At 45.3% G+C, this 53,769-nt stretch carries 58 protein-coding genes; 45 read left to right on the top strand and 13 right to left on the bottom strand.

The annotated features are described in order from the left end of the window. Nucleotides 1-188: 188 nt before the first annotated feature. The 8 genes from CEX98_RS03635 to ettA all read right to left on the bottom strand — a co-directional run bounded on the left by CEX98_RS03635 (nt 189) and on the right by ettA (nt 10,677). Nucleotides 189-1,646 (bottom strand): HAMP domain-containing sensor histidine kinase, encoded by a 1,458-nt coding sequence (locus CEX98_RS03635; RefSeq protein ID WP_099640767.1) that lies wholly within the window; start codon nt 1,644-1,646, stop codon nt 189-191. Next, nucleotides 1,643-2,374 carry a response regulator transcription factor gene (locus tag CEX98_RS03630; protein WP_099640766.1) on the bottom strand — a complete coding sequence of 244 codons (732 nt, stop codon included), beginning with the start codon at nt 2,372-2,374 and terminating at the stop codon, nt 1,643-1,645. The genes CEX98_RS03635 and CEX98_RS03630 overlap by 4 nt, the downstream gene beginning before the upstream one ends. A 52-nt stretch (nt 2,375-2,426) precedes the next feature. Continuing rightward, nucleotides 2,427-3,134, bottom strand: a complete 708-nt coding sequence (locus CEX98_RS03625; protein WP_099640765.1) for a spondin domain-containing protein — start codon at nt 3,132-3,134, stop codon at nt 2,427-2,429. Between the two features lie 10 nt (nt 3,135-3,144). Further along, on the bottom strand, nt 3,145-3,843 hold the full coding sequence (locus CEX98_RS03620; RefSeq protein ID WP_099640764.1) for a spondin domain-containing protein: 699 nt from the start codon (nt 3,841-3,843) through the stop codon (nt 3,145-3,147). 156 nt (nt 3,844-3,999) lie between these two features. Next, on the bottom strand, nt 4,000-5,790 hold the full coding sequence (locus tag CEX98_RS03615; RefSeq protein ID WP_099640763.1) for an alpha-keto acid decarboxylase family protein: 1,791 nt from the start codon (nt 5,788-5,790) through the stop codon (nt 4,000-4,002). Between the two features lie 239 nt (nt 5,791-6,029). After that, the gene (locus CEX98_RS03610) at nt 6,030-7,997 is read right to left on the bottom strand and encodes an FAD-dependent L-amino acid oxidase (RefSeq protein ID WP_099640762.1); all 1,968 of its coding nucleotides are present in this window, start codon (nt 7,995-7,997) and stop codon (nt 6,030-6,032) included. Nucleotides 7,998-8,436: 439 nt separating this feature from the next. Beyond that, the gene (locus CEX98_RS03605; RefSeq protein WP_099640761.1) at nt 8,437-8,802 is read right to left on the bottom strand and encodes a PilZ domain-containing protein; all 366 of its coding nucleotides are present in this window, start codon (nt 8,800-8,802) and stop codon (nt 8,437-8,439) included. A gap of 210 nt (nt 8,803-9,012) precedes the next feature. After that, nucleotides 9,013-10,677: an energy-dependent translational throttle protein EttA gene (gene ettA / locus CEX98_RS03600; RefSeq protein ID WP_099640760.1), complete on the bottom strand. Its 1,665-nt coding sequence runs from the start codon at nt 10,675-10,677 to the stop codon at nt 9,013-9,015. Nucleotides 10,678-11,099: 422 nt separating this feature from the next. Here ettA and CEX98_RS03595 point away from each other — a divergent pair, with 422 nt between their 5' ends. From CEX98_RS03595 to CEX98_RS03380, 45 genes are all read left to right on the top strand, one after another. Beyond that, nucleotides 11,100-11,378, top strand: a complete 279-nt coding sequence (locus tag CEX98_RS03595) for a helix-turn-helix domain-containing protein (protein ID WP_099640759.1) — start codon at nt 11,100-11,102, stop codon at nt 11,376-11,378. Continuing rightward, nucleotides 11,356-11,712, top strand: coding sequence for a hypothetical protein (locus CEX98_RS03590; RefSeq protein WP_099640758.1), 357 nt, complete (start codon nt 11,356-11,358; stop codon nt 11,710-11,712). The genes CEX98_RS03595 and CEX98_RS03590 overlap by 23 nt, the downstream gene beginning before the upstream one ends. Before the next feature lie 21 nt (nt 11,713-11,733). Next, a complete protein-coding gene (locus CEX98_RS03585) occupies nt 11,734-12,153 on the top strand; it encodes a glycoside hydrolase family protein (protein WP_099640757.1) in 420 nt (139 codons plus the stop codon). After that, nucleotides 12,141-12,548 (top strand): 3TM-type holin, encoded by a 408-nt coding sequence (locus CEX98_RS03580; RefSeq protein WP_099640756.1) that lies wholly within the window; start codon nt 12,141-12,143, stop codon nt 12,546-12,548. The genes CEX98_RS03585 and CEX98_RS03580 overlap by 13 nt, the downstream gene beginning before the upstream one ends. Continuing rightward, nucleotides 12,545-12,793, top strand: a complete 249-nt coding sequence (locus CEX98_RS03575; protein ID WP_099640755.1) for a hypothetical protein — start codon at nt 12,545-12,547, stop codon at nt 12,791-12,793. The genes CEX98_RS03580 and CEX98_RS03575 overlap by 4 nt, the downstream gene beginning before the upstream one ends. A gap of 59 nt (nt 12,794-12,852) precedes the next feature. Next, a complete protein-coding gene (locus CEX98_RS03570) occupies nt 12,853-13,695 on the top strand; it encodes a baseplate assembly protein (RefSeq protein WP_099640754.1) in 843 nt (280 codons plus the stop codon). A gap of 8 nt (nt 13,696-13,703) precedes the next feature. Beyond that, complete coding sequence (locus CEX98_RS03565; protein ID WP_242441610.1) at nt 13,704-14,408, top strand: phage tail protein I; 705 nt, start codon at nt 13,704-13,706, stop codon at nt 14,406-14,408. A gap of 375 nt (nt 14,409-14,783) precedes the next feature. Beyond that, nucleotides 14,784-15,329 (top strand): phage tail protein, encoded by a 546-nt coding sequence (locus tag CEX98_RS03560; protein ID WP_099640753.1) that lies wholly within the window; start codon nt 14,784-14,786, stop codon nt 15,327-15,329. Between the two features lie 9 nt (nt 15,330-15,338). Further along, nucleotides 15,339-16,115 (top strand): phage tail protein, encoded by a 777-nt coding sequence (locus CEX98_RS03555; RefSeq protein ID WP_099640752.1) that lies wholly within the window; start codon nt 15,339-15,341, stop codon nt 16,113-16,115. Nucleotides 16,116-16,125: 10 nt separating this feature from the next. Further along, complete coding sequence (locus tag CEX98_RS03550; RefSeq protein WP_099640751.1) at nt 16,126-16,440, top strand: hypothetical protein; 315 nt, start codon at nt 16,126-16,128, stop codon at nt 16,438-16,440. A 126-nt stretch (nt 16,441-16,566) separates the two neighbouring features. Then, nucleotides 16,567-17,448, top strand: a complete 882-nt coding sequence (locus CEX98_RS03545) for a hypothetical protein (RefSeq protein WP_099640750.1) — start codon at nt 16,567-16,569, stop codon at nt 17,446-17,448. A gap of 2 nt (nt 17,449-17,450) precedes the next feature. Continuing rightward, on the top strand, nt 17,451-17,753 hold the full coding sequence (locus tag CEX98_RS03540) for a hypothetical protein (RefSeq protein ID WP_099640749.1): 303 nt from the start codon (nt 17,451-17,453) through the stop codon (nt 17,751-17,753). 51 nt (nt 17,754-17,804) lie between these two features. Beyond that, a complete protein-coding gene (locus CEX98_RS03535) occupies nt 17,805-18,761 on the top strand; it encodes a baseplate assembly protein (RefSeq protein WP_099640748.1) in 957 nt (318 codons plus the stop codon). Further along, on the top strand, nt 18,742-19,488 hold the full coding sequence (locus tag CEX98_RS03530; RefSeq protein WP_099640747.1) for a phage tail protein I: 747 nt from the start codon (nt 18,742-18,744) through the stop codon (nt 19,486-19,488). The genes CEX98_RS03535 and CEX98_RS03530 overlap by 20 nt, the downstream gene beginning before the upstream one ends. 26 nt (nt 19,489-19,514) lie before the next feature. Next, complete coding sequence (locus tag CEX98_RS03525; RefSeq protein WP_099640746.1) at nt 19,515-20,051, top strand: phage tail protein; 537 nt, start codon at nt 19,515-19,517, stop codon at nt 20,049-20,051. Nucleotide 20,052: 1 nt separating this feature from the next. Continuing rightward, nucleotides 20,053-20,811 (top strand): hypothetical protein, encoded by a 759-nt coding sequence (locus CEX98_RS03520; RefSeq protein ID WP_099640745.1) that lies wholly within the window; start codon nt 20,053-20,055, stop codon nt 20,809-20,811. A gap of 2 nt (nt 20,812-20,813) precedes the next feature. Further along, entirely contained in the window at nt 20,814-21,182 is a 369-nt protein-coding gene (locus CEX98_RS03515) for a hypothetical protein (RefSeq protein WP_099640744.1), read from the top strand. 8 nt (nt 21,183-21,190) lie between these two features. After that, complete coding sequence (locus CEX98_RS03510) at nt 21,191-22,033, top strand: baseplate assembly protein (protein ID WP_099640743.1); 843 nt, start codon at nt 21,191-21,193, stop codon at nt 22,031-22,033. Nucleotide 22,034: 1 nt separating this feature from the next. Then, the gene (locus CEX98_RS03505) at nt 22,035-22,883 is read left to right on the top strand and encodes a phage tail protein (protein WP_242441609.1); all 849 of its coding nucleotides are present in this window, start codon (nt 22,035-22,037) and stop codon (nt 22,881-22,883) included. Between the two features lie 19 nt (nt 22,884-22,902). Next, complete coding sequence (locus CEX98_RS03500; protein WP_099640742.1) at nt 22,903-23,385, top strand: hypothetical protein; 483 nt, start codon at nt 22,903-22,905, stop codon at nt 23,383-23,385. A gap of 10 nt (nt 23,386-23,395) precedes the next feature. Beyond that, nucleotides 23,396-25,360 (top strand): DUF4815 domain-containing protein, encoded by a 1,965-nt coding sequence (locus tag CEX98_RS03495; protein WP_099640741.1) that lies wholly within the window; start codon nt 23,396-23,398, stop codon nt 25,358-25,360. Further along, nucleotides 25,357-26,553 carry a hypothetical protein gene (locus tag CEX98_RS03490; RefSeq protein WP_099640740.1) on the top strand — a complete coding sequence of 399 codons (1,197 nt, stop codon included), beginning with the start codon at nt 25,357-25,359 and terminating at the stop codon, nt 26,551-26,553. Before CEX98_RS03495 ends, CEX98_RS03490 begins: the two co-directional genes overlap by 4 nt. Nucleotides 26,554-26,561: 8 nt before the next feature. Then, nucleotides 26,562-26,783 (top strand): hypothetical protein, encoded by a 222-nt coding sequence (locus CEX98_RS03485; protein WP_099640739.1) that lies wholly within the window; start codon nt 26,562-26,564, stop codon nt 26,781-26,783. Between the two features lie 20 nt (nt 26,784-26,803). Continuing rightward, complete coding sequence (locus CEX98_RS03480; protein WP_099640738.1) at nt 26,804-28,285, top strand: hypothetical protein; 1,482 nt, start codon at nt 26,804-26,806, stop codon at nt 28,283-28,285. Nucleotides 28,286-28,294: 9 nt separating this feature from the next. Next, entirely contained in the window at nt 28,295-28,714 is a 420-nt protein-coding gene (locus tag CEX98_RS03475) for a hypothetical protein (RefSeq protein ID WP_099640737.1), read from the top strand. A gap of 137 nt (nt 28,715-28,851) precedes the next feature. Continuing rightward, entirely contained in the window at nt 28,852-29,760 is a 909-nt protein-coding gene (locus tag CEX98_RS03470) for a baseplate assembly protein (protein ID WP_242441608.1), read from the top strand. Beyond that, nucleotides 29,753-30,859 (top strand): phage tail protein I, encoded by a 1,107-nt coding sequence (locus CEX98_RS03465; RefSeq protein ID WP_099640735.1) that lies wholly within the window; start codon nt 29,753-29,755, stop codon nt 30,857-30,859. Before CEX98_RS03470 ends, CEX98_RS03465 begins: the two co-directional genes overlap by 8 nt. Further along, a complete protein-coding gene (locus tag CEX98_RS03460) occupies nt 30,859-31,467 on the top strand; it encodes a phage tail protein (RefSeq protein ID WP_242441607.1) in 609 nt (202 codons plus the stop codon). Before CEX98_RS03465 ends, CEX98_RS03460 begins: the two co-directional genes overlap by 1 nt. Nucleotides 31,468-31,534: 67 nt before the next feature. Beyond that, a complete protein-coding gene (locus CEX98_RS03455) occupies nt 31,535-32,212 on the top strand; it encodes a hypothetical protein (RefSeq protein WP_099640734.1) in 678 nt (225 codons plus the stop codon). Nucleotides 32,213-32,214: 2 nt separating this feature from the next. Next, nucleotides 32,215-32,430, top strand: a complete 216-nt coding sequence (locus tag CEX98_RS03450) for a tail fiber assembly protein (protein ID WP_099640733.1) — start codon at nt 32,215-32,217, stop codon at nt 32,428-32,430. Between the two features lie 78 nt (nt 32,431-32,508). Further along, a complete protein-coding gene (locus CEX98_RS03445; RefSeq protein WP_099640732.1) occupies nt 32,509-33,087 on the top strand; it encodes a hypothetical protein in 579 nt (192 codons plus the stop codon). Continuing rightward, nucleotides 33,084-33,821, top strand: coding sequence for a phage baseplate assembly protein V (locus CEX98_RS03440; protein WP_099640731.1), 738 nt, complete (start codon nt 33,084-33,086; stop codon nt 33,819-33,821). The genes CEX98_RS03445 and CEX98_RS03440 overlap by 4 nt, the downstream gene beginning before the upstream one ends. A 6-nt stretch (nt 33,822-33,827) precedes the next feature. Further along, nucleotides 33,828-34,130, top strand: a complete 303-nt coding sequence (locus CEX98_RS03435; protein ID WP_099640730.1) for a PAAR domain-containing protein — start codon at nt 33,828-33,830, stop codon at nt 34,128-34,130. Between the two features lie 6 nt (nt 34,131-34,136). Continuing rightward, a complete protein-coding gene (locus tag CEX98_RS03430; protein WP_099640729.1) occupies nt 34,137-34,472 on the top strand; it encodes a GPW/gp25 family protein in 336 nt (111 codons plus the stop codon). Between the two features lie 117 nt (nt 34,473-34,589). Beyond that, the gene (locus CEX98_RS03425) at nt 34,590-35,753 is read left to right on the top strand and encodes a phage tail sheath subtilisin-like domain-containing protein (protein WP_099640728.1); all 1,164 of its coding nucleotides are present in this window, start codon (nt 34,590-34,592) and stop codon (nt 35,751-35,753) included. Then, the gene (locus tag CEX98_RS03420) at nt 35,753-36,262 is read left to right on the top strand and encodes a phage major tail tube protein (RefSeq protein ID WP_010378397.1); all 510 of its coding nucleotides are present in this window, start codon (nt 35,753-35,755) and stop codon (nt 36,260-36,262) included. The genes CEX98_RS03425 and CEX98_RS03420 overlap by 1 nt, the downstream gene beginning before the upstream one ends. A gap of 3 nt (nt 36,263-36,265) precedes the next feature. Further along, nucleotides 36,266-36,523, top strand: coding sequence for a phage tail assembly protein (locus CEX98_RS03415; protein ID WP_010378399.1), 258 nt, complete (start codon nt 36,266-36,268; stop codon nt 36,521-36,523). A 5-nt stretch (nt 36,524-36,528) separates the two neighbouring features. Then, the gene (locus CEX98_RS23425) at nt 36,529-36,654 is read left to right on the top strand and encodes a hypothetical protein (protein ID WP_017218950.1); all 126 of its coding nucleotides are present in this window, start codon (nt 36,529-36,531) and stop codon (nt 36,652-36,654) included. A 131-nt stretch (nt 36,655-36,785) separates the two neighbouring features. Further along, nucleotides 36,786-39,932, top strand: a complete 3,147-nt coding sequence (locus CEX98_RS03410) for a phage tail protein (RefSeq protein ID WP_099640727.1) — start codon at nt 36,786-36,788, stop codon at nt 39,930-39,932. 16 nt (nt 39,933-39,948) lie between these two features. Beyond that, nucleotides 39,949-40,389, top strand: a complete 441-nt coding sequence (locus CEX98_RS03405) for a phage tail protein (RefSeq protein ID WP_099640726.1) — start codon at nt 39,949-39,951, stop codon at nt 40,387-40,389. A gap of 16 nt (nt 40,390-40,405) precedes the next feature. Continuing rightward, nucleotides 40,406-40,621, top strand: a complete 216-nt coding sequence (locus CEX98_RS03400) for a tail protein X (RefSeq protein ID WP_099640725.1) — start codon at nt 40,406-40,408, stop codon at nt 40,619-40,621. 1 nt (nt 40,622) lies between these two features. Continuing rightward, a complete protein-coding gene (locus CEX98_RS03395; RefSeq protein WP_099640724.1) occupies nt 40,623-41,633 on the top strand; it encodes a phage late control D family protein in 1,011 nt (336 codons plus the stop codon). A 418-nt stretch (nt 41,634-42,051) separates the two neighbouring features. Next, entirely contained in the window at nt 42,052-44,004 is a 1,953-nt protein-coding gene (locus CEX98_RS03390) for a LodA/GoxA family CTQ-dependent oxidase (RefSeq protein WP_099640723.1), read from the top strand. An 8-nt stretch (nt 44,005-44,012) separates the two neighbouring features. Further along, nucleotides 44,013-45,104: an NAD(P)/FAD-dependent oxidoreductase gene (locus tag CEX98_RS03385; RefSeq protein ID WP_099640768.1), complete on the top strand. Its 1,092-nt coding sequence runs from the start codon at nt 44,013-44,015 to the stop codon at nt 45,102-45,104. Nucleotides 45,105-45,257: 153 nt separating this feature from the next. Next, nucleotides 45,258-46,397, top strand: a complete 1,140-nt coding sequence (locus CEX98_RS03380; RefSeq protein WP_099640722.1) for a PAS domain-containing protein — start codon at nt 45,258-45,260, stop codon at nt 46,395-46,397. A 40-nt stretch (nt 46,398-46,437) separates the two neighbouring features. Here CEX98_RS03380 and CEX98_RS03375 read toward each other — a convergent pair whose 3' ends face one another. The 5 genes from CEX98_RS03375 to CEX98_RS03355 form a co-directional block, all read right to left on the bottom strand. Next, nucleotides 46,438-47,733, bottom strand: a complete 1,296-nt coding sequence (locus CEX98_RS03375) for a sensor histidine kinase (protein WP_242441606.1) — start codon at nt 47,731-47,733, stop codon at nt 46,438-46,440. 8 nt (nt 47,734-47,741) lie between these two features. Beyond that, on the bottom strand, nt 47,742-49,112 hold the full coding sequence (locus CEX98_RS03370) for a sigma-54-dependent transcriptional regulator (RefSeq protein WP_099640720.1): 1,371 nt from the start codon (nt 49,110-49,112) through the stop codon (nt 47,742-47,744). A 62-nt stretch (nt 49,113-49,174) separates the two neighbouring features. After that, nucleotides 49,175-51,562 carry an ABC transporter permease gene (locus tag CEX98_RS03365; RefSeq protein ID WP_099640719.1) on the bottom strand — a complete coding sequence of 796 codons (2,388 nt, stop codon included), beginning with the start codon at nt 51,560-51,562 and terminating at the stop codon, nt 49,175-49,177. Further along, nucleotides 51,559-52,266, bottom strand: coding sequence for an ABC transporter ATP-binding protein (locus tag CEX98_RS03360; RefSeq protein ID WP_099640718.1), 708 nt, complete (start codon nt 52,264-52,266; stop codon nt 51,559-51,561). Before CEX98_RS03360 ends, CEX98_RS03365 begins: the two co-directional genes overlap by 4 nt. A 10-nt stretch (nt 52,267-52,276) precedes the next feature. Next, nucleotides 52,277-53,524, bottom strand: a complete 1,248-nt coding sequence (locus CEX98_RS03355) for an efflux RND transporter periplasmic adaptor subunit (protein WP_099640717.1) — start codon at nt 53,522-53,524, stop codon at nt 52,277-52,279. Nucleotides 53,525-53,769: the final 245 nt, after the last annotated feature.

The following is a 53,769-nucleotide window of genomic DNA, read 5'->3' as shown; positions in this document are numbered from 1 at the left end:
CGCTAAAGGCTAAACAAACACCTCGCGAGGTAAACTCGCTCCTACCGCAATCTCTGCATAGTAGGAGGCGGTTCACCCGCCGATTTATGTGTATACACATCCAGTCGAAGACGCCAAAAGCTTTGTTCGAAAACAGTTGTTCGCCAAAGGATTGGTACTTATCTTTTTCGGCACTAAAAGAAAGCAGGTCACAGTGGTAGTGAAATTGTAAACTCACAACCTCGGTTGAGTTCACTTGATACGCGAATGTTTCCTTTTAATAATTTAACGAGCTCGTTTGTTATTGCAAGACCGAGGCCTGCATTGTGTCTGCGGTTACTCAGGCTGTTTTTGGCCTGAAAGCTAGCATCGAATATATAAGGCAGATCAGTTGTGCTTATCCCAATTCCTGTATCATTAACACTCACTAAAGCAGTATCTTGTTGTTGCTGTAATGTGAGCTTTATTTCACCACCAGCGTGAGTGTGCCTGATGGCGTTATCGATGAGGTTTGATAGTACCCTGTCTAATTTCCCTATATCACTGTTTACACATATTTCGCTTGCTTTCGGGCTTATTGAGATGGTTATACCGCACTGTTTAGCCTGCAATGTAAATTTAGCCGCAACGTCATACATTAGCTCAAGTAGATTAAAGGACTCAATGTGAAGTTTGGTATGTCCTGCTTCTAGGTGTGCAAGTTCAAAAATCTGTGTGATTAGATGATTGAGCTGATTTATATTGTTACTAGCAATTTCGATGTGCGAAACGATATTTTTGTCACTCGTTTGTTTTTCTATCAGTTCAATGTAGCCTTTGAGTGAAGCAAGTGGTGTACGGAGATCGTGGCTTAGCTGTGAAAGTAGCTCTCTACGTTGCTTATCTTTGAGGTTAAGCGTTTCCAATTGCTGCTGAATTTTATCCAGCATCGCATTGACGCTGCGACCCAACTGATGGATTTCATCATCTTCTTCGGGCCAATTTATTTGTGCATTGCCACTAATATTAAAGTGGTTTTGGCTAGCTTGATCTATATATTGAGTCAGCCTGGACACGGGCTTGGTGATCTTATTAAGCAGCAACAGGACGACAACCAGCAAAAAGAACAAAGCGCCTAATAACCAACTCACCCCAAGCATTACTTTATCTGAATTTTTTAGCTGCTCAATAATGCTGTCGTATTTTGAGGAGCCGATGATGATATATAGATAACCCTGCAAAATATCTTGATTAAATACAGGGGCCACAGAGAAAATTTTACTGCCTATAACACTTCTCGGATCGTCACCAAATATAGGTAGTTGGCTATCGCTTTTTAGGAGCTGTTTTAACGGGGTTATGTCAATCTGCTGACGTTTCACCTCTCCAACAGGGGCAGAGTAAGTTAATAGCTTACCTTCAGGGGAAACAAAGTAAAACTCGAATGAAGGGCCTAAGATCATTAAAGTGTGAAACAGATTACTTAATCCATCATAGTCGTATACTCCCTCTTTTATCAAGGGGTTATCGTCAACAAGGTGGGTTGCGAGTGCGAGGTGTAATTGCTGTTCTGCTTGAGACTTAGAGACTTGAGATAGTGCTTGAGTCCACCACACAAAAATCGCTGCAATGACAACGAAAGTGATAAATAAAGTAAGTGCAAGTTTTTTGTAAAGTGAGAGCTTCATACACTTTGCTCGCTTAGAGAGGCTGAGTTTAATTTATAACCAACGCCCCATACTGTTTCGATCACCGTATTATTTGAAATCGCTTCAAGCTTGGCCCTTAGGCGATTAATATGGGAATTAACGGTATGTTCGTAACCAGAGTGTTGGTAACCCCATACTGACTCTAATAACTGGGTTCGAGAAAACACATGATTTGGGTGTTTAGCAAAAAACTGCAGCAGATCGAACTCGGTTGCAGTAAGATCTAGTCTAACATTAGCCAACGAAATTTCATGACAACAGGCATCGATAACTAAGTTTCCAACTTCTATTTTATCGCTTGGGAAATCTGCATTTTCGGTCTGTATTGGTTGTTTAAGTTGCCTAACATGACGAAGCTGCGCTTTTACTCTTGCTTGCAATTCTCTCGTATTGAAAGGCTTGCATATATAGTCGTCCGCACCAACTTCAAGTCCGATGATCCTATCGATATCGCTACTCTTTGAGGTGACGATGATGACACTACTCATAGGGTAAAGCGCCTTAAGCTCTCGACAAAGGGTTAGTCCGTCCATATTAGGTAGCATTAAATCCAGTAAAATTACGGCAAAATTGTTAGCCTTGGCAACTGGCAATACTAGGCTGCCGTCGGCAACGTGTGTCACCTCTAAAGCTAACTCTTTTAAGTGCACTTGGAGCAATCTCGCTATGTCTAGGTCATCTTCAACTAGCAACACGTTTTCTAACATAAATAGCCCTTTATGAAAGTGCAAACGCCTATGGCAGGCGTTTGCGCATAGGCTATTTAACTCTCTCGATAGTGACTGCGAGCAGCGGGTTATCAAATTTATGGATACTAGTGAGCGTTGAACTTTGAAGTCCATCATCACTACCAACTACACCACTGTGCATTGTCACCATGTTGTGATTATCGTTGCGCTCTGCGTTAAAGCCTTCACCGCTATCTGCTGGGCCTGGTATGGTTCCCGCGGCTTCACTATTCAGCTCAGTGCCAGCATCGTAGGCAAGTGTTCGATACATTTGTATCTCGCCTAAAGCCAACGCAGAGACGTCTATAGCATTTAGACCGGAGAATCCATCATTGGTATTCACCATCATGGTTAATAGCGATAATTTAAGCTCAGCTAGTTCTGTGGTTTTGATGGAAAGAGTGGTTGTCGCACCGGGACCTAAAGGTCCATCCGTTGAGACGGATGTTTGTGTCATCTCGTCGGCTATCATGTCGCTGTTATTTCCGCCCTCTGCAAGTTGCTCTAGTGCTTCACTTGCTGGCATGCCGACAGTAAAGTAATGACCAGACTGATGAAGCAGCACGGCAATGGGTGACATAGGCTGTGCATGTGTAAGGTTAGTAATGGTGATGGCGAACTCATACTCAACCGGCTCTGGTTCAACGGGAGACTCTGGCATCACCATATTATTGTCATTGTCTCCACATGCACTGAGCAGGAGCACAGAGATGGCAACTAATGCTAATTTCGCTTTCATAGCTCCCCCCTTATTTCACAGTTATTGTTACTTTAGCGACAGGATTTAACCAACGGTGCACGGTGTTATGCAGGTCGCTACTGCCACCGACTTGTTCTGCGTCGCCTACATTGCCTCTGTGAATATGAACCATGCTGTTCTCTTCACTGGCAGTGACGCCAGCGCCTTGAGTTCCAGGAGTTACACCAGGTGATGCTGGGATCCCTAAAACACCGGGGGCACCAGAGCCTTCCACAATAAGTTCGTTATTGGCTTCAGTTCCTGCATCATAGGCGTTAAGGTAAACCTCATAGGTGCCGGCAGTGCTTGGAATAGGCCAAGCACTTAACCCTACAAATCCATCATTGGTTGGGAGTAGCATCGACACAATTGAAAGATGCGTATTTTCTTCACTGGTGGATATCATGGCGATTGTAGAGCTTGCGGGTGCAAGTAGCCCTTCGGCTGGGTTTGCAATCATGTTGGCGTTTGCACTTTCGAGGAGTTGCTCTAGAGCTAAAATATCACCACCTTCGGCCATCGCTTGCAGTGCTTCAGAAGCTTGTTCACCGAGTTTAAAAAGGGTGGTATCTTGGTTATGAGCAGCCACCAGTAAAGGCGTATAGTAAATACCGTGAGTGAGGTTAGTGATCTTTACTTCAAGGTCTTGTGCCAGCGCCGCGCTAGATAAACACGTTGCGACTAGGGTGGTCAGGATTTTTGCTTTCATGATGTACTCTTCTTATTAGGATTAACAGTCTCCTTATCATGGCTGCAATATATTGAGATAGACTCACGGAGTTATCACGTTTTTATCACAAAAGCATAGAGTACTTATCACAGAGAAAGAGCGCAGCTTGTTGTGCGCTCTATTATGTATAACACGCTAAAACTTATTAGCAGGGGGCCAATTTGGGTTTGCGATTTCGTCTTCGCCTACAGCAGTGTTTGCTTCTTGAGAAATCGATGCCGGACTGTCTGTTTTAGGAATTTCTACTTCTACTACAAAGTTACATTGTGTTTTGGTGCGGATCTCTTCCATCACGCTAAGTAATTGTTCCTGAGTCGATACTTTGCGACCTTCACCGCCAAAAGCTTGGGTTATGTTGGCAATTTGCCACTGTGGTAAATCGTTGTAGCTATATACTTTGTCAAGTAAAGGGTCGGCATAGTCGACAGGTGGTTTACGGAATGGATTTGGGTTTACTATGTATTGTTCTATTCCATAAATGCCATTAGCTAACACAAACACCACCGTATTTTGGCCATAGGCATGTTGATCAGCAACTGCTTGGCAGGTTTCGTGAAATGCTCCATCACCAACTACTACGATGGCGCGCTTGTCTGGTAAAGCGCATTTTATCCCCGTTCCTGCTGGCACTGAGTAGCCTATTGATAGCCATGATGCCTGCGCTACAAAGCCGTCTTGAGCAGGAATTTTGACCGACTGAGCACCAATGAGAGGGAAGCCAGCATCTACAACAAGCACATCATCAGTGGTAATAAACTGACTAATTGTACTGAAAAAAGTATCATAACCGAGCGCGCTATTTGGAGTCGCTGAGAATGCACGGGGTGGTGCTGTAAGTCTTAATCCTTGCAATTGATTATTGCGCTCTCTAACTGCTGTAAACTCTAAAAGCAAGCAATGTAAAAAGTCTTTTAGATCCACCGAAGGGTAATAGTTTGCACCTACATATACTCCGCCATGGGCTGCGAGCACAGTTCGCTCACTGCGAATATCTTGATTTCCGGTATCTTTACCTGTAGTCCAAGCACCAAGACCGACCATTACACCGTCAGTCCCTATTAGTTGATTGACTTCATCTGGGGATAACGTCACACACCCCTCAAATTGTGGATGCAATTCACTAATGACCGATTTACTCATTGCGGATGTGACAAAATGAATGTCACCTTCATTAAGCACATGGTTTTGATTAATTTCATCAAGTAAAGTAAGAAACTCATCCTGTAGCTTATAGCGCTGTAGCTCAACGCCGGCCCAAAATATACTTTTAGGCCTTGATAACATTAACTCCACCGTCGCTTTAGCTGCATTTTTAGCTTCACTTACGGTAAGGTTGGCATTTTCTCCACTAGTCAATTCACTTACTGGTTTGTCGCATTGGCTGCGCCATACATCTTCTGTTACTTCAAGATAAACAGGACGCTTTTCTGTTAGCATTGCAGTTAATGCGGAGTCGATTTGATAGGGTGCCTGTTTGGCATTAGTAATTCGTTCTGACGCGACAGTGATTGGCTTAAACATGTGAATATCAACAAACTCATAGCCTGTGGTATGAGAATAGAGTAATCCTGCACGTTTTGAAGTTTGATCTTCTTTATTGGTAGGGGCGCCGTTGATCAAAATTACAGGCACTTGCTCAACATAGGAGCCTGCAATGGTGTTTAATAAACTAAATGCACCGACACTATATGTTACGTACAACGCTGTAGGCCCTTTTAACCTTGCATAAGCATCCGCAGCAAAGCCTGCACAAATTTCATTTGCGTTGCCAGAAATGGTAATGGGTGAGTGATTGTCGGCTAAAATGGTGTCTAACAGTGCTGCTGTATAATTTCCTGCTACACCAAACATTTGTTCTACGCCAATTTGCTCTAATCTTGTTTTTAGATAATCGGCTACGGTGAAAGGGGAGTTGGATTGGTTCATCACTTAATATTCCGAAAAATGAGACATTAGTTATACCAATTTGCATAATTAAGTTAGCTAAATTGAGGGAGAGAATCTGGTCGATAATCAAGTAAAAATTATTCTATTTAGTTGTGCTAAATAAGTAATTTTTAATCAAGTTAACGTCTGATTTCCCTCCTCAAATTGAGCAAGTATTAAGACAAAGCGGCATTACTCCTCATAGGTTAGAAGAACGGCGATTCGGCCTTACGCGCTGGTTAAGGCTTGTCGAAATAGCTCAGGTTAACGCCAAGAACGCTATGCGGTTTAGCAAGGGTTACTTTGTGTTTCGTCTCCGGTGAAAAGTTAGGGTCGATATATTCCATAATCATTTCATTGGAAATTTTTCGATATGCAATTTGGATGGCTTCTGATGAGCTACGTCCTTGCTCTTGTTCATACACTTCGTTTAGTGGCGCTAAATCAAACCCTTTTTGAAGTACCAGATCGGTCGAGCGTAATGCCCCCTCAACCCAACCTTGATAATCCGAATAAGCTTCACCACAGGTAAATAGATTAGGCAACGGCTCTATCAGATCAGCGATGACTTCTTTATCATTCGCGCCAATCGCCCACTGATGAACGCCAAAGCCAAACTGAAGGTTTTCAGGCACGTTGAAGTTAACATTTCCTTCCCAGATCCGCGCGCTAGTCAGGGTAGGCGCAGGTACATAATGTGTATTGAATATATCCTTAAAGAACTGTGTAGCTTGTTGTACAACCGCTTCTGATGCTGGGAAAATATCACTTGGTATAGACTCAACTAGCTCAGACTCGTGAGGGTGGTGGTAAAGCTCTCCTTTGTTTTGTAACGCACTCCAGAAGTTAATATTTAAATAGTCACAGTAAATCGTCAGCGCCGCAGGTCTTGCGTACTTAGAAGCGTCAATCCCGTCGAGCTTTTGCTGTGTTTTGGGATCTGGTGTGACATGACGCTCATCGTACATAAGTGCTGCTGCTAGCTCATTATCTAAGGCATAAAATGGGTATACGGAGCCCGTCGGCAGATCGGCAAAGTTAGGTCCAAAACTTACCGCTGGACGACCCGTCATGCCGGTTCCCCACCAAGCGGTATCATAATATAAGTTAATCTTTAGCAGCGGTTGATTGCTGGTGCTTTGAAGTGTATCCCAAAGGTTATCACGCTGCTTTTTTGGTAAGGTCTTAAAGGCATCGGAAGCGATAAACAGTTTCTCGAGTGCAAGTCTCGGTAAGCCCAAAATCACCTTCTCGGCTTTAAATTTCCCCTCACTCACTTGCCCACTTTGGTCAATTTTTGTGTATTTAAGAACATATTTACTCTCTGCCTTATCATAAGCAATACTATCAATGCTTGTTTGCAAGTGAATTTTATCTTTGCCTATTTTATCCACCAAGGCATTAGGTAGCGTGCTGAAGCCGTCTTTAAAGGTTCTGAACTCAACGTCCGCAGGAAAGTCTTCTAACAGTTGATAAGCGACTCCGGCATTCATTTTTGATAAAAAGGTGCCATTAAAGCCGAGAACGCGGTACAACATAGTAATGCACTCTTGGCTGTAGCCCATATCGGTGAGCAAATCCCACAATGACCAGTTGTATAAGGGCTCGCCTTGCCATTGGCATTGCAAGCGGAAGTTCTGCCAAAATTCTGGGCCGCGAACTTCAGGTCTAGAATCGAATTGTGGATTTACTTGCAAGATACGATTGAAGACTACATTAATGATATCTTTAGGGTTTACTCCTTGCTCGTTTGGGTCAAGGTTATAGAGTGCCGACCAAATATGGTAATCGTCTTGTTCGGCATCATTGACTGAGAAGCTAGTACCACGAAAATAGAGGCGGTTATTACCGCCACTGTTCATTGGGAACGGCACAATTTGATCTTCCAAACCAAGTTTGAGGAATAGAGCCATTAGGTCATCCATACCTTCAAATAAAAAGCGCATACCGCCTTGTTCTTCTTTTACGGTGATGGTGCTACCGGGCTCCGCGCCAGCTCGGTTGTCTTTAAACTCGATAAGATCCGAGTCGAGTCGGCCGCCTGTTCGGTCACTGCGCTCAAAAATAGCAAGTTTGCCCACGTTAGCTTCGCTTTGCAAACGCCAAGCACTATACAATCCTGACATGCCAGCGCCGACTATCGCAACTTCAACTTCTTCGGGGATTGATTGTTGATTGATATCTGTACCTAATTTGTAGTGAGTCATGTGAGTTCCTTAATCGACTATGTCTCACACTTTTGAGGTAGACTGCTTTTACTTCCCAGCTCGCAAAGTGATTTATAAAGTTACGGTGCTCTTTAGCTTCAAAGGTGAACACCTGCGACGAAATCCAAGTATTACTGTAGTACATGGGTTAAGTTAGTGTTAATTTTTTTGAACGTTAATATTCGCTGTGTCTACGAAAAACTATAATAGATTGAATAATCGAGTGTTTTATAAAAATGGCAGGGCGGCTAGATTGACTGAATGGACTGTACTCAACGCATCTGAGCGGTCGGCTCATACTTTGCTAATTACGATCGCAAATTCTACCTAAGCAGAGCAGACGATGGAGGGGCGAGCGTATACAGATTGAGCACGCTAACCGGATGCAAAATTAGAGCTCCTTAATATCTGTGAAATTGATCTTTAATAAATAACTTTATTAATCATCATCATAGGTAAGCTGCTCAAGCTCACGATGCAGGATCTCTTCATCTGCTAAATTAAGCTCAATCAGCCGTTTTAGATGGGTGACGCTATCTAAATCAATTTGGCGACAGTGTACTCCCAAATGTCCCTCTTCAACATGGCGTACTTCGACTTCCATCGTAATCTTTATGTCGCTACCAGGTAGATAAAAATTTAAACTCGCAGGGTCATTTTTCAGCGGAACATAACCATCGGGTAATGTCACCAAGGCGCCATTGAGCGACAGATCTAAGATTTCGCAGCTAAAATCACCGCTCGAGGCCATAAACTGTGCTTCATTTGAAAAAATAACTCTGGAAAAACGTCTGCGTTCTTTCATAGCTGATCCTAATAGTCCATCTAGCTAAATAATAGCTTATATCATTGTACTCGCTACTAATACTTATTGAATTAATTCTTTGAAGCCTAAATTCCTGAGATTAATTGAACGGCGAACGGAGTGAGGCATCTAGTCAAATAATAAGGCTCCCACGATGAGGAGCCTTATTATTATCGGCGTCAGCCGAGTGGATAAGCGTGATTGCCTAAATTAGCCAATCTTTTTGTATTTAATACGCTTAGGCTCTGCGGCTTCGGCACCAAACGTTTTCTTCAACCACTCTTCGTACTCAGTATAGTTACCGTCAAAGAAGTTAATTTGGCCTTCATCGCGGTAATCGAGAATGTGAGTCGCAATACGGTCTAAGAACCAACGGTCGTGCGAGATACACATTACACAGCCTGGGAATTCTAAGATGGCGTTTTCCAGCGCTCGTAACGTTTCTACGTCTAGGTCGTTGGTTGGCTCATCCAGTAACAGTACGTTACCGCCTGCTTTAAGCAGCTTCGCTAAGTGTAGACGGTTGCGCTCACCCCCAGAAAGTTCTTTTACAAACTTCTGTTGGTCATTGCCTTTGAAGTTAAAGCGGCCGACGTATGCACGGCTTGGTACTTCAAAGTTGCCAATTTTTAGAATATCTTGACCGTTAGAGATCTCTTGGAATACGGTGTTATTGCCGTCCATATCATCGCGGAACTGCTCTACAGTTGCAATTTCAACAGTCTCACCAATGGTGATATCGCCGCTGTCAGGTTGCTCTTGACCGCTTAACATTCTAAATAAGGTTGATTTACCCGCGCCGTTGGCACCGATGATCCCAACAATTGCACCTTTAGGCACGCTGAAGTTTAAATCATCAATCAGCAATCGATCACCAAAGCTTTTGCGTAGATTGCTTACTTCAATAACTTGATCGCCTAAACGAGGACCAGGTGGAATGAATAGCTCGTTAGTTTCATTGCGCTTTTGATAATCGTTTTGCTGAAGCTCTGTAAACTGTGCCATACGAGCCTTAGATTTTGCCTGACGCCCTTTAGGATTTGAGCGCACCCATTCAAGCTCTTTCTCGATTGACTTTTGGCGTGCTTTTTCAGACTTTTCCTCTTGTTTCAAGCGAGCATCTTTTTGCTCAAGCCATGAAGAATAGTTTCCTTCCCATGGAATACCATGGCCGCGGTCAAGCTCTAAAATCCAGCCTGCTACGTTATCAAGGAAGTAACGGTCGTGGGTAATAGCCACTACAGTACCTTCGTAATCATGTAGGAAGCGCTCTAACCATGCTACTGACTCTGCATCTAAGTGGTTAGTTGGTTCGTCCAGTAGCAGCATGTCTGGTTTTTCAAGTAATAGACGACAGATAGCAACACGGCGTCTTTCACCCCCAGATAGGTGCTCAACTTTTGCATCCCACTCAGGTAAGCGTAGTGCATCTGCTGCACGCTCGAGTGCGTTATCTAAATTGTGACCATCATGAGCTTGAATAATCGCTTCTAGTTCGCCTTGCTCTTTGGCTAATGCATCAAAGTCAGCATCTTCCATGGCATATTCTGCGTATACTTCGTCTAATCGAGTAAGTGCGCGCTTTACTTCACTTACTGCTTCTTCGATGGTTTCACGAACTGTTTTGCTTTCATCTAGTACTGGTTCCTGAGGTAGGTAACCAATCTTAGTACCTGGTTGCGGACGTGCCTCGCCCTCGAACTCGGTATCAACGCCTGCCATAATGCGTAGTAAGGTCGATTTACCCGCACCGTTTAGGCCTAAAACACCAATTTTAGCGCCTGGGAAAAAGCATAATGAAATATCTTTAAGAATAGTGCGCTTAGGTGGCACAACTTTGCTCACCCGCGACATGGTATAAATATATTGAGCCATGAGTTTCCAATCTCTTTTTTAATTTAGCTGTATTTTAGAGAAAGCCTTTCAGTGCTGCAATGTTGATAGCCCAGAAGTATAAAAAATCCGCCTCCACTATAGATTGAGTTAACCATTGTAATTTTTTATTTACCTTTTAATAAGTTAAATAATTAACCTGTATATTTACTCAGTCTTTGTTTGTAAGTTTATCATTCATAGGTCATTTTTGACCTGTTTCTATTCCTGGAAATCGCTATTATATCACTACGCTGAAGAAAGCTATCAGATAGTTATGTTAACAAATGAAGAAGGGTGATTGGAATATAAAAGCCCTAGACAAGGATGAGCGGCTACGTTGTTTTCGCTTTTTGGTGACACCCATTCAGCTAAGCAGAGCAAATTTTCACTAGTCGTGTTTATTTTTTGAGGTAAGGAGAACTATGACACTTATAAACACAACCACATCTAGGCTGGTGGGTCAAAACAAACCAGCACCGACGGGAGCAGAAATACTGCGTGTTGCAAGAAAGCTCAGAGGCTACACACAAGCAGAGTCTGCTGCACACTACGGGATTGAAGAGCGCACGTTAAGACGATGGGAAAATAGGGAATATAGCCCACGTTGGAATGATGTGATTGGCCTAGTTGAAGATGTGTACTTACTCGATATTTTAGAAGTGATAGGAAAAATCCACGATGAACAAACAAGTGACAATTAAACAGGTGCGTACAGCGTTGAAGCGATGGGGCAAATTTTGGTGTAGCAAGGAGCTGGGTAAAGGGTTTAGCCGTCAGGCGGCAACAGAAGCCATAGGCAGTACATCAAGTCGTTATGTGAGTGCGGAGCAAATGCATGTACCAGACGAAATTGCACAACTGACAGCCTCAATTGAGCAACTGCGACCCGAGTGTAAACGTGCCATTCGAGCAAAGTATATGATGCATAACAAAGTGGTTGATGCAGCGAAAGCATTGGGCTTTGACAGTAAGCGCTCAATGGAGTTTTGGTTGTTAAAAGCAGAGCAGAGCTTAATGGTAAATCTGTCTGCATAGTAGTAAAAATGGGGGGATTGTATGTCTGTAATGAATACCGTTGAACAGATCAAAAAGCATGAAGGGTTTCGTCAGTTTCCTTATTTGTGCACTGCTGGAAAATTAACCATCGGCTATGGTCGCAATCTTGATGATAAAGGCATTGATGAAGAGGAAGCCGAATCCTTATTGGCCAGTGATGTGGAAAATGCTAAAGCGGCTGTCTCACGCAGAGTAAATACGCAGTACTGTAATGAAGCACGGATGGCTGTGTTGGTAAATATGGCGTTTAATTTAGGGAGCGCAGGGTTACTCAATTTTACACGGATGTTGAAGGCGGTAGAAAAGGGCGACTTTGATACTGCAGCGCTTGAAATGCTTGACAGCCGATGGGCCAAGCAGGTGCCTAGTCGTGCGCAGGAGCTCGCGCAACAAATGATTAGTGGAGAATGGCAAGCATGAGTCTATTAGCTAGCCTTTTCTCCGCTAAAACGGTGGCGCCAATAGAGGCGATTGGCAACATCTTAGATGAGCTGTTTACCAGTGAAGAGGAAGTATTAAAGCAAGAGCACCTCAAAGCGCGGCTGATTGCAAAACATGCCTTAGTACAAGCGCAGATCAACCAAGTGCAGGCAGCGCACCGAAGTGTTTTTGTGGCAGGCGCTCGACCATTTTTAATGTGGGTATGTGGCTTTGGCTTTTTATTTTCTTTTGTCATTAACCCCATTTTACAGTGGTTAATGCCGGAGCAAGGAACGCCAGAGTTGCCATTAGACGTGATGTTAGAGTTGACGCTTGCCATGCTAGGACTTGCAGGGCTGCGTACGGTCGAAAAAGTTAAAGGAGTCAGCAAGTGAATCATCCTGAACAATGGCAAATGAAGAAGGAATTGAACTTGGCTCATATTCTGACCACCATAGTGTTGTTGGTGTCCAGTATCATATATCTTGGGGATTTAGATAAAAGGATCACTACCAACTCTCAAGAGCTCGATCATCTTAAGCAAATCCGAAAAGAAGATCAGAAGCGTATTGAAAAGCGCCTAGACTCCATAGATAAAAAGCTAGATACCTTGCTTAGCACACGCAGAGTAGACGTGTAGGCATACCACTCAACGCCATTTCGGCTCTCTTTATCCAACCATTTTAAAAGGAGAATAGCATGAATAATGCTATCGATTTGACGCGCCTGTCCGCACCTGATGTGTTGGAGACAGTCAGTTATGAGCGCATTTATCAGGAATTAGAGGAACAGCTTAAGCTACAGTTTCCTGATTATTCATTTTTGCCCTCAGATCCAGCAATTAAACTGATGGAGCTGTTTGCTTACCGAGAAGTGTTACTACGCCAACGTGTCAATGACGCTGCACAATCTGTGATGGTCGCATATGCAACGGGCAGTGATTTAGATCATTTGGGAGTATTGTTTGGAGTCAATAGAGAAGAAAATGAACCTGACGCACGCTATCGTCAACGTATTCCGCTCTCGCTCGAAAGTCACTCTATGGCAGGCACCGATGGTGCATATCAATACCACGCATTTACCGCTTCAGCAAAAGTGAAAGACGTGTTCGTGGAGTCGACAACACCCGGCATAGTTGAGGTGTATATTCTGCCTGTTGCAGACGTCGATTCAGTTGCAGAAAAAGAAGCACTGCGCAGCGATGTATTACGGTACTTAAATAACGAGGACGTTAGGCCACTGACAGATCTAGTTCGTGTGCACTTAGTAGAGCCCATGACTTACTCTGTGGAGGCAGATATTTACTTTAATGCAGGTATTAATACCGAGCAGGTCAAAGTTGCCATTCGTCAAGCCGTTCACAAGTTTATTCACGCTCACTATTTACTCGGCAAGGAAGTGCCAAGTTCTGGGTTGATTGATGCGCTGCACCAAGGAGGGGTGAGGAAGGTGAAGTTACGCTCTATGACGGATGACGTATTACCGAGTGCCAAAAATGCAGCATATTGCCGCACTGTGCAACTGCACTTTCCAACAGAATAAGGTGAATTATGACCCGTTATCATAACTTACTGCCTCCTGGCACATCGCCGTTGGTAAGCAATATCGCGGCACAGGTAGAGGAGCTACCCAACGAGCTCCAGCTCACCCCAACAATGCCTGAGTACATTGGAAAGCAATGGAACCCTGCAACTTGCCCAGAAGCATTACTGCCCTGGCTTGCATGGTCGCTATCAGTCGATAAATGGGATGAAAGTTGGCCGCTAGATACTAAGCGAGCCTTCATTGCTAATTCCGTTAAAGTGCATAAACACAAAGGCACAGTTGGCTCAGTGAAACGAGCATTGGCATCCTTAGGGGTGAGTGTGGAGTTCTTTGAATGGTTTCAAGAGATTGATGATATTGCGCTGGCGCCTTATCAGTCAAAGCAACCCCATACTTTTATGTTTATAGCTTGGGCAAACGAAATACCGTATACCAGTGATGCGGTGCTCTTAAGTCCTGAGTTATATCAAGCTGTTAGAGAGGTGACCGAAAGTACAAAACCCAAGCGTTCCCACTTTGACTTTTTAGTCGGAGCTAAAGTACAGCTGGGGCTACAAACGGCCTCCATTACCAGTGGGTTACAGGTGGCGAGAAAAGCGCTAAAAACTGAGGCTGTCAAAGCACCGGCGTCAGAAATCACTGCGAAAATTGCGCTTCACATGAATAATCGCCGTCATGCAGTGAGGCGGATTTATTTTACTAATTCGTAAAGGTTGCCAGCCGCTAAGTGTGACTTTACGACGGAGCTTGCGGCCACTTTGCATTTTAACAACCGTCGTATTCAAGTGGCCAGATTCTACTGCCACGTATAACCATCGCAGCAAGGCACTCTACAACCGCTATGGAATAGCGAACCAATACAATTGATGTCATCAGCGTTTACCCAGCGGTATTACCAGTTGGTAAAGAACCCTTGCTGTTATTTCATACCAAAGCGCTTAATAAAACCGTCTAGTTAGTTGCTCTAAATACAAAACTTTAACGCCGTTAGCGTCTGCTTAGTTCCCGTAAATTGAGCAAGTATTAAGACAAAATAGTATTAATTAATGCGAATTGGTGTCACTTAACTAAAGGAGACAGGTGCTGTGAGCACAATTTTACGGCCGACGATCACCACCGCGGGTTTGGAAGCAGTATTTAATGCCCAAAAAAATGGCTTTCAGGCGAAGATCAGCAAAATAGGCCTTGGTACGGGAAATTACACCCCAGAACAAGGTCGCCGCCAGCTGCAACAAGAAATCCACCGCATTATGGTGGCAAGTGGCGAAGATAAGGGGAATGCCCAAATTCATATGAGTGTGATTGACGATACCGATCACAATTTTTGGGTCAACGAAGTAGGCTTTTATATTGAAAGCGAGCGTGATGGACAAACCGAAGAAGTGCTATTTGCAGTGTATTCTTCGCCAGATAGACCTATCGCTTATAAATCGGCGGAAGTCGATTTGCTCCTTGCTTTTGATTTAGTGCTAACGGGCGTGCCTGCTGACGCCATTACCATTGTTGATAATGGCGTCAACTTAAACATTCTTATCGCCCCAGAGCTTGCCAAGCTAGGTGCTGCGCAAATTAACAATATGACTCGTCATCTTAAACAAAAGTTTGAGTTGATGGACAAAGGAATTTTATAGGGGCAACTCATGGCATTAGAACAAGATATTGCTAACTTGGTTAAATCCACTGACGCCTTAACGGCAGTAGTCGATGGCAAAGCGCAGCAACTGGACCTGCAAATGGCTGCGTTCGATTCGCGTATTGCGAAAAAAGAGCAAGACGTTGATAAATTCATTCAAGAAGCGATGCCTGAAACTCGCTATGTTCAGGATATTTTTATCGGTGGCTCAAAGGATTATTTTTATCCGGTATGGTGGCGTTTTCCCAGCAATTCTGCAGGCACGAGTAAGTTAACAATAGCACGGCACTACTCGTGGAACTCAGACACAAAGCCTTTCTTTCCAAACCGCTCTCATCAAGCAGCCCTTTTGCTAGAGTTGGAAGGCAATGCTTTTCCATGGGATGGTGATGCAAATTTTCTCCATATTAAAAGGTTCCACGAACGCTATGCACCTACAGTATCGCATGTAGCTTTTAAATTAAATTGCTATGCAGAGAGAGTTGATTCCGATAAGCCTATTTACGGGGGCGGTGGAGATGGGTCGTTAGGGCCATGGCACCCAACTTTAAGTGGCCTTTATCTTCGCGGAGGAGGAGTGACTTACCGAGTGATTAAAAACTGGAAAGGTAATGTTAGCTTTAGTGAAGGTACTAGTCATGAACCTATTTATATTGGTGAAACGATTAGAGAAGAAAACACAGCTAAATGGAGCGTAAAACCAATTCCAGAGCAAAACAGGGTAGCACCAACACTAAGTACAATACCTTATATCAACCATCCATATACACCACCAACAGCTTAAAGGAGTCACAATGGAAATTAAAACCTTAAAAATCGGTGATGATGAACTAATTAATGTGCCGGCAGATGAAAAAACATTGGCAGATTTGGGTGTAGCAAGCGCTGATATTCCAAGTATTCTAGCCGAAGCAAAACAAGCGCAGTTGCTAGCGCAGTGTATGCATGCTCGAAGCTTTTCTTATCAAAGTGAATCGGACGGCCTTGCTTTTGATTATTTGGCTGCGATAGCAGAGTTTGGTGAAAACAGCGAAGCAGCACAAGCAGCAAAAACTGCGTGGCTGCAAGCGCGAAGCACCATTAAAAACCGCTATCCAAAACCCGAATAGTACGACTTAACAACAACTTTAGGCGACAAAGCCCACCTTTTGGTGGGCTTTTTTTTGCCTGATTTACCGCTGAGATAGCACTCAGTATTCCTTTTACAAACTGTATTAACCATATGGAGAAAAAATATGGCATTAGAACAAGATATTGCCAAATTGATAGAGGCGTCAAACGACCTCACTGCAACTGTCGATAATAAAATTCAAGATATTACGGCGAAATTAGATGCGAAAAGAGCAGAGGTCGATGCCCGTTTGCAAGCCAAAGAGCAGGCAGTGGACGCAAAAATTACAAGTTTTCAACGAGCTTTGCCTTTAGCACCTAATGCACTTTCTGATACTAAGCACTTTAAGAATATTTGTGCCGATGTACCTAATGGCACTGCTGTTGATGTGATTGCGGCGCATGCCGCACCGTGGAGCAGCTTTTTTTTTCGTGATACCGAGGGAACGGGAACTATCACTAAACTATCACTAGCTCAGTTGACTGAGTTTGGTCTTACGCCAAACGAAGAATTTCTGAGACGGGGAATTGGTACTAAAGACACTCATAATGAATATTTTTCCGGAAGTGACTATCAAGTATTACTACTAGACGTTGTCGTGAGTAAAGGAATGAGTCATGACCCAGAAAATGGATTACTTTTTCTATTAAATCAGGGTTGTCACACTTTTATTGGATGGAGTAAAGGGGAGTTTTTAACGCAAGCAAGTTGCTGGGTCAATGTGTTAGAACAAACTGGTACATTACGATTCTACCCATCTCAAAATCGCTCAGCTTCAATTTTTGTTGATGGCTCAGATGCAGGTAAAGGTTGGCAATATAAATCGAATAGAAGAACTGGTTGGGGAGGGTGTCATCAGCCAATCTTCAAAGGCCTTGGCAGCATGAAAGTGGCTATTGCGTTACCTTACATTGGCACGGGCGACCATGGTGACAATATGATTTGGGCTGATAGTGTCGGCCACCCATACACTCACGTAGGTCCAATTTTAAGTGAAGGAGCATAAACATGGCTATTTTAAAACTAAAAACAACAGGTAAAGCAATTGCAGGTGGCATTGTTGACGATGCACACGCAGCACATCTTGCAAAAGAAGCTGAAGTTGACTTTGCTTTATGTGAAGTCGAATACAGCCCTAAAGAAATCAGCGAGTTGAGACGCAAACATTACAGCGCAAACACTGATTTCTTATTCTTTGACTATATGGCTGCGGTGACAGAATATGGTGAAACGTCAGAAAAAGCTGTGGCTGCAAAGCAGACTTGGATGAATAAACGCGCCGAAATTAAGTCAACACTACCAAATCTTTAAACATCAAATTACACGGCTTCTGAAGGGAGCCGTGTTACAACAGGCTCCATTATGTCTCTAACTAACTTCAGTGCGGTCGACCTCAGTAAGTTACCTGTATCCGATTTACTCGATCCCATCGAATTTGACACCCTTTATTCCGAACTCAAGCAGGCAGTAGAAGCCGCCAATCCAGATCTCTCTGAGCTATTACCTAGTGACCCAATAGTCAAGCTAATGGAAGTGTTTGCTTATCGAGAGTTGCTATTACGTCAACAAATCAACGAAGGCGCGCAGCAGGTATTGCTGGCAAAAGCGACAAGCAGTGAGCTTGACTACCTTGGCAATCGATTTGCGGTGACGCGAGAAGCAAACGAGTGTGACGAGCGTTTTCGAAAGCGTATTCAATTGGCACTAGAAGGGTTTAGTACGGCAGGGCCAATTGGTGCGTATTGTTTTCATACACTTAAAGCACTACCCCAAGTTAAAGATGTTTTTGTTGAGTCTCCAGAATTTGAATTGCTGCAAGTTGCTCCTCCATTATCAGAGTTAGTACCAGCGCACACTTCATTGCTTCATTGCCGTCATAATGCAAGGCTTCAAGACGCTGCACCAGGTGATGTTGCGATAACGGTACTGACGAGTCGTGGTAACGGCGTGCCTACTCAAGATGAAATCGCCGCGATCACCGAGTATTTGTTTAGAGAAGAAATTAGGCCTCTGACTGATAGACCAAGAGTGCTGGCAGCTGAGGTTAAAGAGTTTACGCTCCATGCCAAACTTTATTTATATCCCGGCCCCGACGAAGACAAGGTGAAGGCAGCAGTTACCCAACGTGTGCAGCAATGGCTGCAAACACACCATAAGCTTAACCATGATATTCGTTTGTCTGGGCTCTACAGCGCACTGCATCAACAAGGGGTACAGCGAGCAGAGTTACTTGCACCTACCGAAGACATTATCAATACGCCTTGGCAAGCCGCATTTTGTATAAAAGTGGAGATAGAAATTGCAGGAAGAGATATTTAATACACTACTGCCATATGCGAGTAGCGACCTTGAAAAGGCCCTGGCAACGGCGCTTGATAGAGTGTCTTCGACTCCAGTTCCACTTGGAAGCTTGTGGGATCCATGGCGTTGTCCTGAGCACTTTTTACCTTGGCTTGCGGATGCACTCAGTGTGGATTTTTGGGATAGTGCTTGGCCTGTTGAGGTAAAGCGAAAGATCATTGCCAATAGTGTGCCCGATCACCGTATAAAAGGGACGGTTAGCGCAATAAAAAGTGCTTTGTCTGCACTTGCGGCAAAAGTTGAATTACGAGAGTGGTGGCAACAAGAAGAACCTTATGCCTTTCCCCCTCATTCAGCGCAGATTATTGCCTTGGCGGCTCAAAATCTGGACCCCGCAGGCAGTACTTTATTGACGCCTAAATTACAGGCGCAACTTTGGCAAGCCGTGGTGATGACAAAGCCATGCCGAAGCCAAATTAGCTTAAGTGTGGGAGTGCAGCAAGATGCCAATTTACTCATCTCTGTGGCAAGCCAATCGGCAAGTTTGCAGCGGACTTGGATGTCGCAGCGCTTAGACAGCGTAGATAATATCACTCAGCTCTCTGTTACTGCTACCTCAGTTTTTCAAGGTATTGGCAAAGTATCAGGTGAGGTAAATTCAGACCTCAGCGGCACTTCTTATCTCTTTGTTACAGCGGCCCCCTTTGCTATCCAAATGCAGCGCCAACAATTTTATTGCTACTAGGTTCTACAGACTTTAAGGAACAACTTATGGAACAATTTACGCCGCTTATTACGCAGGCGGGATTAAATGCGGCCGTCAATGCCAAAGCCAATGGGTTTACTATTGATATTAGCGCCATTGCGGTAGGTACTTCTGGCTATACGCCATCTCGTAGCCAAACTAGGCTGCGAAGTGAAAAAAATCGAGTGGCTATTGCCGGCGGGCAAGTTGTTGGCGATGGTCAATTTCATATTACCGGACACTTTATCGACGATGCTGAGTACGCGGTACGCGAAGTAGGTTTTTATCTTGCAGATGGGACTTTGTTTGCCGTTTGGTCACATCCACAAAATGTGCTTTTTTATCAAACGCCGATTGCGCAAATTATACAGGGGTTCGACCTCCTGCTCAGTGCCGCCCCCGCAGATGCCATCACCATTAATACCACAGGCGACTTAACGCTTTTTTATGCCAGTGAGTTTCTCGACATGCTGGTGGCACAAACCCAACAACTAACAGCACAAATTCAGTCAAACCACCGACAAATTCAATTTAACGACAGACTACTACAGTTAGGAGTGTAATATGGCCGAGTATCAGCCAATGACATTAGAGCAGCGCATTGCTGCGCTGCAAGCCGAAAATGGCAAGCTAATAGATTCAAATAATGCCCTCACACAAACCGTTACCGGAAAAATGGGGGAAATTAATCATGCATTGAGTGATGCGCAGCAAGATATTCGTGAAGCGATTACTTTGGTGGGCTCAAAAACAGATCAAGCGATCCTCAACTTTGCAGATAGCCATTCTGACTTGCGAATTAATTATTATGATAGGGTGGATCATTCTAAGAACTCGTTAAATATAGAAGCTGAACCTGAAGCTCCACATATTTCAAAATGGGTAAAAGTACCTATCGCTACGCAGGGGTATTACAACTATCCAGCCCCTCAGGCGCTTACCAAAGTACATCTGACTCGTAGTTATAGTTATGCACCTGGATACAGTGAAGAAGAGCAATATAGTCATGATTGGTCTAGAAGCTTTCCTCAATTCATATTAGCAAATTATGAGGCAACCAGTGATCAGATTAATGATGAGATCGAGCGTTTAGGCCTTCAGCCAAAAATAACAGGAGGCTGGAATGCATGTGCAACCACGCAGACTATTGACACAATTAAGCTTCATGGTCTGCACCCTTATTCAATGTTATTTGTACGCTTTATTAACGTACTCCCATCGACAGTTAGCAGTGATAAAACACCACAAAATATCGTTGAATTTGGTGGCAACACCACTTTTGCCGTTGACCGTGTTATTAACTATCCAAGAATCGAGGTGTAATTATGCAAGAACAAATTCCTTCACAACAAGACCATTTAGCGACACTCGCATATCTAGACAAGCAGGTTAAGCGCGGACAAATAACCAGAGAAGTGGCGGATGTAGAATCTATTCTCGGGACTACTGCGGATACAGGCCACCTAGTATTAGTTGAGTTTATTAAACTGCTTGATGGCCTCAGCAAAGCAACAACACTTGCCGAGATGCGTGCAGTGGCATCACAGGGGCGTGACGACTTAGGTACATTAACCACAAAAGTGCTGAATAATGAAATTCAGTTTCCCTATCAAGGTAAAGGCGCTGAACATGTTTACCAAGAAATTGCATCTCGCGCTACTGGTGTTGCAAGCATTCTAACCCCTCCAGAATAAGGCACTCTATGGCAAATCAATCAATCGATCTTTTCACTTTGCCAGCGCCAAACATCCTTGAACCACTTGATTTCGAAAGCTTATTCCAAGCACGTAAACAACGTTTTATCGAACTTGCACCTGAATATGCCGAAGCGTTAGCGCTCGAAAGCTCGCCGCTGGCGATTTGTTTGCAAGTCGAAAGCTATCGCGAGCTGTTATTACGCCAACGTGTAAATGAGGCCGCAGCAGCTAATTTGTTAGCCACCAGCCAAGGCGCCGATCTTGAACATCTTGGCGCTTTTTATGGCGTGGCTCGGTTGCCCGATGAGCATGACGAAACCCTACGAATGCGCATTCGTAACAGCACTATTGCGTCCAGTACGGCAGGGAGTGCGGCGCATTATCGGCATCAAGCCATTGAGGCTGCACCTGGGTTAATCAAGGATGTGTCGGTGCAAAGCCCAGGGGACGGGCGGGTGGTGGTAACGGTACTTGCAAAGTTTGACACTGATGCAGAACAGGTTTTAGCACAAGTGAAAGATAGGCTATTTGATGACTCGGTGAAAATGCTAACGGACACGTTAGAGGTCAAGCTTGCACAGCCCGTTTGGGTAGATGTTGAAGCTGAGCTTTATCTCAATACCCATGCTTCTGAACTTATCATCAATAAACTAGAGCAAACGTTGCAAGACAACTGGCTCAACATCACGACACTTGGTTGGGACTTAACGCCAAGCTGGCTGCATGCGCAATTACACAGTACGGGAATTAGGCATATCGAACTGCTCGCTCCAACACAGTTAATTGATGTGGCAGCCCATCAGTACGTTATGCCGAGGTCAATCTCGCTGACATTAAAGCGAGGCTAAGATGACGTTATTACCTCCTAATCATACTTTGCTGCAACGGCGATTGCAGCAAAGTGTTGCCGTGAGTGACGATATTCACTCGGGTATCTCAAGGTTATCTGGGTTTAAGGCCGATCCGAACGACAACTTGCTAATGTGGCTTGTGTGGGAGTATGGCTTAGAAGCGATTCTGCCCTACAGTCAGGATCTTCGCGAAACCATCAAAGAAGGTTTGGTTTGGCAGCGACTTCGCGGTACACCAAAAAGTCTAGACATCGCACTCAATTGGCTCAACTTTGACGAGGCAGAGCTTGAGGTTGATAAACCTGGGCGTCACTTTTATCGCTATCAATTGGCATCTGGCAAAATTCCGGGGAACAAGGCGCTTAAAGACATACACCAACTGCTTGGGCTCTCTGCCCCAGTAAGAGCCAAACTCTCGCGTATTTATCATGGTTATGATGTGCGTGAACTGAAGTTATCTCAAAGTGGTTTTGGAGTGCTTCTATCTGATGTTTCTGGCGTGCCATTTCATGATGGCGATAACAGGCTATGCAAAGTCAGTTTCGGCCGCAGCCACCAGCAAGGTGTGAGCTATAACATGACGAATGCCTTTGCACACCTCAGTAGAAAACATAGCCAGCGCAGTCATTACCTCACTACAAAACGCTTGAGTGAATACAAGCTCAGCGACAAAGAGCCTTCACAACTGCCGGTGAGCTCAGCCCGAATTAGGAAGCTTTCGCAGCATCGGGTGTGGTCGACAAGAACCTGGGTTGGAAGGTGGGCACAGAGTTGGAGTGGCACGACTTTGACAAACAGTATGCCGCTAATTGCCTACGTACTGCATAGACACAGTAATAACCAATAAAACTTAATAGGAGTATTCCTTGGCCACTTTAACGCTTCAAGGCCGAAAGGCGCTTGCACGGCTAATGCAGCAGCAAGCTATTTATTTGGCATGGGGGAAGGGCGAGTCCAGCTGGGACAACACTTTACCGCCCACGCCAACCAATACCACACAACTTACCAATCTCATCGGTTATCGCAAAGCAAAGCAAATTCGCTTTTGTGAACCGGATGAACAAGGCGAAATTCAAGTACCGACCGGAAAATTTAAATTAACCGATGTCGTTAGCCAGCACCTTTATTGTCAATTTACCTACGATTTTGAGGATGGCTTGGGAGAGCATATCCGCGAGCTTGGACTTATGCTTGGCACTACACCAAGTGCGGAGATCCCAGCTGGGCAATATTACCTCACACCTGATGAGGTGGTAGACACCGGTGAGCTTATTCTACTTGAACATCGTCCGGCATTATTTCGTGACCAAGGCGTTCGCGAGACCTTTGAGTTTGTGATCAGTTTTTAAGAAGAAGGCAATGATAAAAGATTATTACCAACAATTTGATCCAGCGAAGCACTATAGTCAACTGCTATTTCGTGCCAGTAAAGGACTACAAAGCCGTGAGTTGAACGACATGCAACTGCAGTCGCAACACCACGTCAAAGGCATTGCGGATGTCCTGATGAAAGATGGCGATGTCGTAAAAGGGGGAGATGTTGTAATCGACCGAACCCATGGCTTGGCGACCATTGGCGCATCATCGGTTTATCTTCAAGGTGCAGTCCATGATGTTGCGACTAAGCAATTGCATATTGCCGTAGACCGCCTTGAAGTGGTCGGTGTGTGGTTAGCTAAATCAGTAGTTACTGAGCTGGAAGACCCCACACTTAGAGATCCCGCTATTGGCGCGCATAACTTTGACGAAGCGGGGGCCGCGCGTTTAAAAGTTTCAGGCAGCTGGGGCCTGAGCGACAGCCTTGATTATCCCGATAGCGACTTTTTTCCAGTTTACCAAATCGATCATGGCACGCTAATTATTAAGCAGCCCCCTCCGCAATTAGATTCGATCACCAGTGCACTTGCACGTTACGACCGAGAGGCGAATGGCGGCAGTTATGTGGTTAGCGGATTAAACGTGAGTTTTCGTGAGGCGACCGCAAGCCACCAGCACTTTAATCTGCAAGAAGGCAAAGCGCATATTAATGGCTATGAGATTGCATTTAATACTGCGGTGCCCGTAGCGTTAGCAAGTGATCCTGATGTGCGAGAAGTGATCAATGAGCCGAGTCGGTTTATTGCTAATGCGCAAGGCGCAATGCGAATTGAGCTGGACTTTTCACCAGTGCAACGGATTGACCAAGTGACTGCTGAAGTGAAAAAGCGCACCACACTCACTCGGGGTCACGCGCAAACAGGTCAAAATACCGATCCCTTTGATGATGACTCCGTCATTGAAATTTTGGCGATTTCACAAGATGGCATTGAATACCAACAAGGGATCGACTTCATTTTTACTCGTAACCATATCAGTTGGCGCGATGGTGGCAACAAACCCGCATCCGGTACGACATACGAGGTGAGTTACACCTATCGTCGCCTAGTGAACATTGATGCTGATGAAACGGGGTTTTGGCTTCAAAAGCAACTTAGCGATGTAGAAGAAGTGCTCGAAAATGGCCTGGTAGTGGTCGACTATCACTGGTTTATGCCGCGTATTGACCTTTTAGTATTAACGCCAGGTGGCAGCATTGAGCGGATCCAAGGTGCACCGGATCGAATTAACCCACAAGCACCACTTATCCCCCATCAGCACCTCGGTCTTGCGAGAGTACATCAACATTGGGGGAGCAGTCCGCCTCAAATCGAAAATATTGCGATTGAGGCTGTACAAATGACAGATTTGGCTCTGATGCAACAACAAATCTCCGATCTGTACCAGCTGCTTGCAATTGAGCGGCTGCGCAACGATACCAATGCACAATCGCCGTCCAGTAAATACGGCGTGTTTGTTGATCCATTTTTGGATGATGATATGCGCGATGTTGGACTGGCGCAAAGTGCATCCATTGTGGATGGTGAACTGATGTTGCCGATGACCGCAGAAGTCAGCCAACTCGCTCAGCCGCAAACCCTGTCGTTACCCTATGAACTAGAAGATGTTTTAGTACAAGAAAGTCGTACGGGCGACATGAAGGTCAACCCGTATATGGCCTTTGAACCCATTCCAGCAGAAGTAACCTTGACACCGAGTGTTGACCACTGGACACAAACACAAACGCAATGGACCAGTCCTATTACCCGTCGTTTAACGCGCGGAGGTGGCCGTGTTCGCCGGATTGTGACTCAAACAACCACCGAGCGGGTCGGTGTGCGTCGTCAGCAGATTGAATTTTTGCGTACTCGATGGGTCAACTTTGCCATTTCAGGATTTGATTCGGGCGAGCAGTTAACGTCTTTACTATTTGATGGTATTGAAATTATTTCGGAGGTACAAGCATGATCCGAGCAAATACAAGAGGAGAACTCAGCGGGCGATTTAAGGTGCCAGGTAATGTGCCTGCTGGCACTAAGCTGGTGCGCTTTATTGGCAAACAGGGCTCCGCAGGTAGTGCAAGTTACACGGGCAGTGGTGTGATTGAAGTGGAGACTCTGCGGCGTGTAAATAACATCATTACCCAACGTTTTGACCCCTTAGCGCAGACCTTTATTTTAGAGCAGTCGCGGTTTATCGCGGGCGTTGAGCTGTGGTTTACAGCTAAAGGCGCAGAAGCGGTAGAAGTACAAATTCGTGAGGTAGTACAAGGCGTTCCTACACAAACGGTACTCGCGAGCAGTAAGTTGGCGAGCGAAGATATTAACCTCGGTGAACAGCCAACCTTGTTTGCTTTTACGCCAACCTTCCTTAACGCTGATCAGGAATATGCACTGGTTGTGCTGACTGATGGTGCCCAACATAGTGTTGCTATTGCCGAGTTAGGCAAGCTAGATCAAGGACATAACTGGGTAACGTCGCAGCCCTATCAAGTGGGGGTGTTATTGTCATCCAGTAATGCCAGTACTTGGACACCACATCAAGATAAAGATCTTACGTTTAGATTAAAAGCAGCCAAATTTACACAGCCATCAGTCAGAGTGGAGTTAGGTGAGGTGGAAGTGGCTCAAGTCACGGATCTAATGCTACTGGCTGTGGTTCAGCGTCCAAGTGCCGAGACACAAGTTACTTTTGAGCTAACTTATCCGGCTGGGAACAAAGAAAAAGTAATTAATGTACAAGAGTGGCAGCCTAACTCTTTAGGAGAGGTAATAACAGGTAAAGTGCAGGTATGTGCCATCCTGACAGGAACGCAACGTCTTACACCACTTGTATTTGCTGGTACTCAATGTGTTCATGGCCAAGTTGCAGACGCTGGAGATTATGTTTCTCGAGAGCTGAGATGCCGACTCGGTGGTGATTTAACCGTTACGTTTGAAGCAAATATCCAAAGTCATGCTGAAGTGCAAGTGTTCATGCAAAAAGGTGAAGACTGGTTACCACTAGAGCAGGAAAGTAGCAGCGTGTTGAACGATGGCTGGCAGCAATTCAGTTACCGATTTAATGGTATAGACACCGCCACCACTCGAGTAAAACTTGTACTTAAAGGGACGCCGTCACAGCGCCCGAGTGTACGCGAACTTAGAGCATTTACCTTATAGGAGGAAGAGTGGACATAAATCAACTCACTCCGTATCAGCAATATCCACTTCCACACCCAGATAATTTACTAGAGCAAGACGTACAACGCCTGATCAATGCCATCAAGGCCATTGATACTGACATCCACCAGCTGCAAATGGCGCACACACAAGCAAATATGGATCTCGACAAGCGTTTTAAAAGGCTAAGACTCAATCAACTCTTGGGTGAATCTTTACTCCCCATTTAAATGACCTTAAAGAGGAAATCATGGCAACAATTCAACAAGCTGTTCAGGTAATGGTCGACAAACTTGTCGCCGATATGAACGGTAGCACCCCGCTCAGTGCTGAAGAGCAAACCTTAGTGACCAACGCAATAACTCGGCTTGCAGATAATGCTAAGCTTGAGCAAGCTGTCGTTGCAGTGGCCGAAGCACATTTAGACGACTCAACACACTTGTTGCAGCAGGTCGCTGGTACAACACTCAATAATATTGACTCGGCCAAAGGCGAGTTAACAACAGCGACTGCCGAATTAGTGACAAGAGCAGCAAAACTGGCATTATTGGACCAAATCAGCCCACTCACTCAGCAAATAAATACAGCGGTCACGCGCAGTAATGCCGCGACACCAAAAAATCTATTTGCACTAAAAGGCATAGAAACACCCAATAGTAATGCAACCTTTCGACGCTCAACATCAGTACTGGCTATCTATAATAGTGATGGTACAAGTTATTTGACTCGGCCAAGCTTTACCGCAAATGCAGCTACGGATACCTGCCGTTTAGATCATTTAGTGGTAAGCCAAGATGGCTCGTCGACCACTATGGTAAAGTCAAGCTTTGTCCATAATAATGCCTTTGAACAAAACCCTGCTACTAAGGTGTATCAATATGGCTCTAGTGCTATCGTGCCTCTGGGGTTAAAAGCACAGCCAAACGATATTGACTTTGAAGTGGTATACAGCACGCAAGAATCTCAGTCAGCCAATGCAACAGAATATGGAGGTATTTTTGTACGTGAGCAGGGGTTCACATCGCGTACCTTACCAAAGCAAAATCTGAATGCGCGAGATAAATTTGGTATTCCAACACGCTCTAGTTATGCCCACAATAACGTCGCGGTTTTGTATAACAACCAAAAGCATTGTTTAGTGGTAATAGACTCTGGCACAAATTTAGTGGTAGAGAAATACCGTGACGGCAACCTCATCACCAATATTGCTATCGCCAATGAAGCTGAGTATCAAAGTTATGTCGATAATGGCGACTTCACCACCTTAGTCTTTATTGCGAATACCCTTGGACAACCACACGGGATCAACCGGATCTCTGGTAGTGAGGCTGCGATGACGAGTTACGCGCAAAACTACTATGGCTATTTTGGTATGTTGAGTGATGAGCTAAAAATGGCTGGTAACAAATTTAATGCACATTATCTGTTTACCGCAGAAAATAAACTCGAGCCCATTAATTATTTCTTTACCAGTAACAGTGAGCCATATAGAACGTCGGGAAGTAACGGTACTGAGAACAGTGAAGGGGAAGTGAATGTTGCACTCGAAACGCTGTCTGGTGAACTATTGAGCTCTTATTGCTACCGTTCGAAAACGGATTCACTCGGACGTGATGGCGGGATCATTGCAACCGCTATTCAAGCTATGAACCCGTATTCACATATCGGCATTATCAACGAGCACTACCTGTATAACCAATATGGCCTCGCCAGAACCTGCCGTGCAATTTAAGGAGCGAAAATGAAAAGCTATTACGATGACCAAAAAGGGATGTGTATCGAAGGCAACTTCTGGTTAGTGCATCCACAAACCGGTGAGCCATGGAATAAAGACTCAGTTGCACAGTTCATCGATGTCAAAGCGGCTGAAAACAAAGACGACAGTGAGCTAGAAGCGATTCAGCAACTGGTGATCGCGCGGATCAAGCAACTGGCCTTTAACAAGTTGCAATCTGAGCTGTGGCGAGTGGAGCGAGCTAAAGAGCATGAACTCGGTCATAGGTTAAGTGGCAATGAAGAAGCCGCAGTGCAAGCAAGGGAAAGTTTGCAAGCCATCTTGCAACAAAGAGAAGCCGTGCGGATAAAAAGTGATGAGCTTGAAAAACAAGTGCAGAGCCTAAGCTGTGAGGCTGATTTACTGAATTTTGTGATTGAATTCTAAAAAGCCGCTAACAGGTCAGGATTGACCTGTTTTACTCCCTAAAAATCAGTAAGATACACATATGCTTGAGAAAGTTAGCAAGCACAAAGTTTCCAATCTCCAAAGCCCACAAGCAAGTGTTTGCTGTGGGTTTTTTTATGGTGCAAAGCAAGGAGGTGATGATGGCATTTGAGCGGTTGGATTTATCGCAGTTGCCAATCCCAAAAGTGCTGAAATCGTTAGACTTCGAGCAGCACTTGGAAGCATTAAAGCAGGCATTACTTAACCAGGATGACACACTTCAAGAAGCATTAAACTTGGAAAGTGAACCTCTAACTAAACTGCTAGAAGTCATGGCATATCAAGAACTGACTCAGCAGAGTATGTTAAACGATGCCATCGAAGCGAATTTGCTAGCAAGTGCTTCAGGGAGTGATTTAGACGCAATTGCTGCGAGGTTTAACGTTGCAAGGCTTGGGAGTGAGGATGACGAGCGACTAAGAGCAAGAACGCAACTGGCGTTTGATGGACTAAATACCGCAGGGAGTGCGGCTTCTTATCGCTTTCATGCACTGTCGGTGAGTAATGAGATTTGCGATGTGCAAGTACACAGCCCAAGGCCATGTGAAATTGTACTCACTGCGTTGAGTCGAACGGGTAAAGGTACACTGAGCACTGGTTTGCTCAATGCATTACACGCAGCTTTTACGCCAGAGTCTAGCTTACACGCTGAGGTTTCGAAAATAAGGCCTCTTGGGGATAGAGTGATGATCAACCAGCCACAAGTGGTCACATTTAACATTAATGCTGAACTTGAGATTTTACCTGGTCCATCACCTGAAGTAATAGTCGCCCATGCTAAGGCGGCACTTACAAGTTACCTTGACGAGCGAAAACAGCTGGGTAGACAAATTACCCGAGCGGGGATCAGCAATGCCTTGTTTCTTACCGGTGTCGAAAACATCCAGTTACGCTCGCCAAGCGTAGACATTTCGCCTGCAACCACCGCAGTCGCTTGCTGCGAACAGGTGGTGCTGGAGGCTAAGGTCAGGGGTCAGGATGACTAAACTTTTACCCCATAATGCATCAACCTTAGAGCAGTGGTTAGCTGCGCTGCAAACAAAACCACGAACTGTTCGAGCGAGTTTGCTTAGTGCTTTACAGCTGGAACACCGCAGTGATGATGCATTAATTGAAATAGCCCGCTACCTTGGGCTAACAGATTTCAGCGGCGTTGACTTACGTAATGTAATTAGGCGTTTATCGAGTACTAAACTACTGCCAGTTATTTGGTCACAGGACTTGTTCCCAAGAGCGGCAATGGAGCAGCTGGCAGACAGTGTTCAGCTAACTGGTCTAGCACGTGATGATCATAAAGCGCGGACACAATTACGTGATGCTTGCATCCTGAACGATACGCGTCTGCTTTTAACGAGCCTGTGGCAGCCGGAGTTATGTCCTGAACCCTTACTCCCTTTTTTGGCATGGAATTTTTCGGTCGATGAGTGGGATGAACACTGGTCTGTGGAGATCAAACGTCAAGTAGTCACCGATGCTTTCACTGTGCACCAGTATAAAGGAACGCCGTTTGCGCTGCAAAAAGCGCTCGACAGCCTAAACATTGAAACCGAGATCAAGGAGTGGTGGCAGGCCGAGGGACTACCTGGGACGGTGCAAGTTTGGGCGCTTATTAATCAGAATTTGGACGACCGACAACAGGGATTGTTGACCTCCCACATGCTTAAACGCATTCGCCGTGTGATCAATGCCGTCAAGCGAGGCGCTATTCATATTGATTTACAGCTTGGAATTTTACTGCAAGAGCGACTTGGCGCTAGTGGTTTTGGTAAAGCACCTATCAACTTACGTCATACCCATGCCGCGAGCTTAGGGGTAAAGCCAGAGCAAGGAGCCGCGGCGTTAGGGGCAAGAGGACATGTTAATCATTATGGGTATCAAGTACTTGACGCTAAAGGGGTAGGAGTTGTGCCTGACGAATCGCAGGCAATACTCGGTGGTACTGCCATCGCTGAGCGGCTTAATGTACATATACATCACGGTCAAGGTAGGGGAGTTAAGCCTAACCAGCTGATGCAAGGTATGACTGTAACCAACACCATGCAGCGGCTTCAATATCAACATTATCAATTACAAGGAGCGACGTAATGTCTGCATTAACGTTGCAATTTACCCATGCAGGACTTGATGCCTTACTCAGTGCTCAAGCTCGCGGGTTTAAAGGGCAAATCAGTCATATGGCGTTTGGTGATGCAGCTTACACGCCATCGCAAAATCAAACTGAGCTACGTAGCCTCAAAGAGCGTGTCGCGATCGCCGACAGCGATTATCAAGATGGTGAGAGTACCAGTCTTAAAATTGCCGGCAAATTCGATGCGCCACTGGAATATGCCATCAGAGAAATTGGTGTTTATTTAGATAGCGGCGAAGTTGATGCAAGTGGTGAGCCTGAGCTGATTTTGCTGGGGGTTTACTCAAAAGCCAATACCACGCTTGGCTACCGCACACCGGATGTCAAAGTACTACAGTGGTTAACGTTAAGTTTGGCACAACTGCCTAGTGAGAGTATCGAGGTAAAGCTAGGGGTCGACAACCTCAATCTGATTGTTGACAAGGAGCTTGCCGAAATAACGCTTACTCAGCTAGACACCATGCATCGGCAAGTAAAGCAAATTTTTCGGTCGCAGCAACAGCAGAGTGAGCTTGATAAGTTAAGGCGTACTTTGACTAACTTAGCACAGAATATGCCGACGTAAATGATTTACAGGAAAGGCAAATTCATGAAGAGAGTAGATCAATCTTAAGCATTTATAAGGAAACACTATGTCAAATGACAATTTAACCATGACGGAGCGCCTGAGCCAGGTTGCCACACGTGCCAATGCACTGTGCCAAACTGTTGAAGATCAGGTTGGCGTTATTCAAAGTACATTATCGGAAACGGTGGCTGATGTTAAAAGCCAAACTTCTCAAGCTATTAGCACTGCACAGGTACAGTTTTCTGAATTTAGAGAAAACGCTGATGATAGATTTAGTAAGCGTCTCGAAGGCGACTCATCGAAAGAAATCATTGATCTCGAACATTTAGATGAAAATACTTTTTATGCGCTTAGCTTTTACTACCCGAAAATGCTTGATGTGCGTTTAGAAAGGTACGTTCATTTAGGTGGGGACAGGAAAGGTTTACTGGAGTTCCAGGTGCAGCTTCAGAATTGGTCTAGTGGTGGAGACTTCCATTTTGCGATTCAAAAAGCACATGCATATTCTGTTCAGCCGTTTGTTGCAAAAGTGTTGGCAGCATCGACACCCTATACATCTTCTATTTGGCTGAGAGGCGGTTTTTCATACCTCCTTTATACTTCTGGTAGGTACTCTAAGCGCTCAATAATCGAAGCTGAAACGCAAGTTGTTGAAAAAATTGGTGACACCGATTATTACTTACCACCAGTAGCTGAAGTGCATAGCAGCGTAGTCCCAAACAGATATATTCGAGGAAACTAATTATGGAAAATGTACTTTTCATGGAAAAACAATGGAACGAGATCAGAAATATTCGAAATCGACTATTGGTTGAAACAGATTGGACACAAGTGGATGACGCTCCAATCAGTGACAGTAAAAAAACCGAATTCAAGGCTTATCGAACACAATTAAGGGATTTGCCTAACCAATTTGAATCACCGGATCAAGTCGTTTGGCCGACAAAACCTGTACACTAAAACCTCTAACCTTCTTTCGGGCGTTTCGTCCATCTTCGGCTATTTAATCTAGCCAATTTATAATTTGAGAGCACAACTATGCATCGACAAACCTTGATAGCTAAGGTGTTGACGTGTCTGAGTACCGGCTTGTCTGAACTTGCGCAAGTAGATTTACTAAAAGCAAGTCAGCCACAACCGGACTTAACAGAGCGTGCACAGCTTACCCTTACTCCAATTGCTGAGCGACAAGCCAGTGAACTGCAAGCAAAAGGCGCCGACAAAGGCGTAACTTATGGGCCTGCGTACAACAAGAACCTGAGCCCGAATGCACTCGACAGACGAGTGATGACATTGCAGCTTGAGCTGGCGCTGGAAGAGGCCGACACCTCGGCGCTGATGGCGCGGTTGGATAACTTGGTCAGTGCCGCTGAAGCTTCGATTATAAAGGACGAAACGCCCACCCCTTGGCAACATTGTATTTTTGACAAAGTCAGCATCAGCTACAGCGATCAAGTGAGCTCAATGCTCGCTAAAGCGACGTTGACTTGGCTTTTTTATTATCAAGTGGCGTACCCCGAGGAACCAGGTATTGAGGTCAAAGAGGTTTACCTTGGTCCGCATGGCGGTGAGCACCGCTTGATTGCTAAAGTGCCAGAAGGAGAGGTGACACCATGATGGTCAATCAACACTTTTCGGGCTTAGCTGTGTCTGACTTACAGCAACGTTTCAGTAAACTGATCAGCTTGGGTACCGTGCATGAAATAGACTACGAAACGGCGACCGTAAAAGTCAAAATGGGAGACTGGATCACGGCCAAGTTACCTTGGTTAACGGCGCAAGCCGCTCAGGATATGACTTGGCAAGCGCCAGAAATTGGTGAGCAGGTAGTGGTGCTATCTCCCTGTGGCGACACCGCACAAGGCATTGTTCTGGGTAGTTTATACTCAAATTCAAAACCGCATCACCATCAAGATCATGTACTTGGTGGAGGTGAAGCTTATGGGCAGGTGTCTGATAAAGAAGCGGTGAGTCGCACTAAATACAAAGATGGTGCGATGGTGGAGTACGACCGCGAGCAACATATTTACCATTTGTACGTTCCGAACGCCAGTGGTAACGAAGTGGCACAAATCAAAGTGCATTCGGCGCGAGACATTCACATTGAATGTGGCAATGATGCCACGGTAATTGTTGGTAATGACGCTAAGGTGCAAGTTGCAAACAACTTAACGGCTCAAATTGGCAATGATGCGATGGTAAATGCAGACAACAACATCAATGTTACAGCGGCAAAAGCGCTGTCGCTAGAAGGCGATAATATTAAAATGCGCTCGACCTCTGGCAACATTGAAATTGCTGCTAGTGCCACATTAAAGCTCAATGGTGCGAATATTAGTGCTCAGGAGTAAACGTGTATGCCTGTAATATCAGTAGATGGTGACATCACCAATGTTCATGGCCAGTTTGTACCTGGGACAGCCAGCGCAACGCAGTCTAGCTTTACCATTGCAGGGAAGCCAGCGCTTAGAATGGGTGACCCCATTAGCACTCATCTTTTTTCGCCAGATCCAAAGGTTCAGCATGCAGGAGCCACCATTGCAGCAGGGGCTGGCAGTTTTACAATTGCAGGTAAAGCGGTTGCCAGAATAGGCGATGCGACTAGTTGCGGCGGTAAACTCGCTGTAGCAGGGGTTGCTTCATTTACCGTAGGAGGGTAACTCAGCATGATAGGAATGAATGCCAAAACGGGTAAGCCGCTCGGTGGCGTCGAGCATCTCAAGCAAAGTATTCGAGACATAGTCACCACACCGCTTGGCAGTCGCGTGATGCGACGCGATTACGGCTGTGGTTTGTATGAGCTTGTAGATAGACCGTTTTCTCATTCGCTAGTGGGAGACATCACCATGACCATAGCCAATGCGCTTGAAAAATGGGAGCCGCGCTTTCAACTTGACGGTGTGGCCGTTCACCCCGCAGGGGAAGGCAAGTTGTCTATCGAAATTAACGGGTTGTATTTAATCAACGGGGAGCCCGTCACCATCGAAGGGATCCAACTCTAAGTTATTTTAATCTGCCTTATTTATAAGGTACTCACTTTTGAAGTTATTAGGGCCATACAAGGCAACTTGTATGGCCTTTTTTATTCTCTAACTGACATGTCTTTAAAGGAGATAACTATGTCAAAATTTCTACACGGTGTAGAAGTCATTGAGGCGCAATCCGGTACGCGTCCAATCAAAACAGTAAAAAGCTCAGTAATTGGCGTAATTGGTACTGCACCAAGCGCAGATCCAGACAAGTTTCCACTGAACACCCCTGTGTTGGTTGCTGGCAAACGTGCTGAAGCTGCACCACTAGGCACAGAAGGAACACTACCTATTGCAATGGACGGTATTTTCGACCAAGCCGGCGCTGTTGTGGTCGTGGTTCGTGTAGAGGGCGCTGATGATGCGGCAATCATGTCAAACATGGTTGGCGGTGTTGCGGCAGATGGTTCTTATGAAGGTGTCCAAGCCTTCCTCGGTGCTGAATCTGTGTTAGGCGTCACGCCACGTATTCTAGTGGCCCCTGGTTATGCTCATCAACGTCCTGAGGGTAATGCAAACCCAGTTATTACAGAGCTTGTGAATGTGGCTGAGCGCCTTCGCGCAGTGATCATTGCTGATGGTCCAAATACAAACGACGAAGAAGCAAAAACATATCGCGCTGACTTCGGCTCGCGTCGTGTTTATGTTGTTGACCCTCATGTCAAAGTATTCCGCGATGGTAAAACAGAAGTTGAACCGGCGAGTGCACGAGTGGCGGGTATGATCGCTAAGTCTGATAACGACCGTGGTTTTTGGTGGAGTCCAAGTAATACCAATATGAATGGTATTGTGGCAACCGCACGTCCTATCGACTTCCAACTTGGCGATGCTAACGCACGTGCGAACATGCTGAACGAAAAAGAAGTTTCGACCATTATTCGCCAAAATGGCTTCAAGTTATGGGGTAACCGCACCTGTTCAGACGACCCGAAATGGGCATTCCTGTCAGTGGTTCGTACCGCAGATATGATCAACGACTCGTTGCTTCGTGCGCACATGTGGGCTGTAGACCGCAATATCACTAAAACTTACATCGAAGATGTAACACAAAGTGTGCAGTCGTATCTCGACAGTCTTAAAGCACAAGGTGCAATTCTAGGTGGTCAAATTTGGGCTGACGAAGAGTTAAACACACCGGCAAATATCCAAGCAGGTAAAGTTTACTTTAGCTTCGACTTCACGCCGCCAACACCGGCTGAGCACATTACCTTCAAGAGCATTCTAACTAACAACTACCTAGAGGAAATCGTATAATGGCAATCTCTCCAAAAATTCTTAAAAAATTCAAGCTGTTTGTAGACGGTAAAGGCTATCTAGGTATTGCCGATGAAATCCAGCTACCAAAAGTCACGGTAAAAACTCGCGAAGTCACATCGGGTTTCCAAGCTCCAGTTGAGCTTGATGTTGGTCAGCTTGAAAAGCTGGAAGGCACAATCACGTTACTTGAATATAACGCCGACATGATGAAGCTTCTTGGCGATTGGAGCGGTGCAACCACGCCATTGACGGCTCGTGGCGCAATCCAAGCGCAAGGCGAAGCACCTGTGCCTGTAGTGGTAACGCTTGAAGGTTTCTTCAAAGAAGTGGATATGGGCAGCTGGAAAGATGGTGAAGAAGCCAAACTTACCCTGCAATATGCAATTCAGAAGTACAAGCTACAAATCGGTCAAGATGTGATCTACGAAATTGACCTATACAACGACGTTCGTACCGTTAACGGTAAGGACCAAATGGCAGCACTTCGCGCAGCAATCGGAGCTTAATCCATGAAAGAAATCATTACCTTAGCATTCCCAATTACGGTCGATGGGCATGAGTATGCAGAACTGACAATGAGACGACCAAAAGTACGCGATCGGTTAATGGTGGATAGAGCGGATATCAGCGAATCGGAAAGCGAAATCCGTTATTTCTCGCACTTATGCGAAGTCTCTCCAGATATCATCGAAGAGCTTGATTGGAGTGATTTTGTCAAGCTGCGAGAAACGCTCCAAGCTTTTCTCGTGTCCCGCCAAAGCGCTTAAAAGCCATGGTCATAGCCCTAGCTAAATATACCGGCTGGGGCTTGGCCGAACTCAACGCGCTGACAGAAGACGAACTGATCGAGTGGTTCGAAGCAGCGCTTGATTACAAACAGGCGACAGAAGCGGGTTAACCGATGACTACACTGGCCTCTTAATTACATTAGAGGCCAATCTCCCTACTTTTAGACGCTTTAGCTTAGGTAGCGAACACACTATCTAAGCTAAAGCGTTTCACTTTTCTTTACTTTCCTCAGGTAACGCCATGACAAAGAAACACAAACCAGCGCGTTCGCGAGAGGCGAACAAGGTCAAAAATAAGTTGCCGCAGGTAACTGCACTTGCTAACCAAGTCGCGCACTTAGGTAGCATAGTTGCCAAATTGAATGACAATAGTGCGACAGCAACCGGTGAGCAGATCCAGCAATTAATTTCCATCATGACTCAGCTAAATGCCAGTGCGCTCCTTGCACCAGAAGTACCTTTAGCGATGCCGCAGTTCGAAACCCCAGTAATGCGTGAAGCCACAACGCCCAGCGAACCGTTGGTTGAGCAAGTGGATCAAGTGATGTTGGCACTGCCTGATTCATTGCAGCATGCCATTGATGGGTTATCTGAGCGAGTCGCAGGACTAGATTTTAGTGCTGCAACGCAAACCGTTGACGTTGAACTTGCGGCTTTGAATGAGCAAATCCCTACACTCTTTAATGCCATTTCGGTTGCGCCAGCAGTGACCGCTGTGGCCAACGCATCAAAGCAAAACCAGTCTTTTCACGACGCTCAGCAGCAATTTTGCTTAGATACGGATGCGCTGGTTCAATCACTCCCTGAGTTGGCTGCAAGTATCGACCTTGGTGCCGTACCAACACAGTTACTTGAGACCAGCAAAACGCTAAGCAATATTCAAGTAGGCAAAGTACTTGAGGGCGATCTCACTTCGCTAACCGAAGCCGCGCCTGAATTATTGACTCAATTTGGTTTTGAAGATGCAGCGAAGGTAGTCACCCAGTTTGCTCCAGTTGTGGCACAACTGGATTTACCGGGGCTTATTGAAGGCGACTTGAGCAGTGTCCAGCAAGCACTACCGAGCTTACTGGATGCAGTGGATTTAACATCGTTAAACCAGACACTCGCTCAAGAAATACCAGCATTAGCACAGCTGGATCTGGCAGGGCTTGCGCAAGGAGAGCTGGGGTCTCTGGTTACGACATTACCTGATCTGCTTGGTGCAGCGGGACTTGACAGCGCAGCAAAGGCGGTTTCTGCAGCATTGCCAGCATTACAGCAGCTTGACCTGGGCGCAATTGCTGATGGTGATGTGCAATCGCTACTGCAAAACGCACCAGCGTTACTAGATGCGTTTGATATGCAAGGAGCATCGCAAGCACTAGGTGCGGCATTGCCAATTGCAGAAAAGCTCGACTTTAAAGGCTTGATGAATGGCGAGCTTGGCAGTTTAGTTGATGCCGCACCTGAAGTATTGAGAGCTTTTGAGCTTGGCGATGCTGCGGATAAATTACAGGCGGCAGTGCCTGGTTTAAAACAACTTAATTTAAAACAAATTGCCAGCGGTGATGTGTCGAGTTTAATGGCGGCAGGACCTTCGTTATTGCAAGCATTTGAACTAGATGGGGCTGCTGGGGTGCTTGAAAACGCACTGCCAGCGTTGGAAAAACTGGATGTCGATGCGATTTTAGGTGGCGATATTCAGTCCTTGGTGAGTGCAGGTCCGCAATTGCTCAATGCTTTTGGATTGCAAGAAGCGGCCAACCTGTTAGAGCAACATGCTGATTTATTGTCGAATATCGATTTAAAAGGCGTACTTAATGGCGATTTATCTTCTCTTACCAACAGTTTGCCGGATCTATTTGGTGAATTCGGCTTAGACGGTATTAGCGATGATTTATCTGAATCGTTTGCTGAGTTAGAAAGTGAAGCCGAAGAGAAAAAGCCCAAGCGCAAAAAGGGGCGTAAAAAACGTGGTAGAAAGCGCACCAGGCAGACTCAGTCAACTTATCACAAAGACAAAAAAGCGTCGGCGACCCGTGAACAGAAGTTGCGTAGCCTCAACAAACGAAAAGCCAATAAACCTGCATTACAGTTGTTAGATGGAGGCAAAGCCCCCAACGTAAAAGCACAGTTAGAGAGCCAAACTACTCAACCAAAATCTAGGTCCAAAACCAAAAAAATCAAAGTTACGCCTGCTGCGAATGAAGCTAGCATGCAAAAGCTTGGTGGTTTTAGCCCTGCGAAAGACGGCAAACTTGGCAAGGTGTTTAAAGGGTCCAAGCGGCTACTTGGGCGTGCAGCCGCACCGCTCAGTGTGGCACTGGGCGCGTTTGATGCTGTGAGTGCGCTCACAGACGAAACATTAACTGCAAAACAAAAAACCACTCAGGTTGGCGCCGCAGCTGGCGGGGCTGGTGGCGCGCTGGCAGGTGCTGCTGCTGGCGCAGCAATCGGTTCGGTAGTGCCCGTTGTTGGCACCGCAATTGGTGGACTTGTAGGTGGCGCTCTAGGTGCCATGGGCGGCGAATCAATTGGTGGATGGCTTGGTGATAAGCTAGGAAGCGTATTTTCAAGTGATAGTGAAGATCCCTCGAGCGCTTCAGCAACAACTTCTGTTGGTGAACGAGTGCTTGATGGGGTGAGCAGCTTTGCCACTATGGGGCCACTCGGTGTGCTAGGTGGGTGGTTAGCTGATAAGGATGATAAACCTGCATCAGCAAAAAGCACTGCCACAGACCAAGCACTGCCGCCAGAGACCTCGACCAACAATACGGTGGTCGATTTTGTCAAAGGTAATGCGATCAACGAATTAAACTTGGCATCTGGTACGGCTGCTGCGTTCGCTTCACATCAAGGTATCACGAATAGCAGAGTTCATCATGTAAGCAAAGCGGGCGATATAGCGGGTCGTGCATTAAATGCACATACCGTCTGGGAAGCGTTAAATAATGATTCACTCTCGGTAAAAGAAAAGACCGGTGTGATCGGTAGCACGCTCGGCGGAATGTTCTCAGCTGACGTTGTGTCAGGAGCATTATCTAAGAGCAAAAATCCGTATGTGAAAATGGCCGCGCCTATGGCGGGTTATCTCACCAATAACTTTGTTAGTGAGCGCATAAAGGGGTGGTTTAGTGAAGGTAAAGGACGTCAAACTGAACCAGCTAAGATGCCAGAACCAACTAGCTTAATCCATCGTAATACGACCACCCCAGCTGAGTCCTATTCAGCCTCAACAACGCGCTCTGAAGCGGGAGCTGTGACGGTTAACGCCAATATCACTGTGCATGCTAAGGATGGCCAACAAGCACATGAAGTGGCTCAGCAAGTTAAGCAGATTTTAGAGCAACAACAGCAGCAGGCCGAACAAGCGCTAAGTGCACGTTATTACAACCAAGTAGCATAAAACGACAGAGGGCCAAATGAGTAAAGTAAATCACGCTAAGCATATGATGCAGCTTGGAGATTATAAGTTTTCGGTAAGTACCGCTGCGTTCAATAAACTCCAATATGATGCGCAATATCGCTGGCAAACTCACGACTCTCAGACGGATAAAAACTCTCCACCGATGCAGTTTATCGGTGTCGGGGAGCAGTCTTTGAGCATTGAGGGGGTAATATTTCCACAGATTGTAGATAACGGACTAAAGCAGCTCGATATGATGCGTAAGGAAGCCGAGAAAGGTGAGCCGATGACGCTCGGATATGTTGAAGAAAGTGGAAAATCTAGCCCGAGTGTAGGACGGGTCATGGGTAAATGGGTGATCAAGCGGATCAGCGAAACTCGAACCCTATTTTTTAACGATGGGATCCCAAGAGAAATACAGTTTTCAATGGAACTCTGCCGCTATCAAATCGGGTAACCGATAAGGAGTCAAAATGAGTAAAGGGGTTACGTATATTACACGAGATGGAGACTGTCTCGACCTCATTTGTTTTAAACACTATGGGCGCAGCAGCGGTATGGTAGAAAAGGTACTTGAGGCCAATCATGGATTGGCCGAGTTAGGTCCTGTGTACCCCGAACAAGTCAGTATTTTCTTACCTGAAATCGCCAAACCTACGGTGTCGAATGTGATTAATATTTGGGACTAATATGGACTTACAACCACATTATTCTATCAAGGCGAACGGTAATGAAGTATCAAAAACCCTCAAAAACCGCCTGGTGGAAGTCAGTGTAACTACGCGTACTGGGCTGGCGAGTGATACTTGTTATGTCCGTTTTGATAATTTAGCGGATGCGCCTATTGCCTTACCTGCACCTGACGATAAGCTAGAAATTGCAATGGGCTACAAAGAAGGCACAAAAGATCAAAGTGCACCATCGACCAAATTGGGGCTCTTTGAAGTTGGTGCCTATGAACTGACGGGGCCAAACCGATCATTGACTTTATTCGGCAATAAAGTGTTGTGGGATAAGGATTTTAAGGCGTTAAAAGTCCGCTCATGGCCTCCCGAGGGCAAAGATGAACCGTTGAAATTAGATAAGCTTATCAAAGAGATTGCTGGAGAATATGGCTTGCAGGCAAAAATCGGAGAGGCATTTTCAGGCCTCGAGATCCCACATATAGAACAAAGCGAAAGCGATATGCAATTGCTGAGTAAACTTGCTGTACAGTTTGATGCCATTATGAAAATTGTTGATGACAAGCTTATTTTTATGGCTAAAGGCACGGGCAAATCGCTTACTGGTAAAGCGTTACCCAGTGCAGCGCTTGGCAAGGCTCAGATAACAGCATGGCGGTTGAATGCGGATCACAATAAGCTGATAAAAGCAGTTAACGCCTATTTTTATGATAAGACGCTGGCGCAAAAAACACAGGTGAGTGTTGGCGGTGGCTCACCACAAACGACACTTTCTTATGTTTATTATGATGAAGCTCAAGCTAAAGCTGCTGCAAAGTCGATGTTGCAACGGCTCGGTCGCGCGCATCATGAGCTGCATCTGTCGGTTGTTGGCGATCCTGCTCTAGTTGCCGGCGGTGTCGTCACGCTTGAGGAAGTGGATGAAAACCTCAATGGGGATTGGTTTATTACTGAAGTAAAGCACATCATCAACCATGCTGGTTTTAAAAGCCACCTAATTTGCGAAGCCTTAAATTAGTCAATCGAATATAGAAGCTCAGATCAAAAAAACAGAACAGCGACCTTTAATACCGCTTGGGTATTTTGGGATTGCTGTTCCGTGACGGGTTTTGATGCTTGTCCATGTTTGGTGCAGGTTCGATTAAGTCTGAATAGTCAAACCTAACCCCTTTTAACTAATCCATTAAGACCGCAGCCAGAGCCAGGTTGCGGCTTTCCCGCCTTTATGATTTTCCTTTCTCCTTGTGTCCCGCACAGGGTGTATTTTTATCTCACCGTTCATGAGTGAGATATCTCCCTTTCTCCATGTGGGCCATCCTCATTTTGAGGCTCTGGCCTCTTTCCTTGTGTAATCTAATGTAATGGTGCTTAGTACAATTTACTTCTACACTCAGTGATGCTTCTAGCACTTAAATACCAGCAAAAAGGATTACAACATGTCGCACCACTGCAATCACAACCCCATTGTTTCTGCCGCTATTTATCCACCTATAGGTGTGATGCGTGTCGGTAACAGCCCAGAAGAATTTTTTATTGGCCCAGAGGTCGATACTGCCATTCCAAGAGACACCAATTTCTATCGCGATAAAACCGGCGCACTCAAGCGCCAAGCAGCCCGTTTTCGCATTTATGGTCTAGATGCTCAGGGAAATATTGTTAAAGAGCTACTTTGCGATGACAGTACGGCTATTACGTGGCGCGCTCGTCTGGCCAATCAAAAATCATCATGGTATGAGTTTCAGCTAGCACTGGATATTCCCGAAGCCCTTGAAGCTCCACCTAGTTTGCTACGCAACCTCAATGTAAAAGACCGTCAGTCGCTATTAATTGACGGTGGTGAGCAACAGATCAGCGGGACCAACTCTGGATGTGGTTGCAGTCGTTTTGAAGGTTATTTTGCCGATACAAAAGTTTACCTCGGTGAGATGCGTACTGACGAAAAAGGACGGCTAATCATGCTTGGAGGGCGTGGGGTGTCTGAAAACCCGCAAGGTCAAGAAGCGGTTACGTTTGGCAATAATGAAGGCTGGTATGATGATACATCGGACGGCCCGATAACGGCTGAGGTTACTTATCAGGGCAAATCACTAGAAGTAAAACCAGCTTGGGTTATTTGTGCGCCACCAGATTATGCACCGATGCAAAAATCTCCTCGTACTATGTGGGATTTAATGCGCCAAGTGGCTGTGGATGCCAAAATGCTCCCAGCACCAAGTGGTAAACCTTCGTTTAGTAAAGATATTTTGCCCATTTTTCAAAGGCTGACCAACTTACAGTGGGTAAATGCTGGGTTTGCTGCTGGGTTCGGTTGGAATAGTCCATTCGATTTTACCTCAGAGGCCTGGATCAGCCGTTTAAACGATAATTCTGACACTTGGCGCGAGGCTAGGCGTAACCTATTCAACAATTTTAGACAAATCGAAAAAGTAACCAGCGAAGACAAAAAGCATAGTTGGGATCCAAAGTTTGCCGCAGCAGCACCACAGCTTTGGCCTTGGTTATATGGTGATGCCATGAGTGTTGAAGCAGACGATTCGCCGAGGCAGTTTGTAACGCTAACAGAGATCCAGCTACATATGTTACAACAGTGGTCGAACGGTGAGTTTGAGTCTGATTATGACCCAAAAAGTCGAGCGCCAACTAATATTGACGAACTCCCGGTTGCTGAGCAGCCTGATATGCTGACAAAAGCGGCAATGGAATTTTGTTTAGCGGATGCTTTTCACCCTGGCTGTGAAATGACATGGCCAATGCGCACCGCGGGCATGTATAGCGAAGCATTTAGGCTCAAGCATGCACAAGATACAGCCCCAACTCATGGCACCAATTATGGCGTTGAAATGACGCCCGAAATAGCATTGCACTCAAGCGGTCCACTACTCACAGGACAGGTTGCAGGGGGAATTACTCGCTGGATGGCTATTCCATGGCAAACCGATACAGCCAGTTGTCGAGACGGCTATAATCAAGCCTATGACCCGTACCTCCCCACTTTTTGGCCTGCGCGTGTACCAAATAACATGTTGAATGAGCGCAATTATCAAACTGTGGTCGATGAGAGTCAGCCATTTGATACCCGTCAGAGCGCATTTAACGACCGTGAACTGTGGCTAAATGATTTACCGATACCTACAGATACCGCACCTGCGGATCTTTACCAAGCGCAAATTAACAGCATGGTTAGGCATTTTGCAGATCTCGCGGTGGTACTACCAAAAACAGAACCTGGCGTAACGGGCTTTCCTACCACCATGCAAGTGGGCCTAACACCTGAAAAGCCAGCGCTAAAAGCTGAGAAAATGATGATAATGAACACCCAAGGCATGGGTGACCGTCGTCCTGACTTATCACAAACCGACAAAGCACATCGTCGTAGTCGTAAGTCTTAATGGTTGCTATGACTGAAAGGAAATCGGATATCGTCATTGTAGGTGCAGGCATTGCTGGATGCATTGCCGCACTTGCCCTATGTCGTCATTATGACGTTGTTGTGGTGGATAAACTTGCTAAGGCAAAAAGCAAAGTTGGCGAGTGTCTGCCACCTGCTGCGTCTAGAATTCTCAAAAAACTTGATTTACTGCACTTGTTACAAAGCCCTGAGCATTTAACTTGCCATGGAATGGTGTCATTTTGGGGGAGTGAAACCCCTACGATAGTTGATAATGTGAAAAACCCCGATGGCCTGGGTTGGCATCTACATCGGCAGCATTTTGAACAGCAACTACGTGACGAGTTAGTGCTACGCGGTGTGACGCTGTTATCATCGGCGAAACTTACGAATATAGTGCAAGCAGGGTCAACTTGGCAGCTGCAAGTCGAAGGGAAGGGGACTGTCACTTCTATTACATCATCGTTACTCATTGATGCGACAGGTCGTGCGAGCCATCTAGCTCGTCAATTGGGGGCTAAACTACAACAATTTGATAAGCAGATGGCGCTTTGGTTAACAGCTGAAGTGGCTACTACAAAGCAATTTGCCGTGATAAGCGATGAAGAAAACGGTTGGTGGTATAGCGCCCCAAGTGCGGCATGTTTGCGGCACAATCAGTGCATGCAGCCCCGAGTATTCTCATGGCAGGCAAGTGCTGAGGTAATCAAAAAAAGCAAGATAACCACAGCTCAACATTTTCTATCTGCGGTCAGGCAGGTTAGAGGATTTAATACCTTGGTAGAATTAGTAGCGTTACCATCAGCACAGCTACAGCCGATGGTAAGTGCTAATTCTGCACGTTTGGATCGTTGTGCCGGACAAGGTTGGTACGCTGTTGGTGATGCCAGTATGAGTTTTGACCCATTATCCTCTCAAGGCATGTTACACGCCATGACCAGTAGTATGCAGCTTGCTGATATGTTGCTTTTACACTCGATAGACTACAAGCATGGTGCAAAGCTGTATCAGTCTCAAATGGATAGGGTATGGATGCACTATTTAGCACATAGGCAGCATTTTTATGAGGGCTCAAAACTAATCAACCTGAACTCGGGATAACAACTTGCTCACGACCTGTTGTTATCCCGATTTTAGGTTTATCAGTTAGTTGTTGTTGGTTATCGCTGTGATGTTGAAAAAATTAGCAGGGATGGATATTTACGCTACTGTTAATAATAGAATCAACAAGCCGCATCCGGTTTTGGGAGCCCAATGTCTATTCAGCAAGAAAACATTGAAGAAACACTCTTTTTCAGCCAACTACTAAAGCAAACATCTGCAATAGAACTGCTAAAACAAGTATTGATGCATTCTCATCATGCGGTAGTGATCACAGATGCAGATCGCGCCCATGGCTACCGAATTGTCTATGCCAATAACAAGTTTTGTACCCATACGGGTTATGAGTTGGCTGAGCTGGTGGGGAATTCACCGGCTATTTTACAAGGTCCAAAAAGTAATAAAAGGGTAATAGCTAAACTCAGTGATGCACTTGAACGCGATGGTTTTTTCTACGGTTCGTCCATTAACTATCGCAAAGATGGCAGCATGTACCCAGTAGAATGGAACATTTCTGCCATTCGCAACGAGCAAGGTATTGTTACGCATTACATTTCTATGCAAAAGGATTTGACCAACTTGCGAAGGCTTGCTGAGCAAATTCAAGAGTCGACAGAAGTATTTAAGAAGTTCTACTTTAAAGTGTCTCACAATCAAGCATTCGTTGACCCTGAAACTCGTCGTATGCGAAGTCGAGGAAAAATGACTTCTGAGGCAATCGAATTATTTGATGAAACACTCGAGGAGCTCAAGAAAAACGAAAAGCTACTCAATGGTAATTTGCGCTCCGATGAGGTGAATGAGCTATTCGATGATGCTTTCTTCGATATGGGGCCTGATGATCTTGGCGCTTTTGCAAGTAAGTTGCAAAAAGAGCCGGAATCGGCGGATGAGTTTTGGCAAGAATGTCCGATTGAAGGGGATGATGTTGCCTGTTTACTCGAAGCAATGGATGAAGTAGACGCCGAAGTGGGCCTGATCCAAGCGAACGGCTATTCACAGCAGCGCATTGAATTGATTGTTAAATTATATAAAGAGCTCGCCAATAGCTTGTATTTTTGTGTTGAGTTTAATGACGGTGCGTTATTGATTGATGAGGTAGCGGATTGTTTAACCAAGCATTTAGACGGCAAAGATATTCCAATCGAAATGTTGGCGATGTTTAATAAAGATCTTTTTGTGTGGATAAAAGAAGTGTTTGAGTCGAAGCAGTGCGAAAACATCTATAGCGGTGAAACCAATACGATTGCGGCTGGACGGCAGTTAATTGCGATGCTCAACATGCTGGAGTGAGCTGAGCATAAAAGTGGCGCAGAACAAGGTGGTGCTGAAGCTAGGTTTTTATAGGTGCTAGAGGAAGCTGTACATGAGCAATGGCACCTTGTTTATCTTTACGGTTTGTTAGGCTCAATGTGCCGCCGTGTTGTTCGATTATATTTTTGGCTAGGATCAAACCAACCCCCTTACCCGATGCTTTTGTTGTATAAAAAGGTACAAATAAGTTGTCGAGATTATTTATTCCATGTCCCTCATCAAGTACTTCAATAAAGGCAGACTTGCCGTTGTGATAGGCATTCACGTCAACGTTATGGCCATTGGCACTCGCTTCAAGGGCATTCTTGATTAAATTAACCAATGCTTGTTCGAGTAAGCTTTGATCTACCTGAATAACAAAGTCAGCTGTGGCTGCCAAGTTAACTTGACCGTCAAATAGCCCTACAAGTGGTTGTAATAGGTTCTGTATTGATGTGGTGTTAAGGTTAAGTTGGTGTTGTTTTGCAACGCTGGCATAGCGGTTGACGAACGACATCAAGCCATTACTTCTTTGCACAATAACCCCGAGCGCCTGTTCAAAGTCGGCTTGGTTTTCCTTTGTTGTTGGGATCTCTATTAAGGTTTGTGCAAGCGACTTAATCGGTGAAAGTGAGTTATGGATTTCATGGCTCAGCACGCGGATCATTTTTTGCCAAGCATCACGTTGTGCCTGACTAACCACCGCTTGTACGTCGGTCAGGATGACCAAATGTGCCTGCATACCCGCGATGGTCAGCTCGCTGAAGCGCAGCTGCCAATTTTCACTGAGCGTTGGGTGATTGAAATGCCAATGGCCATTTGCATACTCAAGGCTAAACTTATGTGCTTTGAGCAAGCGTTGACTTTGCCAAGGCTTTCCGGTCCAGTTTGAGAAGGCTTCGTTAGCGTGAACCAGTGCGGTATTGTTATCAAAGATAGCGATGGGGCTGGGTAATTGCTCAATAAGCCTAAATAATAAGATAGCTTGGTGGTCTCGCTCCGACTTAAATGATTGGAGTTGTTCGCACAGCTGCTGCGTTTCATGCTGTAGGCTGTGCAGTATGCCGGATTTATCGGCGCTATAAAAGCGTTGCCCATACTCTTCATTTTTAATCGCCTCTATGGTAGTTGAGAGGTGATAAAAGGGCTGTAGCAGATGCTGTTTAGCATGATATAACAGCAACGCAAATGGGCTCAACACCAACACAAAATAGGTGATATAGATCAGCTGTGAGGCATCAAGTAAAGCCAGAAAAGCACCGCTTAGTATGGTAAACAGCAACCAAATAGCCAGACAAAAAATCGACAAGGTTTGTTCGAAATTGGGTTTATTCACAGAAGGGCTCACCGAGTTTTAATCTCGAATTTATCGAGGCGACGATAGAGTGCACTTTTGCTGATCCCGAGCAGCGCCGCGGCTTCTTCGACATTTTCGTGGCATTGGGCTAATGCCATTTTTATTAATTTTTGCTCTGCTTGATCTAGTGTCATCATCTCAGGCTGCGCGGCTTGTGTTTTTGAGATGGTCTTTAGAGACAAGTCAGAATCACTGATTGCGTCGTTATCACAAAGTAACAAAGCGCGTTCCATCATATGGCTAAGTTCACGGATATTCCCTGGGAATGAATACGTTGTTAAGGTTGTCTGCGCCGTGTCACTAAGCGGTTTAGGGTCAAGCCCATAGGTGTTCGCGTGTTGCTGAATAAAAAAGTTGGCAAGTGGAATGATCTCATCGGGACGTTGCCTCAGTGGTGGGATCTCAAATTCCATTGTATTTAACCTAAAGTATAGGTCACTGCGAAATTGCCCCATTTGCAGCTGTAACTCGAGATCTGCGTTCGTGGCGCTGATGATCCTAGAGCTTGCAAGTTGTGTTTTGTTTGCTCCAACCGCTTCATATTCTCCCGTTTCTAGCACTCTTAAAAGCTTGGCTTGCTGTGGCTCGGTGAGCGTGCCTATTTCATCCAAAAATAAGGTTCCGTCCTCGGCCATTGAGAAGCGGCCTTGCCTATCTTGCTTGGCATCGGTAAAGGCACCTTTCACATGACCAAACATTTCACTTTCAAATAATGACTCAGGGATCGCAGCCATGTTAGTGCTGACAAATGAGCCTGTCAGGTTACTTTGCTGGTGGATATAATTGGCGATGTGTGACTTGCCAGTGCCATTTTCTCCTCTGAGTAAGATGTTGGCCTTGGTTTTAGCAACCCTATCAAGCTTGGTTTTTAATGCTGTCATGGCCGGGCTTAACCATAGTAGCTTTTCAGCGGTGTCTGTCGCTTTTACTTGAGACGAGGTGTTTGGTGGCACTGAGGAAGTCTGCGTTTTAGCCGCTATTTGCTTGAGCCCTAAATGCTTTTTTACCATCATGACCAAGTTGTGGTTGTCCCAAGGTTTGGCAAAAAAGTCTTTGGCGCCACGCTGCATGGCTTCAACGGCAAGTTCGACGCTAGACCAAGCCGTCATCGCAATAAAGACTGTGCTGCTTTGCGGGGTATATTTGCTTAAAAAACCGAGCCCTTCGTCACCTGAAGTGGTATCGAACTCATAATTCATATCGAGCAATACAATATCAATTTCGTGCTGATCAAGTTGTTCAGCCGCACCATGAAGGTTACTGCTCTGAAAAACAGTGAATCCGTGGTTTTTGAGTAAAAACTGTAAGCTAAGACGGATATCCGCCTTATCATCAACGATTAAAATGGAACCTTGCATAGTGTTTTATCGGCAAAGTGAGCGTGTTTCTACTGCACTTTGCCTATTACTTCCTGTTGTTATTATTCGTTTCTTAGTGCTTTTATAGGATCTTGGTTTATCACCTTTTGCACCGGTAAATAGCTTGCGGTTAACGCAATAACCATCATAACTGGGAGCGTGACAAACACCGCAAACCAGCTTACGGAGATAGCTTCTGTACTGGTTTTGGACAGTACTAGATAACCTAAGGCTACCAACACAGCGCTTACTCCAAGGCCAATTATCACAGGGGTGAGGCTTTGTTTGAGTACTTGTGTCACTAACTTGTTTGTATGTGCGCCCAAAGCCAAATGGATCCCAAGTTCATAGCGGCGCATTTGCACACTATAGTTGAGCACACCATAAATTCCCGCTCCGGCTAAGCTTAAGGTAAGGGCTAATAATGCCACAGTCAACATTGCTTGTAGCCAAGTCTGTCGTAGCCTTTGAGTAAGCATGGTTTCCACAGGTTCAAAAAAAGAAAAGTTAAGGCTAGGGTGAATAGCTTTGAGCGCATTGGTTAACTGTGCTTGGGACAGCGGTGAGCTGCCTTTGACAATAAACGCAGTGCTGCCCTCTGTAACTGGCAAATAGTAGCGCTCTAAGGTATAGCCACGATTGCCCGTTGGCACATAGATATCACTGACAACCCCAACCACTTTTCTTGGTACTTCTCGGTCTGCGTACAGGGTTTGCCCAATAGGGTTTTCCTCTTTAAACAGGCGTTTGGCCAGTGAAGCTGAGAGAATAATCTCGTTGTTGTCAGCGCCTGAAGTCGCAATGGGAGTAAATGCGCTTCCTTGCTGAAGCGGCAAGGAGAGGGCAGTGAAGCCATCTTCATCATAAAAGGACAGACTGACAATCCCAAGTAGCGTGATATTTTGGTCATACAAATAATTTTGCCACCCCATTTGTAGTGGTGACGTGTAACTTGCCGACGCTGAAGTGACGCTTGCTTGAGCCATTAGAACTTGCTTGATTTGCTTGCCGAGCTCAAAGCCGTCTATCTCAGAGGCACTGCCATCGACACGAACAAAATATAAATGTTCAGTATCGAAGCCGGTTGGGTGTGTCATTTGTGCGTAAGCGGGAACCAATTTGTTCGCAGCTAAAAACAGTAAAATACTGGCAAAGCACACTTGTAGTGCCACCAAAACGTGACGAGTGCGTTTGGAAATTTGCGCGCCTGTGCCTTTACCACTGCTGTGCAAGGCATCTGTTAATGCATGGTAATTGACCTGCTTGCTGGTAAACCAAGCGATAAGCAGCGCGATAATTAGGCTAAGTGCACAAGCAACCACTATGGTTGGCCAGTCTAATGTTAGTCCTTGCATGCGGCTAAATAGATAACTTAAGTCGTGTGCTAACCATACATTCAACCATTCAGCTAATAGCAATCCAACTATTGTAGCGGCACCGACCAAGAGCATACTCTCGCAAAACATACTAATAAAAATGTGGGTTGGCTTTGCACCGAGTGCAGCTTGGATAGCCATAGTGCGTTGCTTTTGCGCCGCTCTTGAGAGGAATAAATTGACCACATTGGTGAGTGCAATCAATACTAAAACAGCGGCAGAGAAGAGTAACGTAACAGCAAGCTCGTCCGTTTGGGCAATGATTTTGTCGCGCAGTGGTGTAAATCGAGCCCCAATTCGTGTGTTAGGAGCCACATTTTCTCGCGCTTGATATAAAGTATTAATTTGCTCGCCAAGGCTATGATTCACCTGATCTATATTGGCACCAGGCTTTAGCTTGGCAATGCCGTTAAATTGGCTACTAATGTTATTCCAGTGAGATGTAGTGGTGACAGGATCTGGAAAGCTACTAAACCCACTGACTGGAAATCCACCAAAAACTTCTGGGACTTCAAACGCTTCCCCTGTTACACCGACAATTTGATAGCGTGTTTGGTTGAGGGTGGTGTAACTGCCTATGACTTCAGTGTCTGCATTAAAATGCGTTATCCAAGATTGATAGCTCAATACCAAGACCTTTTGTTCATCGCTAACGCCTTCGTCTTGTTTTAGCGCTCTACCTAGATGTAGTGGTGTGCCTAGCAGCTCAAAAAACTCTGGGGTGACTCGCATAACATCAACGGTCGGCATCTCTTTTACATCCATCAACCTCGTTGAGGCCAAATGCATCATCGCCATTTTGTCGATAAATTGTTGGTCTTGATAAAGTTGAAACTGAGTAGAAAGTAGCTGAAAACCATACTGAGTTTCGCCATTAATAGTTTCACTTTGGTCTGTGACCCAAAGCTTGTCGGCATCTGGGTAAGGTAACGGTTGTGTGATCAACCTATGGTTGATATTAATGACTACAGTCAGTGCAGCTAGCGTCAACGCGAGCGTAACCAGCACAGTTAGGCTGAACCCTGGGAGCCTCCTAAGGTTTGAAAGTGCAAGCTTACATTCCTCTTTTATCATCCCACCATCTCCAAGTTCATTTCGTCTACCATTACCCCATCCAGTAAGAACAGTTTACGTTTTGCCATCTCTGCATATCTAGGGTCGTGAGTAACCATACACATGCTGGTGCCTTTGTCATTAAGGTCGCTGAGCATGCGCATTACGGCATCGCCATTTTTTGAATCTAAGTTACCGGTAGGTTCGTCAATGAGTAGAATATCTGGCTGATTGGCGAGCGCACGGGCGATGGCAATACGTTGCTGTTGTCCGCCAGAGAGCTGATTGGGTTTATGCTCAGTTCTGTGTGTCATCTGCACTAGGTCTAAACAAGCCATCACTTGCGCTTTTAGGGCCGAGCCTGTAAGGGGGGAGTCGCTGTACTTTATGGGTAAGGCAATGTTGTCAAATACGCTGAGCTCGTCAATAAGATTGAATGACTGAAACACAAAGCCAATATGCTTATTTCTTAATGTTGCTCTTTGATTAACATCGAGGTTGCTAACATCATTCCCTGCAATGGTGTAAGTACCAGTACTTGGGCTATCTAATAGTCCGAGAATATTCAACAGTGTTGACTTACCGCAGCCTGAAGGCCCTGAAATAGATAGATACTCTCCTTCATTCACTGTTAGGTTTACCCCGCGCAAAGCCTGTGTTTCCATGCCGCCAAGCACAAACTTCTTAGTGATGTTTTTAAGTTCAATAACGTGTTTATTATTCATTGTTTTTCCTTTATTTACTCAAAGTCACTACGGGGGCATTTGCATAGCTTGCCATATCCGACAAAATAAACTGCTGAGCAATGGCTGCGCCGTCTAACAGTTGGATATGTTGCGCTGTTTCTGCGCCATAGTGTACTTGAATTGCATGAGCTTGTTGGTTTTCTTTGTCAACACGATACAAGGTCGCGTTACTAAAGGGCTTAGCTCCGACTGGTTTATCAATAAACAAGGCCGATTTGAGCGTGTCTATCGCTACTTTTCCTTCAATGTTGAGCTCTGGACGGGCGCTTGAAGGCAAGTTTGTAGGCAAGGTTACTTCAACTTCAATATTGCCATTTTGGACCATAGGATTAATGCGCGATACTTGACCTGTAATTAAATCGCTACGGGTGTTGATGCTAACTTGCTGATGTAACTTTATTTGCTGAGCATAAGCTTGCGGGATCTGTAACTGGGCATATAAATCTATGGTACTACCGACCAACACTAGTTGGGTGCCAAGAGACACGCTTTGCCCAAGCTCAACATGAAGTTGTTGTAGTACTCCTTTGATACCAGCCCGAACAGTGAGCTTATTTACCCTGTCTTGCACCAACAAAAATGCTTCGTTACTGGCATCAATATTTGATTGCGCAAGCTGCAAATTAGCTTTGTGTAAGGTTTCTAATTGTGAGAGCCGCTGTTGCTCAATATCAATGCGGCGTTTGAGTTGCCGGTGGGTAAGTACCGCGCGTTGATAGTCAAGCTTAGAAACCACGCCATCTTCGACCAGCTCACCTTGAGCGGTTACTTCCAGCTCAGCGCTTTCTAACTCTGATCTTAGAATTTCTAAGTCAGCCTGATGAGAGAGCCGTTCTCGTTGTTGATTAATATCGAGCTGCAAGTACCGCTCCTGTGACTGAGCCAGACTACGTTTGGCATCTTTTAACGACTGTGCCAAATTGACATCTTGTAACTTCATTATGATGCTTTCTGGCGTCACCTCGGCCCCAGGGCGTAATAAGATCTCTTCGACTGTGGCATCGCTTGCGGCACTGATCAGGCGCGGCTTTTTCGATTTAAGCTGACCATATCCAGATACACTGACCTCTAAATCCCCTTGCTGGACTTCTGCAATCCATGTTTTCGCTATGGGTAATGATGCCTGCGCTGAGGGCTGTATTAGCAGCCATATAATAAATACGGCGAAAACGGTTCCGCCAACAGCCCACAACCAGTTAACCTTATTGCGCTTTTTATGTTCGACTTGTATATCCATGTTGATGTCTCTGTTGGAATGAAGGTTGTTATTACTTTGTTGATAACAAGTCGTATGCCAAAAATTAATTATTTGAAATTATTGTGTTTTTTGTTTTTTACTTGCTGGGGATGGCGTGTTTTTTGCGGTTTCGAAAATAAAAATTGTGATATTGGGAAAGGATGAAATCACCTTTTTGTTTAATTTATGTAATTTTTTGTTGCGATTTTTCTCAGGGTCTGGTTTTATCTAGGTTAGAGTAAAGT

This window comes from Pseudoalteromonas piscicida, from assembly GCF_002744175.1.
In the GTDB taxonomy this organism is placed as follows: domain Bacteria; phylum Pseudomonadota; class Gammaproteobacteria; order Enterobacterales; family Alteromonadaceae; genus Pseudoalteromonas; species Pseudoalteromonas piscicida_B.
This window is presented reverse-complemented; position numbering and strand designations above follow the sequence as displayed.

Bases quoted from the DNA above. Each gene is read 5' to 3' on its own strand.
- CEX98_RS03540 (WP_099640749.1), top strand. From the start codon at position 17,451: ATGGCTATTTTAAAACTAAAAACAACAGGTAAAGCAATTGCAGGTGGC.
- CEX98_RS03630 (WP_099640766.1), bottom strand. From the start codon at position 2,374: ATGTTAGAAAACGTGTTGCTAGTTGAAGATGACCTAGACATAGCGAGA.
- CEX98_RS03480 (WP_099640738.1), top strand. From the start codon at position 26,804: ATGGCAACAATTCAACAAGCTGTTCAGGTAATGGTCGACAAACTTGTC.
- CEX98_RS03455 (WP_099640734.1), top strand. From the start codon at position 31,535: ATGTCAAATGACAATTTAACCATGACGGAGCGCCTGAGCCAGGTTGCC.
- CEX98_RS03525 (WP_099640746.1), top strand. From the start codon at position 19,515: ATGGAACAATTTACGCCGCTTATTACGCAGGCGGGATTAAATGCGGCC.
- CEX98_RS03430 (WP_099640729.1), top strand. From the start codon at position 34,137: ATGATAGGAATGAATGCCAAAACGGGTAAGCCGCTCGGTGGCGTCGAG.
- CEX98_RS23425 (WP_017218950.1), top strand. From the start codon at position 36,529: ATGGTCATAGCCCTAGCTAAATATACCGGCTGGGGCTTGGCCGAACTC.
- CEX98_RS03595 (WP_099640759.1), top strand. From the start codon at position 11,100: ATGACACTTATAAACACAACCACATCTAGGCTGGTGGGTCAAAACAAA.
- CEX98_RS03615 (WP_099640763.1), bottom strand. From the start codon at position 5,790: ATGAACCAATCCAACTCCCCTTTCACCGTAGCCGATTATCTAAAAACA.
- CEX98_RS03585 (WP_099640757.1), top strand. From the start codon at position 11,734: ATGTCTGTAATGAATACCGTTGAACAGATCAAAAAGCATGAAGGGTTT.
- CEX98_RS03555 (WP_099640752.1), top strand. From the start codon at position 15,339: ATGGCATTAGAACAAGATATTGCTAACTTGGTTAAATCCACTGACGCC.
- CEX98_RS03400 (WP_099640725.1), top strand. From the start codon at position 40,406: ATGAGTAAAGGGGTTACGTATATTACACGAGATGGAGACTGTCTCGAC.
- ettA (WP_099640760.1), bottom strand. From the start codon at position 10,677: ATGGCTCAATATATTTATACCATGTCGCGGGTGAGCAAAGTTGTGCCA.
- CEX98_RS03365 (WP_099640719.1), bottom strand. From the start codon at position 51,562: ATGATAAAAGAGGAATGTAAGCTTGCACTTTCAAACCTTAGGAGGCTC.
- CEX98_RS03570 (WP_099640754.1), top strand. From the start codon at position 12,853: ATGAATAATGCTATCGATTTGACGCGCCTGTCCGCACCTGATGTGTTG.
- CEX98_RS03605 (WP_099640761.1), bottom strand. From the start codon at position 8,802: ATGAAAGAACGCAGACGTTTTTCCAGAGTTATTTTTTCAAATGAAGCA.
- CEX98_RS03435 (WP_099640730.1), top strand. From the start codon at position 33,828: ATGCCTGTAATATCAGTAGATGGTGACATCACCAATGTTCATGGCCAG.
- CEX98_RS03405 (WP_099640726.1), top strand. From the start codon at position 39,949: ATGAGTAAAGTAAATCACGCTAAGCATATGATGCAGCTTGGAGATTAT.
- CEX98_RS03390 (WP_099640723.1), top strand. From the start codon at position 42,052: ATGTCGCACCACTGCAATCACAACCCCATTGTTTCTGCCGCTATTTAT.
- CEX98_RS03475 (WP_099640737.1), top strand. From the start codon at position 28,295: ATGAAAAGCTATTACGATGACCAAAAAGGGATGTGTATCGAAGGCAAC.
- CEX98_RS03410 (WP_099640727.1), top strand. From the start codon at position 36,786: ATGACAAAGAAACACAAACCAGCGCGTTCGCGAGAGGCGAACAAGGTC.
- CEX98_RS03395 (WP_099640724.1), top strand. From the start codon at position 40,623: ATGGACTTACAACCACATTATTCTATCAAGGCGAACGGTAATGAAGTA.
- CEX98_RS03510 (WP_099640743.1), top strand. From the start codon at position 21,191: ATGGCAAATCAATCAATCGATCTTTTCACTTTGCCAGCGCCAAACATC.
- CEX98_RS03625 (WP_099640765.1), bottom strand. From the start codon at position 3,134: ATGAAAGCGAAATTAGCATTAGTTGCCATCTCTGTGCTCCTGCTCAGT.
- CEX98_RS03620 (WP_099640764.1), bottom strand. From the start codon at position 3,843: ATGAAAGCAAAAATCCTGACCACCCTAGTCGCAACGTGTTTATCTAGC.
- CEX98_RS03440 (WP_099640731.1), top strand. From the start codon at position 33,084: ATGATGGTCAATCAACACTTTTCGGGCTTAGCTGTGTCTGACTTACAG.
- CEX98_RS03425 (WP_099640728.1), top strand. From the start codon at position 34,590: ATGTCAAAATTTCTACACGGTGTAGAAGTCATTGAGGCGCAATCCGGT.
- CEX98_RS03470 (WP_242441608.1), top strand. From the start codon at position 28,852: ATGGTGCAAAGCAAGGAGGTGATGATGGCATTTGAGCGGTTGGATTTA.
- CEX98_RS03505 (WP_242441609.1), top strand. From the start codon at position 22,035: ATGACGTTATTACCTCCTAATCATACTTTGCTGCAACGGCGATTGCAG.
- CEX98_RS03490 (WP_099640740.1), top strand. From the start codon at position 25,357: ATGATCCGAGCAAATACAAGAGGAGAACTCAGCGGGCGATTTAAGGTG.
- CEX98_RS03610 (WP_099640762.1), bottom strand. From the start codon at position 7,997: ATGACTCACTACAAATTAGGTACAGATATCAATCAACAATCAATCCCC.
- CEX98_RS03550 (WP_099640751.1), top strand. From the start codon at position 16,126: ATGGAAATTAAAACCTTAAAAATCGGTGATGATGAACTAATTAATGTG.
- CEX98_RS03515 (WP_099640744.1), top strand. From the start codon at position 20,814: ATGCAAGAACAAATTCCTTCACAACAAGACCATTTAGCGACACTCGCA.
- CEX98_RS03450 (WP_099640733.1), top strand. From the start codon at position 32,215: ATGGAAAATGTACTTTTCATGGAAAAACAATGGAACGAGATCAGAAAT.
- CEX98_RS03565 (WP_242441610.1), top strand. From the start codon at position 13,704: ATGACCCGTTATCATAACTTACTGCCTCCTGGCACATCGCCGTTGGTA.
- CEX98_RS03580 (WP_099640756.1), top strand. From the start codon at position 12,141: ATGGCAAGCATGAGTCTATTAGCTAGCCTTTTCTCCGCTAAAACGGTG.
- CEX98_RS03460 (WP_242441607.1), top strand. From the start codon at position 30,859: ATGTCTGCATTAACGTTGCAATTTACCCATGCAGGACTTGATGCCTTA.
- CEX98_RS03635 (WP_099640767.1), bottom strand. From the start codon at position 1,646: ATGAAGCTCTCACTTTACAAAAAACTTGCACTTACTTTATTTATCACT.
- CEX98_RS03415 (WP_010378399.1), top strand. From the start codon at position 36,266: ATGAAAGAAATCATTACCTTAGCATTCCCAATTACGGTCGATGGGCAT.
- CEX98_RS03520 (WP_099640745.1), top strand. From the start codon at position 20,053: ATGGCCGAGTATCAGCCAATGACATTAGAGCAGCGCATTGCTGCGCTG.
- CEX98_RS03360 (WP_099640718.1), bottom strand. From the start codon at position 52,266: ATGAATAATAAACACGTTATTGAACTTAAAAACATCACTAAGAAGTTT.
- CEX98_RS03380 (WP_099640722.1), top strand. From the start codon at position 45,258: ATGTCTATTCAGCAAGAAAACATTGAAGAAACACTCTTTTTCAGCCAA.
- CEX98_RS03420 (WP_010378397.1), top strand. From the start codon at position 35,753: ATGGCAATCTCTCCAAAAATTCTTAAAAAATTCAAGCTGTTTGTAGAC.
- CEX98_RS03535 (WP_099640748.1), top strand. From the start codon at position 17,805: ATGTCTCTAACTAACTTCAGTGCGGTCGACCTCAGTAAGTTACCTGTA.
- CEX98_RS03355 (WP_099640717.1), bottom strand. From the start codon at position 53,524: ATGGATATACAAGTCGAACATAAAAAGCGCAATAAGGTTAACTGGTTG.
- CEX98_RS03465 (WP_099640735.1), top strand. From the start codon at position 29,753: ATGACTAAACTTTTACCCCATAATGCATCAACCTTAGAGCAGTGGTTA.
- CEX98_RS03370 (WP_099640720.1), bottom strand. From the start codon at position 49,112: ATGCAAGGTTCCATTTTAATCGTTGATGATAAGGCGGATATCCGTCTT.
- CEX98_RS03590 (WP_099640758.1), top strand. From the start codon at position 11,356: ATGAACAAACAAGTGACAATTAAACAGGTGCGTACAGCGTTGAAGCGA.
- CEX98_RS03445 (WP_099640732.1), top strand. From the start codon at position 32,509: ATGCATCGACAAACCTTGATAGCTAAGGTGTTGACGTGTCTGAGTACC.
- CEX98_RS03545 (WP_099640750.1), top strand. From the start codon at position 16,567: ATGGCATTAGAACAAGATATTGCCAAATTGATAGAGGCGTCAAACGAC.
- CEX98_RS03385 (WP_099640768.1), top strand. From the start codon at position 44,013: ATGACTGAAAGGAAATCGGATATCGTCATTGTAGGTGCAGGCATTGCT.
- CEX98_RS03495 (WP_099640741.1), top strand. From the start codon at position 23,396: ATGATAAAAGATTATTACCAACAATTTGATCCAGCGAAGCACTATAGT.